A 57,671-nucleotide genomic window follows, 5' to 3' on the forward strand; every position below is an offset into this window, starting at 1 on the left:
CGATTCGATGCCGCCGTTCTTGGGTGGGAATGTGATGAAGACGCCCATGGAGTTCCAGGTTTTCCCATGCTGTCAAGTCGGCGTCCAAGTTTAAGTGCTGGGGAACGCAGCCCAATAATGCTTTTATGTTTTTGGCCTCTTCCGACAGCGGCAGACTGTTGATGGTGATTGTGCCGGAACTATAGGAGGCTAGCATCGTAAGAATACGAATCAAGGTTGTTTTACCGGCACCATTTGGTCCCAGCAAACCGAAGATCTCTCCTTCCTCAATCGATAAACTTACATTATCCAGCACTCTCCTGCTGACGTATTGCTTTACCAAATTGTTAATCTGGATCATAAACTAACCCCTTTTTTGTACAATAGACAAGTATCATCGGATCACCAAGGGTGGAGAAACACAACTTTCTTCCCTTGTTTCAACAAGCCTAGAATTATTCCTTTATCTGAAAACAGAAGAGAGGATAAGATAAAGGAGTTTTACCCTCCCTGGAGAAGAATACTATTGTAAGTTAACTAATGTCGATAATAGTTTGTTTATAATAAATTGAAAGGGATGTAAAAATAATGTTTAATTTTAGTTTGCCTGAATTAGGTATGATTTTAGTTATCATGCTTATCATCTTTGGCCCCGGCAAATTACCCGAAGTAGGTAAAGCGCTCGGTAAAGGGCTTGGTGAATTACGCCGCTCACTGAATGGCGAACCATCTAAACAAGAAACCATCAACATTCAAGCCGAAGTTGATCAATCGGAGAAAAAGTAATGTTAAAAAGACCTTAGCCGCGACAATATGTCGGACTAAGGTCTTTATTTTTTGCCTACCATTCAATATTCTTTACAACAGTCAATGATTGCGCAAAAGTTTTTCCATTTCCCCTAACCAAATCTAAATCACTGACCACGACCTTCATCGGCCGAACTCGCCGTAGTGTTCCGTCATTCAGCCGCTCGACATAGGAGGCCAAGGAATGTATTGTATAGAACTTGCCGCTGTCCTTGCCGAGATAGAGCATTACATGCCCATTCATATGAAGGGTCGCGCCCGGTTCCAGGCTGTTTAGCTGAACTGCTCGCTTGCCCGGGTCTTGGGTAAGGTGCACCGTCTTCCCAACCTTTACTTCCTGCTGGTCGGCATTTCGCGGCAGCGCAAACCCAAAGCTGCGGTATATATTCATGGTAAGGCTTGAACAATCAACACTGTCATGCAATCCACCCCAACCATAGAGCATACCGTACGTTTTAAATGCCTGCTCAATTATATTGGCTCTTGTATATGGCAGATAACCGACGCTGACATCAGCTGACTTGGCTATAACAGCTTGTTTAAAATAAAGTTTGCCTTGGTCATCACGAGCCGGCAGCTTAACAAGATAACTTCCGCTATTGCTTGGCTCTGACTTTGCCAATATCAGCTTGGCGCCCATTTCAAAGACGAGCGGAGCCTTGGTGCTGTCAGGTAAGCTAATTTTGTTGGCTGTTACTACTAAAAAACTTTCTTCATTTAGATATTTCAACCATTCCTGGCGGTCGCTTGCCAGTGCAACATTAGCTGTCGGCACCCAGCCGCGATAGTTTGCCGTCTGGACAAAATACCATTTGGCATCAGCACTTTTATGAAGAATTACCACCGGTTCCCCTGGATTGAGGGCTGTTTCCTGAAACAAGTCAAAGTCCCGGTCGCCCGCCGTCTTAAATATTCCTGTATTGGTAGGAAATGTTCGGACATTAGTCCGCGTTGCGGTAAGGCCGTAACCAACTTCATTATAATCCTTCACTCCGCCCAGGTTTATTTGGTTATGTAAATTTGCAAAAAAGCCGGCTGAAGCTGGCATGCCTTGGGCATATACCCGATCTTTCGGGAATGATGAAGCTGTGAGCAATTCCGTCAACGTTTTCCCGAATAAGGATGCCGGATAAACGCGCAGGTCAAAAACAGTATCGGGCAATCCTGCCCTAATTTCGGCATTATAATCATTAATCTCTGTGGGCGACATGATAACTTCATCAGGTGCGGCAAGCTTACTAACCCAATATTGAGCCTGGCTAAGCCTTGAATTGGAATTAACCACTGCGCACTCCCCCGTATTAAAAGAACTCAATAACACTATCAGAGCTGCCACTACCCCTATAAATCTAGTTAACTGTTGCATAAATTGCTTTCTCTCCTAAGTATAATTGCTTTAACCATATTTATGACTATTTTGACGTAAAGCAGCAAAATACCTACCTGAGATCTTGTTTTTATCCTGGATGGTAAAAGGCTTCTGAAGATTTCTCCTCAGAAGCCTTTTATTGTCAAGCAAAACATGAGATCGCCACGCTTCACTCTGTTACGCTCGCGATGACACATTAGCTTTCCTATCCCTTATCTAAATATACCCAACGGTTTGCCAAGCGGCAGGAATTGCCTGCCGAAAAACTTATTAAGGAAGTTCGCACCTGCTCCATACAAAGACATAATAGCAATAATAAGTTCAGTCCATGCTGCAACCCCATGGGCCCAGTTACCACCCAAGCCAAGAGAATCTAAAGCCAAGCAGCCAAGCAAAACATCAATGAAAACCATAGTTATAAATAGCGTTTTATTAGTTTCAGTAGCGGCAATAGTGGCAAAAATAGAAAATATGAAATAGCCAAGAAACGCGATACCAAGTTGCTTAACATCGACAGCTGCAGCTAATACCGGGCCGAATGCGCCCATTTTTATAAGCCAGCTTGCCGCAACGCCGGTCCAAAATAGACCGTAAGCTCCAAACACAACAGCGCCGAACAAGTTGTTATGTTTAAAATCATACACAGAGGCCATCATTTGGGCAACCGATCCTAAGAGAATAGCCCACGGAATAACAAAGGAAAGACCGGTCGTGAAGCCAAGTTTTTGGGACGAAGCCACCAGGGTAACCATTGCAAGGCCGAATAATCCTAATGCTGAAGGGTCTGCGACTACAATTTGAACTTTTTGCTGATTGTCGTTCATTTCCTACCTCCTAAATATGTAGCGGTCAGGCCGCAGAAGATAGGATAATATATTGTTCGACTTCTGTCAATAGACAACTTTTAGAGTTTTACTTGCCTTTAGCAGTCCGGCAAAAATGCAATCTCGGGGATCGGAACCAAATGCCTTTATACGCTTATTAATCTGCAAGTTCTACCGTAACTTGCACGTTTGCACCAACGGTAATTTTACCGGCATTAATACTGGGAGCATAATCGGCAGCAGCTTTGAAAGCTCGGCTCTCCAACATTACCGGACGATAGTATACGCCCGACTCATTAACAAGCTTAACATCAGCAATTTTCTTATTTAAGGCTCCGGCAATTACTTCGGCCTTCTTCATAGCGTCCTTAACAGCTTCCTGTAATGCGGCATTTTTGATATCTTTTTCATTTTTAGATTCAAACTGAATTGAACTTATTTCATTAGCCCCAGCCTTTGTAGCAACATCAACTAAAATCCCGACTTTTTCCACAGGAGCAGTCACTTCGATACGATTTGTTACCCGATAACCCTTTAATGAGGGAAGCTTATCCTTTTCGTATTCATATACCGGTTCGATATTATATGTATCGGTTTTATAATCTCTGTCGGTTATGCCCTGCTCTCGCAATGCTGCTACCACTTTATTCATACTGGCAGTATTAGTGTTTTTTGCTTTCTCGATATTGGAATTAATCGTATTAACCAAGATTTGAATTTTAGCCACATCAGGGTCAACCTGTTTTTCACTGCTGCCAGTAACCTGCACGATGGTTCTTTCCGGAGCCTCCTTCGCGAAAGCCGGAACGGCAAGCATCAAGATAAAAACCATTACTAGAGAAATTCTTTTTAACATTCTGTCGCCTCCATATTTATTAGCCCATTTTCATCAGGTACAAGACCCGACTGATAAGTCATTCATAGCTATAAACGCAGTTTAAACAAAAAGGTAACGGCTTAATTCTGTTTTTTAATTACTGCCTTTAAAATATCCGCAAATGTACTTGATTTCTTTCTTGCCAATCCTTCCTTGGATTCCTTAGACTTCCGTTTGTAATTCTTTATGCTTTGGACAGCGGCTATCTTTAAAACCATATTAATCGCCTCCTTGGCTTTTAAATTGGTTTCTATTAATATTATCGGTAATATTCGGTGGACAGTTAAGGAAAAATTCGCTTCCGATTGGTGTTCAACTCCACCTAAGCCTATTTGTACTTATTCAGGGGCTTAGACGCTGTAGCATTGACCGAATGCATATAGATCACCATAATGGGGTCTCAGTTTGTTGAAAGAAGCTGAGATCGCCACGTTTCGCTTGTGAGAACCGATGGGACGTGGCAATCTCGATTTTTTCCTTATGTCTACTTTCTGAGATCACCCAACATGGTGGTCTTTTTTATTTTAAGCTAGCAAGTCGAGTTTTTTAATAAAAAACTTTCATTATATTTTGCATATTCAGTTCCTTACTTGGATATTAATGGAGTATCTAGACAAACTTGACTTGTCTTTAACTTAGGAGTCAACATACTAAATCGGTCTGACCCATTTAGTATGCACTTATAAATCTTTATCTCAGATATACGGAGGGGGGTCATAGTATTGAAGAGTTAGATGATATACTCAGAAATTCTGGAAATAAAAACTAGAAATGTGGAGGGAAAAATGATGAGAAAAAGTTCTAAAAAGGCAGCTCTGGCAGTTGCCGCAATGTTAGTAGGTTCAATGTTCTGTACGCCGGTGTTTGCAGCTGCACCTGATACTAACGAAGCTACCTATGGAGATGTGGACCTTAAAAGTTGGGGAGACAACAACGATGTGGCTTCTGTAGGTGCACAAGTTTTTGATTCCTTAGATTACAATATTGCAACAAGTTTTAGTGTTAGGGCCATAAATGGTAGTGCAACTAATCCAGAAAACTACAATGACGTGATGGCCATAGGAGCACGCGTGGGTGAAAGCCGCGACTGGAATATTGCCACTATGAAGGGTGATGTTACTGCAAAGAATTTTGGCTCGGGAATAAGTGGCTTAAGAAATGAAGTGACTGCGATTGGCGCCCAGATACTGGACTCTAAGAATGGTAATACCGCTACACAGGGCGCCAACGTAACCGCCTCAAATTCAGGCGATTTTAGCAACGTTACTGCTATTGGTGTATCTATTGCGGATAGCGGTCATAACAATACTGCCACAACGGGAAGTTGGGGTGCGGTAACAGCAACAAATATTCCCAATGGAGCAGACCTAGTTAATCCAACGAATGGTGTACATGATGCTGGTTTGAACAATGTTTTAGCCTTTGGAGCAGGGATTAGTGAAAGCGGCGATGGCAATACTGCACATATGCAAACATATGTCAGTGCAATAAACTATGCCAATTACGGCAATACATATGGCAATGACGTTACAGCAATAGGAGCATTAGTATCCGGAAGTGATAACGGCAATACAGCAAAAGCTTGGAGTACCTTTGCTGAAATATGGCCGGATCGTAACGACCAGATCGACGGATATCATGGCGAGTCTTATAATAACACTGCGACTAGCCTTGGAGCTCAGGTTATTGATAGTGGTTCCTATAACACTGCTAATGCAATGAATGTAAGACTTGACATGGGCGGCTTTGGAAATAGCGTTGCTGCAGTTGGCGCTCAAGTGTTGAATAGCGGCAACTATAATGTTGCAACTGGTGGCGATGTATACGCGAAGTCCGTCGGCAATAACAACAAAATCACTGCTATAGGTGCCCAAATAAGCAAAAGCGTTAAAAAGAAATAAAAAGTAGCACTACGGTGGTTATTTAATTTATAGCCCTGGCTTGGTATGAGTGGCCGTAGCATTTGCTAGGCCACTCCATGCCAGTTCCTATTGTAAATTAACAGTGCCAAAATACTCAGAATTCTGACGGAACAATTAAACACGTTTCACTATTCAATTATTTAGATAGTAAGGGGGGGATATAGTATTGTGATAAAAAGATGTAAAAAAATAATCATATCAGGTCTTTGTGCTGCAATGTTCCTATGCTTGCCAGCCTTCGCGCTAGCCACTGAGGCGGAAGTAGATACTAGTAACAACCAAGCTATCGGTGAAGCTAATACATCTGCGGCTGGTAATGACAATATCGGCATTAGTATTGGTGCCGAAATTACAGGAGGTAGCCAAAACGTTGCTGTTGGCTACAGCACTCAGGTTATCAATGGCAGCTTGAATAACGCAGAAAATTATGGGGCACTTATCATTGGTGGAGGTACAGGGAACACCGCTATCGGCACTAATGCACAGGTTATTAACGGTACTTCATTAGAAGCAGTCGGCTATGGTGCCGCAGCTGGGTGGGGAAATAATAATACTGCTATCGGCAACCATGCCTATGCTGGAGGTAACGTCTATGATAGACCAACACCTAGCGATAATAATGTTGCAATAGGGCATTATGCAGAGGCATACGGTGGCAGCAGCGTGGCAATAGGCGATCATTCAATTGCAAATGAGGCAAATACGGTTTCTGTTGGTCAACCTGACTATGAACGCCGTATCATGAATGTCGCACCAGGCTACTACGATACCGATGCCGTTAATATGAGCCAGTTGCGTAGTTTGGATAGTAAAGTTAACCGCGTAGGTTCAATTGCAATTGCAATGTCAGGCTTAGCGCCTCTTCCATATGATCCGAAAGATCCTACTCAATATTCTGCCGCATATGGCACCTATAACGGAACCGGCGCAGTAGCTTTAGGGGTATACCACTATACTAAGCCTACAGTAATGTATAATATGGCTGTTGCCATGAGTGACGACCGTTGGGAAAAATCAGCACGTTTCGGTGTTACTTGGCGTACAGGTGGCGCCAAACCTAAGCCTCTTACACCTACTACCATCAAAAAGACCGATGAGGAAACTATTGATTCCGGAGTTAAAATAATTCTAGCCGATAGAGTCGGTGCCAAATAAAGTGGCACTATGAAATTCAAGGATGTAGAAAACCAAATAAATGATAGTTAATAAAGACAAGTAACATTAGTTACCTGTCTTTATTTTTGAGGCGATATATCTACGATATTGTTGGAATTTGTTTAAAGGGAATTACTGGAAATTGCAGAATTGTTTACATATATATTTGCAGGAGGTTTTCATATGGAACGAAAAATTATCATTGCCTTATTTCTGACTCTGACAATATTACTTTCATCTCAGGTAGCATTTGCAGGAATTAAGGTTTCTAACGATGACAAGCCGGTCTTTGTATCGAGCCATATGATGGGCGGCGAAGTATTCCAGCAGCCTAATGGCGTTTCCACGTTAAGCGGAATTGCGACCGGCTTTGCCGGGGATAGATTTCCACTAAATGTACGTTTCAAGACATTGACAACATTTGTTGCGACTGCCCGCTATGAATCTCCGGAAAGTACTATTATACTTACCGATTACTCTGGAAAGAAGATTTTAACCAAATGTGACTTCTATATGTTCTTGGCTAGACCAGGAGCATTGGATACCAAAATTATTGATTGGAATATAACCTTCCCGGAAGAAGGATTTTATGCGTTTAATATTTTTGTAGACGGAACTCTTGTCGGATACTATCCTTTTTATGTCTGGACAAAGGGTGTAGTAATTAAATAGGAGACAATAGCTAGGGCAATCTCTGACATGATCTATTGAAAACAGGGAACACGAACCGTGTTCCCTGTTTCATGCTTATACTTCTTCGATTGTTAAGCAGTTGTAGATGAATCAGCTGATTTGCTTTCAGTGTTTGGTAGAGGCTCAATCGTTTCACTGGAATTTTTTTTGTTGTGGCTAGCTGTATTGAAACGAAGTGTAACACCAAAACGTCCCATTTGCTCACTACCACTAGTTGCGAAAGCAAGGTTGAGTAGAACGTCTTGATTAGTATAGTGATAGAAACCTAACGCAAAGGCGTTCTCCCCGGAATAAGTACCGAATCCGAATGCTGCTTGAGTAGGTTGATCCGGTTTATACGCTAACGGAGCTAGCCCGGAGATTGCTGCTGACAGAGCTCCAACTTTATCAATTCGATTGCTTAGCCAATCAAGCTGACTAACATTTATAGCATCTGTAGGATAGACGCCTGCTTGAACATTAGTTATCTGGCGTTCGTTACCTTTACTACCGACAGAAACCGTGTTATCACGATCTGCATTTGAATTTGCACCTATTGCAACGCTGTTATGGGCAGTGGCACTAGCGTTAGAGCCGATAGCCGTACTACTTGATCCAGAGGCATGTGCTTTGAAACCCATAGCTGTATTGCCAATCTCACCATTACCATTACCGGCTTGAGCGTGATTACCTATTGCAACATTACCAATATTACCTGTGCCATTACCTGCCCACACATCATGGCCTAATGCCAGGTTATTGTCATTATACATACCATTACCCGCATAAGCATCATGACCGATGGCTGAATTTTGGTCATTGAACCAGCCATTTCCGGCTGCTGCGTTACTACCAACTGCTGCATTCCTGTCGTTACCTATACCATTACCAGCTGCAACATTTCCACCAAGAGATAGGTTCTGATTATTGAATGTACCGTTTCCAGCTTTTGAGTTATGACCAATTGCAGCATTGAAGTCATTGCCGATACCGTTGCCGGCTGCTACTTCATGGCCAAGTGCCAGATTCATATCATTTTTCGCGCCATTACCGGCTGCTGCCGCAAAACCATAAGCTTCGTTTCGATCATTGTCGTAGCCATTGCCTGCGGCTACTAGCACGCCTTTAGCTTTATTACGGTCGTTTTCCGCGCCATTACCCGCTGCTGCAAATATGCCTTCGGCTTTATTGTGATCGTTGTCATAACCGTTGCCGGCGGCTGCCAATACGCCTACTGCCTTATTGTTAGTATTGTCGTTGCCATTACCTGCGGCTACGCCAAGACCAAATGCCTTGTTATTTTCATTGCCATTACCGTTGCCTGCGACTGCCAATACGCCTGCTGCTGTATTGTCGGTGTTACCGTTGCCATTGCCTGCGGCTACGCCAAGACCAAATGCCTTGTTATTATTGTTGCTGTCACCGTTACCGGCGGCTGCCAATACGCCAACTGCCGTATTGTTAGTGTTGTCGTTGCCATTACTGCCTGCTGATGCTAATGCGCCTAGCGCTATATTGTTGGAATTGTTATTGCCGTTAGTACCTGCTGATGCTGAAGTACCAATAGCTACGTTTTGCATATTGTCATTTCCGTTACCTGCTTTAGAACCATCACCTATTGCAAAGTTAAGGCTGTTTCTTTCTCCATTTCCAGCCTCTGCCGCTTGTCCTGCGGCGATATTAACCTTATTATCGTCACCATTTCCAGCTCTGGATCGATCTCCAATTGCAAAATTGGCAATATTCCTATTTCCGTCTCCCGCTTGAGCGGATTCACCTGATGAGCCATTTAAAATGTTCTTAGTGCCATTACCAGCAGTAGCACCATTTCCATCAGCGTAATTAAAGAAGTTTAAGCTTCCTTCACCGGCCACACCACCATTATTACCAACGTTACCACCATTTCCCATCCCATTTCCAGCTCTTGAGTCCTTACCGGTTGCAATATTTCCAACATTTAGTGTTCCATTACCGGCTTTAGATCCTTGGCCGTCTGCCACATTGCCGATATTGCCGCCACCAATCAGTATCTCACCATCTTCGGATTTACCACCGTTGCCAGCTTGTGCATTCTTCCCATAGGCTTCATTACCCATGTTCAAAACACCGTAACCTGCTTTAGCAGACTCACCATCAGCGATATTATTTTTGTTTAGAATGCCATTACCAGCAGATCCTCCGTTAGATGCATTATTCTCTTCATTGAATCCGCCTATGTAGTTATCGTCCACTTTAAATCCATTTCCTGCTGTTGAATTAGCATCATTAGCGATGTTATTCTTATTACCAATACCGTTTCCCGCTGATGCATAATCTCCATTAGCAGTATTACTTATATTACCACCGCCAATTCCAACTCCTAATATACTTTCACCACCGTTACCAGCTGTTGCACCAATACCTGTTGCTTTATTACTAGCGTTATTAGCTCCATTTCCTGCCTTCGCACCGACGCCATCTGAGATGTTGCCATTATTATTTGTACCATTTCCGGCTTCTGCATGATTTCCTTCTGCAATATTGTTGTTGTTATTTCCAAAATCACCATTCCCGGCTCGTGCATAATCGCCTTTAGCTTGATTATTATCGTTACCTCCTGCATCACCATTCCCCGCTTCTGCGTGGCTTCCGATTGCAATATTATTATCGTTGAAACCTAGTTCACCGTTTCCCGCACGAGCATGATCGCCATCAGCAACGTTTTCCGTATTAGGACTAATTTCAAACCAAAGAACTTTATGGTAAGGTCGTCCAGCTTCAGCACCTGCACCATTTTCCACATTTCCACTAACCGAAGCCCACGCCGGTGCAACATAAAGCGTCTGCACCGCTAAGCACAATGTAACGACCGACACTTTCCCCCATTTACTTAGTTTCATGTCTTTCCTCCTATCAGAAATGCCATACTTAGCTGCATTTCTAACCCTTCACTTCATTATCAGTAATCGCTGAATCACTTTCATTTATACTCACTTGAGCCATAGTTTCAACTGCTTCAGGAGTTACAGCCGTTACAGGCACCTGCTCCGGGACTACTGACTGAGCTTTAGGTGAAGCAGGAACTACAGGATTAGCCGGAGTAACTGGGGCCACTGGAGTAATGGGGGCTAGTGGATCTGCCGGTGCTGAATTTTGTTCTTTATCTTTAGATTTCTTTAAACGTACTGTTAATCCCGCGCGTCCCATCTTTTCACTTCCGCTAATTGCAAAAGCAGCATTTAGCAAAACATCTTCCTTCGTGTAGTGGTAAATACCAGCGGCAAGTGCATTTTCGCCTGAATACATGCCTGTTGCAACTGCAACTTGAGTCGGCTGGTCTTCTTTATAGGAAAGCGGAGCTAAACCGGACATTGCGGCTGCTAAAGAGCCTACTTTATCAATTCGGCTAGACTCTCGCTTTAACTGACGAACATTAACGGCGTCAGTTGGGGCTACACCATCAGCAACATGAATTATTTGGCGCTCGTTTCCAGCGCTGCCAACTGATACAGTATTAGCACGATCACCTGTTGTTGAACCGCCGCCAATAGCAACACTATCTTCAGCGGTAGCAGTTGCACCCGCGCCAATCGCTGTAGTATTAGTTCCATTAGCAGTAGCTTCAAACCCTACTGCTGTGTTATTTGACTGGTTATTTTCAGTTCCAGCTTGAGCATTATATCCTATAGCAACATTGTTATCACTGTTTTGCCCGGTACCAGCTTTAGCATCATTGCCAACTGCCGTATTGTTTTCACTCCCACTACCGGCTCCAGCTCCTGCTTGAGCGTCACAGCCGATATCTACATTACTTGAAGCCCATACTGCGGGAGTACCACACATAATAACAGCCATACATAAGAGACCAATAAAACCTTTTCTAATCTTACCCAGTTTCATTATTTAACCTCCTCATTTGCTTTAAGAATCCTGTATTAAAGCCACTTTGCTACTTACAAAACCACCTCCAAATTGAAGCGTTGCGGCTTTAGTAACCAAAGAAAAACCTCCCTTACCCAGGGAGCAAAGATGGTTACTATAAAACATTGAAAACTTTTTAGTCCCATTTAATGGAATTATTGGTAAATTATATCCACCATGTCCAAGTTTTATTCATAAACATAAATAAATAAAAAAAGCCGTGAGAATGCTTAATTCATAAGCATTCTCACGGCTTTTTGACTGGCAATTTCAGGTTGTAATTGTCGGATATTTACTTTTATATTTGCGTTTCTTTCATTTCACCTTAGTCGAAATATGTCTATAAAAACATTACTTAATGATATGCATAATTTGATTCCTATATGGATATTAATGGAGTAGTTAGACAAACCTGCTGCCTAACTAAATTAGAAAATAATAAAAACACTGGTGATCATGGACAAGTTAGCGAGAGTGTATGCCTATGAACCATTTAAGAAATTTAGGAGGATTCAAAATGAGAAAGTGTGTATTGGCAATCTTATTTATCTTCGCGTTATCCAGTGTGGCTTTTGCCAGTCCGCTTACGGACTATTCAAAAGGTAAGGCTGCTTTGGATTTAAACTATCGGGTAAGTCCTGACTACGATGCAAGCTTGGGAGTCAAAGGTACAGATTTAGATACTGGTAAAGTTGGTTTCGACGGAGACAGCAATGTAGAGTGGGGTTTTACTTATGGTATTGGAAACAATTGGGCACTACAATACCGCCAAGCAACGCCTACGGGAAATCTAGCTATTCCTTTCGGTGGAATTTATGAACCTCAATCCACTACTGCACTAAGCAAGTCCTTAGCCTCTGAAGGGCCTGAAATACCTACATTAAATTTCGAATCAAAAACTAGAGTAGAAGAATATAATGTCCTTTATAAACTAGATAAAAACTTTTCTCTCTTTACAGGCATAGTAAGAGCAAATCCAAGCGTTAAAGTTGGCTATTCGCCAATTGTTGATCATTTTGCTATTCAGGGCGATGATAAAAATATTTGGCAATTTGGTGTTGTAGCAGTTAAACCGCTAAACAAAGACTTCACTACCTATGGTATTGCTTCATTTGGCAGCGATTATCGGAACTGGGAAGTGGGCCTCGGATATAAAGTTGCCAAAGATATTGATTTCAACGTCAACTATCGCGATATGAAAGTTGACGATATGAAATTAGTTGGCATAGTCGGACCCGATTTAACGACTGATTCCGAAGTTAAAGGCTGGGGCTTTGGCGTAACATACAACTTCTAATATAAAACCAAAAAGTTCACATGCACTCTCGCAGCGCTCGGAAAGGAGCGCTTTTTTCTTTGGTTATTCCAAAACCTCCTGCACCCTGCCAATAATCCCATCAGTCAGCCTGACCTTAATCCCCCGGTGATGGACTGGACTGCTGGTCAGAATATCTTTCACGATTCCCTCAGTAAGTTGCCCGGTGCGCTGGTGCTGTTTCTGGACAATCTTCACCTTTATACCGGGTCTGATATTTTTTCGTTCAGTTCCGTTCATGTTGTATCCCCTTTCAATATCTTCAGAGCAATGAAGAAGCCACTTTACACCTTTCGATGCTAGTGGCTCTTAAACACTTTTTTATTTAGCTTTCTCAATTGTAATCTTCTTAATTACAACATCCTCAAGCGGCTTATCCTGTGAATTTGTTTTAACCTTGCCGATTGTTTTAACTACGTCCATACCTTCGATTACCTGGCCAAATACGGCATGCTTGTTGTCCAGCCAAGGTGTCGCTTGGAGGGTTATAAAGAACTGTGAACCGCCGGTATTCGGGCCAGCATTAGCCATTGATATTACGCCCTCGGCATGTTTTAGATCGCGATGGAACTCATCAGGGATTGTATAGCCCGGGCCGCCGGTACCGTTACCTTTGGGATCGCCGCCCTGAATCATAAAGTTATCAATGACGCGATGAAAAATTACGCCGTTGTAGAAGCCTTTATTGGCAAGATCGATAAAGTTCTTGGTCGTCACTGGCACTTTATCCTCGAATAGTTCAATACGGATATTGCCTTTGGACGTTTCAAACAATGCGATACTGTTATTCTTATTACTTATTTCAGTCGCCTTAGGGGCAGATTCAGGTTGAGTATTTTGGGTGTTCGTATTACTTCCTGCACATCCAGTTGCAACCAACATCATAAATGTCAGCATTACTATACAAGCTACTAAATTTTTCTTCATAGCCATCACCGCTTTCTATAATCATCCAGATAATAGTATACCATAATTTTGCACTCTACTCCATAATTCTTTCAATCTGCCAGTCTATCGGCTCCTTACCTATCGACATTAGAATGTTATTTGCTTTAGAAAAAGGATTGCTTTTGAAAAAGCCCCGACTGGCCGATAACGGACTTGGATGCGGAGATTTGATAATATAATGGTGCTTATTAGTTATCAAATTTATCTTGGACTGAGCATGGCTTCCCCACAGAATAAAAACAATGGGATCGGCACGTTTATTAAGTAGCTCAATAACCCTGTCAGTAAACTGCTCCCAGCCCTTGTTTTTATGGGAGTTAGCTTGTCCGGCAACAACGGTCAGTACAGTGTTTAATAGAAGTACGCCTTGATCTGCCCACTTCTTCAAATAGCCATTATTCGGAATATAGCACCCAACATCGTCTTTCAGTTCTTTGTAGATATTAAGCAACGACGGCGGCAGCGCGATTCCCGGTTTTACCGAAAAACTAAGTCCATGCGCCTGATTCGGGCCATGGTAAGGGTCCTGGCCAAGAATTACTACCTTGACATTATTATACGCCGTATAATGCAGCGCGTTGAAAATATCATATTTGTCAGGATAGACTGTTTTAGTTCGGTACTCATTAATCAGCCATTTTCGCAGCTTTAAATAGTATTCTTTGTTAAATTCTTCTCCAAGCAGCTCTTGCCAATCATTTTTAAAAATAATCATATATCATCACCAATTTGAATTATAACATATATTCTAAAGACCAAGCCTCTTTTTGTTCTCTTTAAATGACCAGTATAGCTTAGTGATGAAGCCAGTAACACCTGCAGCCTTGCTTTGGTATGGTTTGCTAATCAAGCAAGCGGCAATACGTCTGATGTTCTCGGCCGGTTTTGAATCAGGATGTGATAACAACAGCGGATTTTGGTCTCTTACTGACCGATTTACTAATTTATCATCCAGTACATACCCCAAATACCGAACATCCTTTTTAAGATAATGAGTGACTACCGCCAAAAGCCGTTCTGCAACCAAATTCGCATCATCTGCACTTTCGGCCCTGTTGACTATCAGCATTTGTTTTGCCAAGCAGCCATTGATATGCATTACCTTCAGAATAGCGTAGGCATCCATCATAGCATGCGGCTCTGGCGTAGTAATAACAATAACCTCGTCACTGGCTAGTAAAAAATTGGAGACATCTGTCGAGATTCCAGCGCCGGTATCAAGCAATATAATATCAGATACCCCGTCTAACTGATTGAAGGTACTGATTACTTGGGCGAACTGTCGGTCTTTAAGATGGGTCAGTTCCTGTACTCCTGAGCTGCCAGGTATTATAAAAATATTGCCCGGAGCCGCAACCGCAATATCCAGTAGACTTTTCTCGCCGTTAAATAAATCAACAATGTTATAACGCGACTTAACTGATAACAAGACATCGACATCGGCAGTACCAAGATCCAAATCAAGAATGTAGACCCGCTTCCCCAAATTAGCCAGGGCAATGGCCAAGTTGATAACCAACGTTGTTTTGCCAACTCCGCCTTTACCGCTGGTAACGGCAATTACCCTCGTTTTGGAATGTTCTCTGTTCCCGGTATTAACCCTGGATATTGTATGAGGCATCATAATAGTATAACTGCGTGTCCCCTCAAAATTCCGACCAAGAATCTCAGTTTGGAAGGATAATTCACCCTGATGATCTGCAATAGACGCTTTTAGCTTAGTCCCAACCGGCCAGATTACCATTTTTCCCTGCAGATAAGGTACGCTTATATCGATCAAATACTCCGAACTGCTTACTATCCTGCAACTATAGCTTGTACTGCTATCCAACGTAGTTAAGATAATACTCTGACCTACATAATATTGGTTTGATGGTTTCATACTCCACCAGCCTTTGTAATTTCCATATAAAAGCATTTCTCCAATATTTGCCATATTCCTGCCATATCTGATAAATTAGCTAATTCTCCCATCAATTGCAAAATAAAAGGCCCGCGTAATCACGGGCTTGAGCAGCTTTTATTAAAAACCATAGTCGCAATGCATTACTTTTGGATGATCGCAGTCCATGCCCTCTTCTTGGATTCTTTGGAGGACTTCGAGGAAATGTTCTGCTTCTCTACGGACATGATCAGCAAGGAGCGGCGGTATAAGCGACAGTGCAGCACATTGCTTAATCAATTCCTCAGCTGTTGCCTTAAAATCGCGGACCTGCATAGTCGCGGCAGTCACATCCTTTTGAAAACGCATGAAGTCATTATTCACGCGGAAATGCCACAGCATGCTATCGAAATCACGGGCATGCAATTGCAGTTGGTCAAATTTGTTGCTTAGCGAGTTTGATGTGTCTACGAGTTCACGTTCCGAAGGATCGAGCAGACCACGGATAAATTTTAAATGATCAGCCATAATCCTAATCCAGAAAACATTTTCACTTACAATGGAATCAACGGGATAACGCATTTCACCATCTTTAGATTTCTGCAAAATCTTAAAAAAGTATAGTGCTTCGCGTGAAACATGATCAATTAATAGTGGATAGTTGCCGCCACCGCGAATCCTGCACTCAATTAGCAGATGCAGCAAGTTTCTCTTATAGCAAAAAATATTCTTTACTGCTGCCATTACCGTATCAACAAAACGCTTAAAATCACTGTCGCATTCGATTTGACAAGCTCTTTTTTCAAGGTCAGCGAATACTCTGTAGAATTGTTCTGCCTCAGAAATTAATTCAGTTTGGTCACAAGGCAGCCCTAACTTGATGAATAGAGAGTGTTCTTTCATGATACGCAGCCAAAATCGTATTTCATGCATATTAAGCGGGACAAAAGGCTTTAATTCCCGACAGAAAATATCCAAAACTTTATCGCCTCCATATATTTTTCTACTACATCTTATGTTGCCACTTCACCGGAAGTGACAAAAGAAAAAATGCCCTCCAGTTCATATTCGAACCGTAGGGCATTTTTTGTGAGCTTTTAATTGTCAAAGTAGCGGGCTAATTTTTCAACATCATTAGTAATACCAAGCGCCGCAATTAATTTCAGTCGTGCTTTTTGACCGGTTATTTCTCCAGCCAAAATTATGCCATATTGTGTTAGCGAGCCTACCCCGCCCTCATAGCCATATGTATCAAGCACACGGCCGGCGTGAACACGGGTCGCTAGAACAACAGGGATATTATTCTCCCGAGCCAGTTTGATGCCAGCTTTTACAGCAGGATTTACATTGCCGCGGCCTAAACCCTCAACAACAATGCCTTTAGCCTTCTTTTCCACCAGGCAGCGGAAGAAGAAGTCATCCATGCCTGCAACAACTTTGATTAAATGTACATCTTCAACAATATCGGCCGGTTGAATTTTTTGCAGCATCAGTGATTTGCGACGGATAATTACTCTATCGGTATCAACATAGCCTATCGGACCCCAGTACGGGGACGCAAAAGTTTTTGGGTTGGCAGAGTGTGTTTTGGTAACCTCAAGCGCGGCATGAATTTCCTCATTCATGACAACTAATACACCAGCGCCAGCAGCCTTTGGACAAGCAGCTGTCTTGACGGCACATAAAATATTTTTCGGACCATCCGGACTCGACTCAGCTGAGCTTCTCATTGCAGCAGTAAGACAGACCGGCTTTTCGGTTTTAACTACAAGATCAAGCATATAAGCTGTTTCTTCTAAAGTATCGGTGCCATGCGTTATGACAATTCCGGCCACATCGTCACGCTGCGCAAGCTCATCAACTTTGTGAGCCAACTCAAACATTAAGCGCGGTGTCATATGCGGACTCGGAATATTGGCGAACTCGACAACTTCGACAAGTGCTGCTGATTTTAATTCAGGAACAGCTTCAATCAGCTCAGGTCCGGTTACAGCCGGGCACAAACCTTTTTGTACCGGATCATAGCGCATCGCTATTGTTCCGCCAGTAGTAATTATTACAACCTTTTGAGCGCACATAGTTCATCATCCTTTCAAGATAAACTGATCAAGCGGACTTGTATTAATATTGGTCTTAACATAGTCTAGGGCGTTAGGCAATACTTGATGTACTTCTCTGACAGAGTTTTTAATAATAGTCACATAATTTTTTATATCGTCCAGAGTTGCATAAGGAACAACGAATTCTTCATGATATGGACGCGGAACGACATAACTTAAGACCGCGCTTGTTCCATGAATCATACCGATACCGCCAATAACTTCATGAAGCTTATTGCTCATAAAGCTTATTCCGGCACCATCTTGGCTTACTACTGCAGCAAGTTCTGCTAAAATGTTTACTTTATCCTGCGCATACTCAGCTGTTTTAAGTTGTTCACCAAGTGCAGCGATTTTCGCCCCTAAATCATACGTTTGCTGCGCCATAGCGCCTGGAACACGTTTCAAGCTTTCCATATTAAGAGTAACCTTGTGCCCCAATTTCTGCGCAGCGGATACTATACTTTGGGCCACAATCGGGTTATCGATATCAGAAGCCCTAACCAAATATGTAGGTTCATCAATAATATCAGATAAAGCAGGCCAATACACTTTCCCTTCGATCACAATAGTCGGAAGTTCAAGCATGCCTAGCTTATCCATAAGCTCACGTTTTATTCCTGCTGCTGCATTACCCTCTAAATCTTCATTAGGGCCAATTCCGCCAATCGAAGCATTGACTGTGCCAAGTACCGCGGTTGGAATACCGCCGATATCAAGAGTAGTTCCTGCAATCAGACCGCACGAGCCAACAACATCTTCGTAACCCCAAACAAATTTGTCGGGGAAATTTTTGACAAAGCTGTCCAATGCCGCATTAGCCAGCGCTGTTTGCAAGGCCACAGGCGCTTCATGAATACCTTGGCCGTAGAACCGACCATAGGCCTCCATTGTCAAAGTATGTGTTCTTATGGTCTGGCGGCCGATCAAGGTTCTTGCAAGCTGCGCTTCCTGCACTGTGATACCCCTCCGGGCGGTTGCCCGACCGACGCCGCCTGATTCTGTTTCCACTTCAATATAACCCTGTAAGCCCGTCTTTGTCCGGATATCTTTTATCCGTAAGGATAAGCCTGTCGCTTCTTTGAATAGAGCTAAGACAACGGCTAAGCCTACAGAGTCATCCTGAACAAATTGCTTGTGACTATGGCAATGACCACAACCGACATGCCCGGCTATGGCTACTTTACCCTTATGATTACAACCTAAAGAAACTTTCATTTGCCGCCTCCTTAGATAAAGTGAGGCTTTCTTCAGATGGAATTTAACCACCAGAAGCTTAGCCGAACTTCTATAGGGACTTAGAGGCTGTAATACTCCCACTAAAGAAGCTGGGAGTATTCAGCCTCTTGGTCATCATATGAATAGGGTAATAACAAAGAGGACAAATAAACCAAAGAGGATTGACGGACGCTGGAACCTATTAGCTGCCTTGAGCTCTGAACCCGGTACTACCGGAATAACAGTTGACAATGCCGCAACAGGGCCACCTGTCAGGAAGTACTGCATGATAGCTGCGCCGCCGGCTGCTGCACAAGCTGCTGCGAGCGGATCTGCGCCAGCATTAAGGACAACCTGCAGGAACGGTACAACGATGGCAGCCGAAGCACCGTTTGACTGAGTAAATAAGCCAGTAACAGCTGCAACTAGCAGCATAGCTTGGATTGGAGCAATAGCTACAATAGGTCCAAATAGTTCAGAGACTAACTGTACCAGACCAATTTTGTTCATTACGGCAGACATAAACAAGAATCCGATTGTAGCAACTAACGGAGTCGCAATTCTTCCAACTCCTTGCAGCATAGCTGATTCGCCTTCACTCATAGAGATTTTAGCAATTAAAGCGACCAAAACAGCAGCAATTGCCCCCATAAAGAATACTGGATAGCCGAGTACGAAACCAGCACAAAATACCACGAATGGAAGAATGGCCAGACTAAATGAGGTACTATGCTTTGACTCTGTCGCATTTTTAACCTCAGCTAATTCTTCAGCCGAAAGTTTGAAACCTGATTTCTTAAGATCGCGTTGCATACGGAAATAGCTAAACGCGATGATTGATAACCCTACTATTGCACCAACAACATTGATCGCGCCAAAGCCAATGGCCGCTGTCGCAATAACTGCAACTTGCGTAGGATGGGTAAAGCCGGCAAAGTTGCCAAAATGACCGGCATGACCATGAATACCTGCAACTTTATTAGGATGAAGGCCGAATTTTATGGCTGCTGGACCTGTAACAACAGCCGTTATAGCCGGCTGAGTAAAACCAGTAAGGGCGCCAATCGCTCCTGCTGCAAAAGTTCCTGCTGCGGCAATGCCAGGACCGCCGCCTGCCTTTACACCAATTTGCATTATTTTGCGGATAATGATATCAAGAAACCCGGTTTTTTCCATGATACCGATAAATAACAGTACACCTGCCATATCGGCGATAACCGGATTTAACCCGCTATTAATCAGTTTTAGAATGGTAACATCAGCCTTCCCCGAGAGTGGGAAACCGGCAGCGATACCTGCGACAGCCGAACCAATAATAGCGGTAAGATAAAGCGGAGTTCGTCCGGAAACCATTAACAATAATGTTAATGTCATTAAAATTTGAGCTGTTGTCATAAATTTTCCTTCCTCCTTAACACATTTTAGATTCGAAACGTCTTTCCAACAATACAATCGGCTTCCTGTCGAAGTAAATTTGAAAAGAATTTTATCCATATTTGGATTTTTGCATGCAAAATATGGAATGCGGTATACCACTTAAGAGTTTAAAAACTAGTTACGTTAGCAAGACACCATTAACAACTAGTTTGTGTGGGAATTCTTTTTCCATTCAGCAAAGTCACGGTGAATTGACGCCTGCGCTTGCTTGAGGTGAAAAGTTACTGCTTGCTGAGCTCCAACCGCATCTTTTTCCGCTAAGGCTTTAATAATTGCAGCATGCTCCTCGGCAGCAACAGCATATCTGGCTTGGTTTTTGATGGTTCGAATAATATACATATTCATGATATCCATTAAACCGCTGATGGTCTGGTTTAGCCTGTGGTTTCCCAATAAACTGGTCAAATACATATGAAAATCCATGTCTATATCTGTGAATTCTAACGGACTCACTTCTTTGCAAAGGCGTTTTTGCTTTGCGTAAAGCGCGTTTAAGGCTTTTCGAACAGACTCATTTATTTTATCGGCAGCTAGTCCAACAGCGAAAGGTTCGAGAGCCAGTCTCATTTGAAAAACCTCGTCAATATCCTCCAAGGTAACTTCCTTCACCCATGTACCCTTACACGGTTCAGTGATAACCCAGCCTTCGCTTTCAAGCAGCTGTAACGCCTCGCGGATTGGCGTGCGGCTAATGCCCAGGTCATTTGCCAAAGTTCTTTCATTGAGAGTTTCACCTGGATTAATATCATGATTGATAATAGCGTGTTTTAATTCGTTATAAACTCTTTCTTTGTATGATACTAATTTAGGTATTCGGTTAAGTTTCATTTTAAACTCCTCACCATGCCTGGCCTATGATATGTGGTATACCAGTTGCACTATAAGAATAATTCGACATAATATTATATAATCCTACAAGAGTTTATCAAGGACTTAATGTATACAAAATACATTAAGTCCTCTCCCAACAATAGGAAAAGCCAACGTCAACTGCCGTTGGCTTTTCTACTATTTCACAATATTTGCACCAAACCATTTTTCAGAAATCTTGGCTGATGTTCCATCTTTCTTCATTTCGTCCAGAACTTTTTGAACTTTGTCGCGCAGCTCGTTATCATCTTTTCTGAAACCAACGCCATATACACCGACTTCACCGAGTGGCTGTTCAATTGCTATATATTTGCCGGGCTCTTTTGACATATAATATCTACCTAGGATTTCGTCGGTTACAACTGCATCAAGCCGGCCGGCCTTTAGATCCATGAACGCGGCTACACAATCTTGATATTTTTTTAAGTCTTTTAGCGATGCTCTGAGTTTTGCGTCCTTTTCAACTACTTCGTCACCAATACTGGTTTGCTGCACCCCAACAACCTTACCGGCTAAATCGGCAGCACCTTTAATCGGAGAACCTGCCGGTACAAAAATCAATTGCTTGCTTTCCATATAAGGCTCGCTAAACAACACATTTTTCTTGCGTTCTTCAGTGATATTCATAGCGTTCCACAGCGCATCAACACGCTTGCCGTTTAATTCAACCTCTTTGCTGGCCCAGTCGATAGGTTTGAACTCTACCTCCATGCCCATACGTTTAGCTGCTTCCTTAGCCATGTCGATATCGAAACCAACGATATTGTTTTTGTCATCTCTAAAGCCCATCGGCGGAAAACTATCGTCCAGTCCAATAATAATCTTGTTCTTAGCCGGCGCTGTGGTGCTTGTGCTGCCACAGCCTATTAAAACTAAGCTAGCCATCATAACTAATAATACCAATGCAATAATCTTTTTCATTCCTAATCCCCCAGTCAAATTGGCAAATGCCTTTTCATGTACTCCATTGTACTTTAGCTAGATGAAATGGTAAAGCTTTAAATTGGTATGATTACATCTATTAATAGCGTTTTTCCTATGCTAGCTTTTTACCGCTCACTATTTCACCGTTTTGCAATTAAAAAGACGGATAGCAATTGCCATCCGTCTTTTTAGCTTATATTAAAGTTATCTTTAGTCTTTTGCTACAGTAGCTGCAGCCTTATTGAGTTCTTTCTCAGTGATATCTAGTGTCGCAAAATAGTCAGCGATAGTTTCAGCCCGGCGAATCATTTCGACCATGCCATTAGGTTTGAGCAGCAATTCGGCGGAACGCAGTTTGCCATTGTAGTTAAAACCCATCGCAAAACCATGCGCACCGGCGTCATGGATTACAATAGTATCGCCAATATCAATTTTAGGTAGCTCACGGTTTATAGCAAATTTATCGTTATTTTCACAGAGTGAACCTGTTACATCATAAACATGGTCTTTCGGAAGGTCTTCTTTGCCAACTACCGTTATATGATGATAAGAGCCGTACAGCGCCGGGCGCATCAGATTGGCCATACACGCGTCAAGTCCGACATAGTTTTTGTAGGTTTCTTTTTTATGAAGTACTGTTGCTACAAGGTAACCATAAGGCCCGGTAATCATACGGCCGCATTCCATAGCTATCCGCAGCGGCGCAAGCCCGTTGGCAGCAATTTTGTCTTCGTAGGCTTTTTTGATGCCTTGGCCGACATACTGAAGATCAACAGGCTCTTGTTCCGGTTTATAGGGAATGCCAATACCACCGCCGAAATTAACAAACTCAATGGCGATACCAAGCTTTTGATGAATTTCCACAATAAGGTCAAACATCATGTTAGCTGTTGCGATAAAGCTATCAGGATTAAGTTCGTTGGAAATAACCATTGTATGAATACCAAAATGTTTTACGCCTTTTTCCTTAGCAATCCGGTAAGCCTCAAAAATCTGAGCCTTTGTCAAACCGTATTTTGCCTCTTCGGGATATCCAATAATGGTATTGCCGTTTTTCAACAACGGCCCCGGGTTATAGCGGAAAGATAACATTTCAGGCAGGCCGGCATGCTTTTCCAAATAATCAATATGGCTGATATCGTCAAGATTGATTATCGCACCGACTTCTCTGGCTTTTTGATATTCGTGAGCCGGAGTATCGTTGGATGAGAAAATAATATCTTCGCCGGTAATACCTGCCATTTCAGCCAGCATAATTTCAGGCAGGGAGCTGCAGTCAGCGCCGATCCCCTCTTCCCGGAGGATTCTTAGTATTGAGGGATTCGGGGTAGCTTTTACCGCAAAGTACTCCTTAAACTTGGGAGCCCAAGAAAAAGCCGCAAGCAGTTGGCGAGCGTTTTTACGAATAGCGTCTTCATCATAAATATGAAAAGGAGTTGGATGCTGCCGAATAATTTCGTCCAGTTGTGCTTTGGTGAAAGGTAATTTTTTTTCAGCCATAAAGTTAGAGCCTCCACATATCAAAATTTGCTATATTTCCAAATAAAAAAGCGGTTTGCAACCATCTCGCAAACCGCCTGTACAATGTCTCTTTCATGCCTAGCAGCGCAAGATAGCACTCCATACGACTAAATTCGTATGACAGTTCTGCACTTATTCAACACAGAACCAGCATAGGTTCTCAGCCAAAAAACCACTGCTTCGGCGGATAATCCTTTCTGTGCCCGTCATTGCTGGCAGCTCCGGGAACATACTCTTATTATGCCGCACCTCTATCTCAATTCATATAGCTATGTAGATTACATTGTAATTCATTTATCCTAAGTTGTCAATCCCCGGGCTTATACCTCAGAGACAAGGAAGGAAACTCTGCTATTCTTTTGCGGCTGCTGCTTCTTTGGCGGCTTCCCCGGTATAACCGGCTAACCGTTTATAGTTTTCCAGTCTTTCCTTGGAGTCTTTTTCTGTTTTAGCAAACAAAGCTTCAGCCATTTCCGGGAACTCTTTTAATAGCGACGAGTACCGAACTTCACCCATCAGGAACTCTCTGAAGTTCATAGTCGACTCTTTAGAATCAAGCGTAAATGAATTTTTGCCCGTTTCTTTCAGTTCGGGATTATAACGATATAGTGCCCAGTAGCCACTGTCTACCGCCCGTTTAGCTTCAAGCTGGCTGCATCCCATACCAACCTTCAAGCCATGATTGATACATGGTGCATATGCGATAATCAGGGACGGTCCCGGATAAGCCTCAGCCTCGGCAATGGCTTTAAGAGTTTGATTTTTATCAGCGCCCATGGCAATTTGTGCTACATATACATATCCATAGCTCATAGCAATCATGCCAAGATCTTTCTTCTTAGTCTTCTTACCACTGGCCGCAAATTTGGCAATTGCCGCGGTCGGGGTAGCTTTAGACGACTGACCGCCGGTATTAGAGTATACTTCAGTATCAAATACCAGAACATTTACGTCTTCGCCCGAAGCCAAGACATGGTCAAGGCCGCCGAAACCAATGTCGTAAGCCCAACCGTCACCGCCGAATATCCACTGTGATCTTTTTACTAAAAAGTCACGGTTATTATAGATATCATTCAGTAATTCATTATCGCCTTTGACAGCTTCTAAGGCAGCAATTAATTTATCAGCTCTTGCCCGGGTGCCTTGGCTGTTGTCTTTGCCATCCAACCATTCCTGACAAGCCTTAGTGAAATCGTCGCCTAAGTCCATTTGCGCGGCTTTTTCGATGTCAACAGCCAGTTGCTTTCTCAATTGTTTTACGCCTAGATGCATCCCCAAGCCAAATTCGGCGTTATCTTCAAACAGTGAATTTCCCCAAGCCGGTCCATGGCCGCGATGGTTCTTGGTATACGGAATGGACGGCGTGCTGCCTGACCAAACTGAGGAACATCCTGTGGCATTGGCCACCATCATTCTATCGCCGAACAGCTGAGTTACAAGTTTGGCGTAAGGGGTTTCCCCGCAGCCCGCGCAAGCTCCCGAGAACTCTAAGAGCGGCTGTTCGAACTGGCTGCCTTTAACGGTAAACGGATTTACCGGATTGGCTTTTGGTGAAAGGCTCATCGCATAATCCCACAACGGAGCTTGCGCGAGCTGAGTTTCCAAAGGTTTCATAACCAAAGCTTTTTCTTTAGCCGGGCAAATCTGAGCACAGTTGCCGCAGCCGGTGCAATCAAGCGGCGAAACTGCAATTCTGAAGCTCAAATCTTTTGCTCCAATTGCTGCTTTAGCGGTAAAGTCTGCCGGGGCTGCTGCCATTTCCTCAGCACTGATCAACACCGGTCTGATGGCTGCATGCGGACAAACATAGGAACATTGATTACACTGAATGCACTTATCCATTTCCCATTCAGGAACATCGATTGCGATACCGCGTTTTTCGTATGCCGAAGTTCCCAGCGGATATGTACCGCTTTCTAGGCCAAGGAATGCGCTTACCGGTAATTTATCGCCTTCCTGACGGTTCATCGGCACCAGAATATTTTCAATAAATGCCGGTTTTGCTGCGGTTGCGACTTTTTCTGTTTGAGCATTCTGCCAAGCAGCCGGAACATTAATCTGAACGATTAACTCGACCCCTTTGTCAATAGCGGCATTATTCATAGCAACTATTTTATCGCCTTTTTTGCCGTAAGATTGGACAACGGCATCTTTCAAGTACTTCACAGCGTCTTCAAGCGGAATAATATCGGCAATTTTAAAGAAGGCCGATTGCATGATCATGTTAATTCGTCCGCCAAGCCCTATTTCCTGGGCAATGCCGACCGCATCGATCGTATAGAATTTAATAGCATTTTCAGCAATATAGCGTTTCATATCGGCCGGTAGGTTAGCTTCGAGTTCTTCGGGAGTCCATCTGCAGTTGAGCAAGAAGCTGCCGCCCTTTTTGAGTCCCTCCAGCACATTGTAGCTGTGGACATATGATTGGTTATGGCAGGCAATGAAGTCGGCCTTATTGATAAGATACGGTGACTTGATGGGCTGTTTTCCGAACCGTAAGTGGGAAATAGTAACCCCGCCGGATTTTTTAGAGTCGTAGGCAAAGTAGGCCTGAGCATACATGTCAGTATGATCGCCGATAATCTTAATAGCATTTTTGTTGGCCCCGACCGTTCCGTCTGAGCCAAGTCCCCAGAATTTACAAGCTTTAGTGCCGGGCGTAGTAGTATCGATATCTTGACCACACGGCAGCGAAGAATGGTTGACATCATCAATAATGCCAACGGTAAAGTTATCTTTGGGCTGCTCAGCTTTTAGATTTTCAAAAACACCATGAATATGGGCCGGGATTATATCCTTACCGCCCACACCGCAGCGGCCGCCGACAATTACCGGCCGTAATTCGCTGCTGTAGAAAGCGGCTTTGACGTCAAGATAGAGAGGTTCTGCCAAGGAGCCCATTTCTTTTGTCCGGTCTAATACAGCAACCTTTTTCACTGTTTTGGGAATATATTTAAAGAAATGTTCGATTGAGAACGGCCGATATAAATGAACGTTTAATAAACCGACTTTTTCACCGTTCGCATTCAGATAATCAACTACTTCTTCAATAGTCTGACACATTGAGCCCATTGCCACAATCATTCTATCGGCATCAGGTGCCCCATAATAGTTAAACAGGTGATACTCCCGGCCGGTAAGTTTAGTGATTTCCGCCATATATCCTTCAACAATTTCAGGCAGCGCCTGATAATAGCGGTTAGACACTTCGCGCTGTTGGAAATGAATATCAGGATTTTGCACCGTTCCTCTTAAGGTCGGATGGTCAGGATTGAGCGCCCCGCGACGGAACTCGTCTAATGCCTCTCTATCCAGGAGTTCTGCCAATTCGTCGTATTCTAACACTTCAATCTTTTGAACCTCATGGGAAGTTCTGAAGCCATCAAAGAAGTTTAAAAAGGGAACTTTTCCCTTGATTGCCGCTAAGTGCGCGACTCCGGCTAAATCCATTACCTCTTGTACGCTGCTTTCGGCCAGTAGAGCAAAACCTGTCTGCCTAGTCGCCATAACATCGGAATGATCGCCGAAAATACTAATGGCATTTGCGCCTATGACCCGAGCGCTTACATGGAATACCCCTGGCAGCAGCTCGCCGGCAATTTTATACATATTAGGAATCATTAGCAGAAGGCCCTGAGAAGCAGTATAGGTAGTAGTTAGGGCTCCGCTCTGCAGCGAGCCATGCACAGCACCGGCTGCGCCGCCTTCTGACTGCATCTCGACAATTTCCACTGTTTGGCCAAAGATATTCTTCCTGCCTTTGGCCGCCCATTCGTCAACACTTTCTGCCATATTAGATGAGGGAGTGATCGGGAATATTGCTGCTACATCGGTAAAAGCATAAGAAATATGAGCTGCCGCCCCATTGCCGTCCATAGTTTTCATTCTTCTTTTCTTTGTTGTCATTACTCCATCCCCCTTAAAAATAGCCTTGATTCTCTGCTTAGACCGTTTTAAACATCAGAGCTTACTGCTGAGTCTTGTCTAAACTGCCTGCCAGCGAAGAATCTTCTGAATTGATACTTTTTTCCTAATTTTAATTCTATTACTTTCAGAAAGATATGTAAAATTCAAAAACTACTGTCAAATCCGCTTTAAATGCCAAAAGCAACCAAAAGCGGCACTTACCTCAGTCAGTGCCGCTTTAATTAACTTTAGGGTTAGATTGCGTCAAAATGTCACAAAACGATTAATTTCCGCCCCCGGAGTTACCATTGGCTCTACCCAATCATCAGGGGGAACATTTAGCACAATTAAACTAGGTTCAAACGAATCCAAGGCTTGCGCAAAAGCATGGCAAAATTCTGCCTGACTGTTAGCCTCCGCGGCTCGCAATCCAAAGGCTTCGGCATATTTCACATAGTTTACCGGGTATGGTAAATTGCTAGAAGAATAGCGTTTGCCGTAGAAAAGATGCTGCAGCTGACGAACCATTCCCAATCCACTGTTGTTGATAACTATCGTAATAACCGGCAGGTTATTAGCAGCAATGGTGTATAACTCATTACCGGTCATTTTAATTCCGCCATCGCCGCAAATGCAGATTACACGCTTATCCGGAACCCCGATTTGTGCTCCCAACGCTGCCGGAACGCTAAATCCCATCGTACCTAACCCGCCGGAAGTTATCCAGCCGCGATTCGAGCGAATGAACAGTCCTTGAGCCGCCCAAATTTGATTCTGGCCGACATCGGTAACAAATACAAACGACCCTTCCGCGGTTTTTTCATTAATGAACTTCATTGCCCAAGGCGCAGTTAATTTGTCATCAGTAAGCGGTTTATAAAAACGTTCTTTCCACTCCTCAATTTCTGCCCACCATTCGGTCAGTTCTTCAGGACGAAGCGTCAATTGCGCCGACAGCGGGGGAAGAACTTTGAGCAAATTGCCATTTAAGCCGATATCAGTTTCAATATTTTTATCAATTTCCGCCGGATCAACATCAATATGAACAATGCATTTTTGGGACGAATAGGCGGAGCGATTTCCAGTCACGCGGTCATTAAACCGGCTCCCGACAGCAATAATCACGTCAGCGTTGCGAATTGCCTGGTTAGCAGCTTTTGTTCCATGCATACCGGTAAGCCCTAAAAACTGGCGATGTTCGGCCGGCATGCACCCTAGCCCCATCAAAGTTGACACTACCGGGATTCCGGTTTGCTCAGCAAGCTTAACGACAATCTTTTGTACTGCGGCATCAACGGTCCCCCCGCCAACTACCAGAACAGGCCGGCGAGCAGTATTAATTACTGCCGCCGCCTTAATCAAGAGCTGCAATTGAGGTTCGGAATCCTCAGCCTCCCGCAATGCAGTGTTTTGTTTAATATAGTCCAAATTCGCCAACATAATATCCTTAGGTATATCGACTAGAACTGGCCCTGGTCTACCAGTGCGTGCAATGTAAAAAGCACCACGAAGAATTGCCGGTAACTCCTGAGCTTTTTTTACCTGAAAGTTGTGTTTGGTAACCGGCATGGTAATTCCCGTTATATCCACCTCTTGAAAAGCATCTCGCCCAATCAAACTGCGTTCAACCTGCCCCGTAATTGCAACTAGAGGCACAGAGTCCATGTAAGCCGTAGCAATTCCGGTAACTAGATTGGTAGCGCCCGGACCGGAAGTCGCAATACACACGCCGACCTTGCCGGTTGCTCTGGCATAGCCATCGGCAGCGTGAGCCGCCCCCTGCTCGTGTACCGTCAGAATATGCCGGATTGGTGATTCCTGTAGCGCATCATATAAAGGGAGTACCGCTCCTCCGGGATACCCAAAAACAGTATCGACTCCCTGCTCAAGCAAACATTCAATTACTACCTTGGCACCGGATAGTTTCATCAGTTCTCCTCCTTATCATGACACTCTTTAGGATTTTAGCGCTTAAGCCACGACATCATTCCCCGCAGCTTTTTGCCGACTTCCTCAATTGGGTGGTCTGCCTCCTGGCGCCGAATTGCATTAAATTTTGGACGGTTGGCTTGATTCTCCAATATCCAATTGCGCGCAAATTCTCCATCCTGAATCTCTTTAAGAACTTTCTGCATTTCAGCACGTGTTTCATCGGTAACAATCCGTTTGCCAATCATATAGTCGCCATATTCAGCAGTATCGCTTATGGAGTAACGCATGCCGGCCATGCCGCCTTCATACATCAAGTCCACAATCAGCTTCATTTCATGGAGACACTCAAAGTATGCTAGTTCTGGCCGATAACCGGCTTTAACTAGAGTATCAAAACCGGCTTTGATCAATTCGGTTACCCCACCGCACAATACAGCCTGTTCACCGAATAAATCAGTTTCCGTTTCATCTTTAAAAGTTGTCTCAAGGACACCAGCCCTGGTTCCACCGACTCCTCTGGCATAAGCCAAGGCAATCTCGTAAGCTTTATTGGTATAATTCTGATGGATGGCAAATAAGCAAGGTACGCCGGCGCCTTCAGTAAATACCCGGCGGACTAAATGTCCCGGTCCTTTGGGAGCCACCATAAAGACATCGACATTTTGGGGCGGAGTAATTTGCCCGAAATGAATATTGAAGCCATGAGCAAAAGCAAGCGCTGCTTCCGGTTTAAGATTAGGCGCTATGTCCTCCCGGTAAATTTTTGCTTGCTTCTCATCCGGAACCAGAATCATAACAATATCAGCCTGTTTCACAGCATCCGCAACAGTAGCAACCGGAAAACCGTCCTGCTCAGCCTTAGCCCATGATTTACTTCCTTCATACAGTCCAATTACAACGCTTACACCGCTGTCTCTAAGGTTCTGCGCATGAGCATGACCCTGGCTGCCATAACCGATAATAGCAACTGTTTTGTCCTGAAGATTTGTCAAATCAGCATCATGGTCATAGTACATTTTAATCATTTTCTTCACTCCCGAATTAATTTTTATTTAATATAATCAGCAGACCAGTCGGATCTTTTTATTAAATTGCGCCAACAGCATCTGCAAATTGGTTATTTACCCAATAATAGGGATTTTGAGTGTCCCGCTTTGGATTTCCGGTTTGTAAGGTTTGGCCGCCCCGCTGAAGCCCGAGCATCCCGGTACGGACCATCTCTAAAATTCCGAATGGTCTCAGCCGCTCAAGAACAGTGTGAATTCTGTCCTCATCGCCGGTTACCTCGAAGGTAACTGCATCTGCCGTTGAATCAACAACTTTTACCCGGAATAATTCGATTAATTCATAAAGCTCCCATTGATTTACACTACGGACTTTAATCAAGGCAATCCCTGTTACCATTGCGCCATCGATTGGCAGCTCTCCTACTGTAACCACTTCAATAAGCTTGGCAAGCTGTTTAATAATTTGCTTTGTCATCGAATCATCGGCCTGCAGGACAATGGAAATTCGCGAGTAACGGGGATCCTCAGTTTCGCCGACTGCCAAAGTGTCAATATTATGGCCCCGGCGCGATATTAAACCTGCCACTCGCATCAAGACCCCCGGCTGGTTGCTGACAAGTACGGAAATCATCCTCTTCTTCACGCTGACTACCTCCTTTTTAGTAAAAAATAATCGCCCCTATTGACAGTAAAAACCGTCAATAGGGGCGATGTTTATCGCGGTACCACCCTACTTTTGACCTCATAGCCATTACAGCATTTCCGTTTAACGCACGGCCTCGGCTTAGCCTATCCTATCATAGCATTTCAGCTAAGCGGTTCATGGGCGACGTAACAACTACAGCCCCGCTCCGGTTTGCACCAACCACCGGCTCTCTGCATCGGTATGCGCTATAGCCTTTATCCCAATCCTCACCTTTATCCGATGATCAACCTGTTCTAATAAAAATAAGTATAAAAAAACCGCAAACAAGCCTTCCCGAAAGAAACTTGCCGCAGAGTCTTTTATACTCACGGTGTAATGCAAATCAGCCGATCTGCACCTGCAACGCTCGGTCCGAACCTGGCCGCCGCCAGTGGAACCCTAGTTGCACTTTCTTGTATTACATATGTTTATGTGTAATGTATCTTGGTATACATTATTGCATCACTTCCCGCTCCTTGTCAAGAGGGAAGTTATAGTTAGCGACTATATTTTTTATTCAAAAAAGAATGAACCAAGGATAAACCCTTTGCTCATTCGAAAATCGCTACCTTCTACGATATTTAATATGGTAAAAAAGCAGGCTCCCCAATCGAAGTTATCGCCTCAAGATTGATAGTGACCCGGTCTACTTCAAATACACTAAGCGTTAAACCGGCGCCTGACGTTACCGTTACGTTTGTTAATGTTGCCAATTCATATTCTAATTGCGTCAGTTTACCGGTAAACATCCATTGCCCCAATACCCTAATATTAATGACACTATACTTATAATCTTTGAGAATTCGGATAAGTTTATGACTTTCTTCCCGAACAATTTCTTCCGTCATATCACACTCTCCTTTCCCTATATTAAAAACCAAACATCGGCGGTATTGCGCTAAGCGGGGAAGTCTTGGCCACTACAGTACATAGATCAACAAAGGATTGATTTTCACGGATAGCTGTACTGCCTTGTGGTCCAAAGGTTTGATCGGGATGTCTTACAATAACATCCGTTTGGCCTATACCCGGAACTAATACAGCGACTCGATTATCCAAAATTCTGCTCAACTCACCATAGTAAGCATACCCGTCGACAGTGTACAAAATCATTGTCATCCGGATCTCTCGCTGCAGCTCACAAAGCAGTTCCTCATTACATATGTCGCAAAAGATGCTCATGCCCAACCCTCCTGATTCGTTATTACTCATAGATAAGATATGAGTCAAAATTTATGCTAGAACAAAATTCGACTTATATAATTTTCCTTGCTTTTAAGGCCGCGATTATTGATTCCGCCCGATGTCGATAACTATGTCCTGCTACAGCCGCCTGACCTTGCTTTCGAATCGCCTCCCGCTCGTCAGGACGGTCTAGATAAAACTGTACCATGGCGAGCGTTTCTTCCGGTGAGGCAACCGCAATAAGCTGTTTGCCGCTTTCAAACAACTCATTAACAGCAGGTGTAGCCGACGTAAGCAGGAAGCCGCCGGAACCGAGAATTTCATAGGTTCTCATCGTGACCTGCGTTTTTGTATTCTGTAGACCGATTACAATATCGGCTGAATTATAGACTTTGTAGGCCTCCTCATATGGCAAATAACCATGCAAAAATTCACGGGGCAGCTTAACACCCAAAATATCATCCATTTCATGCCAGCGAACTCCCCAAAAATCAATCCTAAGTCCTGCTTTTAGCAGCGGAACTATTAAAATGGCTAAAGATTCTAAGCGAAAAAAGTCGGGATATACCTTAATAACTCCCGGATAGGCGTTGGCCACAACCGCCAGGCGGCAGCTATATTCATCCATCTTTTCAGTCCGCTTATGCACACTGGGATGATAACCGAAGTCCAGGTGAGCCGCCGGGAATCCCAATTTCTCATAATAAGCGACCAATTCTTTACTTACAGTAAAAACAAAATCAGGCCGAGCCTGCATAATAAAGGGCACAGTTAATACCTGACTGTGGATTGGGTCCTCGGTGGCCCAGTAAATTAGCGGGATATCTTCGGTTGAGATACATTTCCTTATCCACTTTCGCTTGGCCGCCACATGCTGCTCCGTCCAGCCAAGCATTAACGCCAGATCGGGCTTAAACTGGCTAATTTTTTCGGTAATTGTATCTTCCCGCTCTATGCCTGTAATCAGGACTTCATGTCCTGCATCACGAAAGCCATTGGGTAAGCCATAGATCCAGATATGATGATTTTCTAAAAACAAAACCCGCAAGAGCCCACCCCCTTAAATATAACTATCACATCTATATTTCAGCCCCAAAAATAAAATGCGGGGGATACCCGCATTTTAACATTTCTCATATTCGGTGTTTCAACAATACCCAACGCATATATTTAGTATAAATGGAGACTTAATTCAGATGGCGTTTTAACGCCTGAGTTCTAGCCGAAATTATCCAGGGACTTAGCCACTAGGGGGGTGTTTTCATTCCGACAGCTGCGCGCAGAAAAGTAATAGTTCTGAATCCCTTCCCTGTTTACCCGGCAACCAGCGGTGGCCAAGGAAGGGTCATCCAGTTATTTAGAAATCTGGCACAGTTTTTCGATATACTAATTCTGTGCTTTTCTAATAAAAGGTCTTACAACGAGCTCCATCCAGGACTTGTTCAATTGAGTATTCCCAAAACTCCGCACCACTGCAAACTGGAACGCCAATTCGTTAGCGAATTTGGTATATACACCTGTGCCCTGGCCAGCTTCTTTGCAAAGCATACACCAGAATTTGCTTACTTTCTAGCCCAACACCTTAAGACTGCCGATTTCGTTTTTCTATCCCATCCTTATTTAGTATATGAGCTTGAACAGACAGACTGCCATAAAGCTGTTATTATTTGTGATGCCCACAATGTCGAGTTTGATTTGCATCAGTTAATATTGCCTGCACAGGCAAATTATTTGCTAACCGATATCTTCCAGACAGAAAAAACTGCTTGCCAAAAAGCCCGGCTAATTACGGTCTGTTCACAACAAGATGCTGACCGCCTAGCTGCTCTTTACACACTCACCCCTAACAAGTTTCAAATTGTGCCAAACGGAGCAGACATTAGGGCAATTCCATTTTGGGATCGTAATGAACGCCAGCAGCATAAAATTCTGCAAAATATCACCGTCCCTGCAGCGCTGTTTATTGGCAGTGACTTTCCGCCTAACCTAGAGGCAGTCAATAATATCGTTAAGTTTGCCAAGGCTTTACCCAAAGTCCGATTTAGGATTGCAGGCAGTATCTGCAATAAATTTTCCGGTCACAGGCTGCCGGCTAATATTGATATGCTCGGCATAGTTTCCGAACAGCAAAAGCTTTCGCTGTTTAGCGCAGCCGACCTTGCTTTGAATCCAATTGCTTACGGTTCAGGAACGAACATTAAAATGTTCGAGTATATGGCAGCAGGCCTACCAATAGTAACCACGCCCATCGGAGCCAGAGGAATTGACGGCGCGGATGGTATACATTTCTTGGTCTGCAGTTTAGAAGCAATACCTGATAAGATAAATGCTCTCCTCGGTGATCCAGCCGCGGCTGACCGGATATCGGCCCAAGCCTATGAGCTTATCAAGCATAGATTCGACTGGCGGCAAATCGCGGAGCGCCTAGCGGCGATTTTGAACAGGTGGTGACTTAATATGCTCATCCCCGTACAAGAAATAAATAAATTTTTATATATTAATATAGCTCATATTGGCGATATTGTGCTGTCACTTCCCGTAGCCAGAGCCCTAAAAGCGGCCTACCCTGCAGCCCAGCTAGACATGCTGGTCAGCTTTCCGCAGGGTGAGGCCGCTTATTACAACCCTTATGTAGACAATGTCTTGTTTTATAATATCCGCTCCTGGCAGCAGGATAAAAGCCGCCTACTGGGCATTATCACCATGCTGCAGCAGGAAAATTACGATCTGGCTATAGCGTCTTGTTACGGTACCGTCGACCCAATGATGGCCTTTTTAAGCCGCGCCAGATACCGCGCGGGTTTTGCCGTTAACGGCGGTGAAAAATACTTGAATTATGTAGTCCCTAACAATCCTGTTTACGTACATGAGGTAGAGCGCCAGCTTCAAGTAATTGATATGTTAGGTATCAAAGCGGATAATACAGCAATAGAATTCGCTATCAGACCTGACGATATCGCCGATCTGTCTGACAAAGTCCCCTCCGCTATGCACTCAAAACGTTTAAAAGTTATTATTTGTCCCATCAGTGACAGGCCGCAAAAAATGTGGCCGCTCGCAAACCATATACATGTACTGAAAGCCATGGCTCAGCAAGCGCAGTGCTATCTGATAGGCTCTAACCGGCAAGCAGCGTTTCTCAATGAGATTAATGAAGGGGCCGGAAGCGTTGCCGAGGTGCTGGCCGGGAGTCTTACGTTAGGTGAGCTTGGCGCCCTTATCCAGGCTGCCGATCTGCTAATTACTGTTGACACCGGGCCTATGCATATTGCACAGGCCTTCGATACACCGGTAATTTGTTTATTCGGCCCTACCGATCCCAAGCGATGGGGCCCCCGCCGACCACAGGATATAATAATACGGGCATCTGTACCCTGTTCTCCTTGCTGGGATATAGATGACGAACGACATAAACGCTGCCGGGAAAACAGGTGTATGACGGAAATCCGGCCTGAAACCGTTATAGCTGCAGCAGCGAATTTACTGAAAAACAAATGAGGCCCTGCGCTCACTGATGAGCACAGGGCCATTAGTTTAATTAGCAGGTTTAGCAAGCCGACTGGAGGAAGGATTTTTTGCTGCTTCCTCTTCAGCCAGCATATCGGCTGCATCTTTGGAAGGAGGCAAGTTAAAGGCAGCTTCCATAATCTTTCGGACAATCGGGGCTGCCGCGTCTGATCCATAACCGCCTTGCTCGACGATTACGGCCACAGCGATAGTTGGATTGTCAAAGGGACCATAGGCGACAAACCAACCATGATCATCGCCATGCGGATTCTCGGCCGTACTTGTTTTCCCGGCAATTGGAACTGGAAAGCCTGTAAATACATATCCCGCAGTTCCACCCGGCACAGTAACTTCACGCAAGGCATTGCGAATAGCGGTCAAAGTTCGCTCCGAAACGTTCAGCGAGCCTACTTCTTCCGGTTCAAAGGTCGTAATAGTGTCACCATTAGGCGAAACTATTTTGCTTACCAAGTAGGGACGGTAACGGTGGCCGCCATTAGCTATCTGACTGATAACCGAGGCCATCTGCAGCGGTGTTGTTAGCTGAAAACCCTGGCCTATTGCGGCGTCAAAGGTTTCAGATAAATACCATTCCTCTTCATACACTTTTTCTTTATATTTGCGGTTTGCAACCAAACCATCAGCCTCGCCCGTCAGTTTAATGCCAGTCAGCGACCCCAGGCCGAATCTTCGCGTCCATTGCTCGAGCAGGTCAATGCCTAAACGATTACCCATTTCATAAAAGTAAACGTTATTTGATTTTACCATTGCTTCGTGAAAACTGATCCAACCCGCAGCTACTCCGTGGGAGTTGCCTTTAGGAACCAGCCAGTGCCGCCCGGTATCGAAAATCTTTTCTTCCAGTGTCACTTTACCGGATTCAAGGGCAGCAAGACCGGTAACTATTTTAAACACCGACCCAGGCGGATACTCGGCACCTATAGCTCGATTCTGCATCGGATTATACGGGTTTTCATTTATTTCCCTCCAATCTTTAAATGAAATCCCGCCGTTAAACAGGTTAGGATTAAACGCCGGCCGACTAACCATTGCTAGAATTTCCCCAGTATTAGGATTCATAACAACTACGGCAGCAGCCTTAGCTCCAGGATTCCCCATTCTTTTCTGCAAGTAATTGAGGCGGTCGTCTACTGCCTTCTCAGCAACCTTTTGAAGCTTAGCGTCAATTGTCAGAACTAAGCTATTGCCCAACAACGGTTCCTTTTTACCCAGCATCCTTACAGGACGTCCCGCAACATTAACCTCGATCTGAGCTCCCCCGTCAGTACCGCGGAGTTCTTTATCATAGACTCTCTCAAGACCGAATTTGCCAAGAATGTCACCTGACCTGTACCCATCGGCCTTTTTCTTCTCCAGTTCAGCCTCACTAATCTCGCCAACGTAGCCAAACATATGGGCACCAAGTTCGTTATTTATATAGTTTCGTATCGGCTCAACTTCAATGACTACGCCCGGCAGTTCACCACGGCGTTCCTCAATCTTTGTGATAATTTCCTGCCCGACATCACTTTTTATACGCACCGGTGCCAGCGGACTGGACTGCTGCTTTATTTTCATTTTTATATCTGCTACATTCATGCCGAGAATATTCGCTAACTTATCCAGCACATCGTCAGGTATTGGCCCTTTTATCGGCACCAGAGATACCGAGAAGCCCGGCCGATTCGATACAAGCAGTTCTCCGTTCCGGTCATAGAAACTGCCGCGCGGCGCCATGACTGGCATGAGTCTTATTCGGTTATTTTCTGCTTTCTGATAATATTCCTCGCCTTGATAGATCTGTAGATACCCCAAACGAACAATCAACAGGAAGATTACCAATATTACCATGTAACACAATATATCTAATCTGGGATTTCCTTTCCCAACCATTTTACAGTAGTCATCCTTTCATTATGCAACCATTCAAACCGGCTAACTTCTTGGCCTCAAGACGGCAAAATATTGGTCATTTCTTTATATTAATTTTGTTCGTTAAAAATTGTCCAAACACCTTTAGGTAAAAAAACCCATTCTTACGCAAAATTCTTGGCATAGAAATAAAAAAAGAAGCTTAATCTTGCTAAACAGCAGATTTAGCTTCTTTTCAGAGCAAATCATTATATTAAAAACCGTACTTATAAGCTTTGCCGAATCCCACTATCCTAGACTTTTGAACAATTAGATTACCTAATCTATTAGGCAGCAAGATTCTTTTTGGCAGCAGCCTTATTTCGTTGGATAAAGTAGATACCAACAAGGATTGCAAGACCAATCACACTAGTAAGCAGTGCCGGATCAATCAGCATTAAACCGCCTACAAAAGCAACAACGCGCAAAAGCGGGCTCACATCAGCATACCAATAACCAATCATAGCTACACCCAAGCCCCACATACCGATAATTGCGGAAATGGCAGCAGCAAAAACTTGCATTGCCGTAGCATCAACCATTAACAGTACAGGCGCATAAACAAACATATACGGGACAATAAAGGCAGCAATGGCCAATTTCGAGGCGGTAACCCCTGTCATTAGCGGATTTCCTCCCGAAATGCCAGACGCGGCATAGGCCGCTAGCGCAACCGGCGGTGTAATGTCAGCAATGATTCCGAAGTAGAATACAAACATATGCGCGGCAATAACAGGTATACCCAACGCTATTAGAGCCGGCGCAGCAATAGTCGAGGTAATGACATAGTTTGCAGTCGTCGGTACGCCCATACCCAGAATGAGCGAGGTAATCATGGTGAAGAACATTACCGGCAAGAGCAGGCCGCCTGCTAACTCAATTAATCCCCCGGCAAGTTTGAGACCAACGCCCGTCTTGGTAACAACACCGATAATGATACCAGCCGTTGCACAGGCTATAAGTACGCCCAGTACCCCTTTGGCGCCATTCTCTAAACCTTGGATAATTTGGATAGGCTTCATCCGGGTTGACTTGCTCAAAGAACTTGCCAAAATAGCAATAATGATACCCCATAGGGCTGCTTTGGTCGGAGTTTGACCGTCTATCAGCAGGAACAGAATTGCTACCAACGGCAAGGCCAAATGACCGCGCTTGAAAAATACCTCTTTAAGATTCGGTAATTCTCTCCGGGGAATACCTTTTAAGCCTTTCCGTTTTGCTTCAAGATGTACTGAAATCCAAACACCGGTATAGTAAAGCAGAGCCGGAACTACAGCGGCTTTTACAACTTCAATATAGGGTATACCTACGAATTCAGCCATCAAAAATGCTGCAGCCCCCATGATTGGCGGCATTATCTGGCCACCTGTCGAACCGGCAGCTTCAACCCCGCCGGCAAATTCCTTGTTGTAGCCCAGCTTTTTCATCATCGGAATGGTAAAGCTGCCGACCCCTACGACGTTAGCTACCGAACTGCCTGATATTGTTCCCATCATGCCGCTGGCTAAAACAGTAACTTTGGCGGGACCGCCGCTTGCCCAGCCGGCAATGGCATTAGCAATATCGATAAAAAACTTTCCTAGTCCGGTCGACTCTAAATATGCACCGAACAAAATGAATAAGAAGATAAAGGTTGAGGAAACTCCCAAGGGAATACCGAAGATGCCCTCGGTTGTAAAGTACAAATGAGCAACCAAATCTTCAAAGGAGACACCGCGATGAGCAATAGTGTCGGGCAGATAAGGCCCGGCGAAAGCATACGTTAGGAAAAACAACGCTACAATTACCATCGGTTTGCCGACTACCCTGCGGCAGCCCTCAATTACCAGTATAAGACCAATTGCTCCTACAACAAAGTCCACGTCAGTTACTGTACCGGCCCGCATAACCAATTCCTGATATGTAACAATAATATACATTGGTGCCGCGGCCCCGATAATTGCCAATAGTACATCAAAAGGATGAATCTTATTTCTTGACCAGGAGCGCCGAGTAGGATACAGCAGGAAAATCAAGCACATCCCAAAACTCAAGTGGACTGCCCGCTGCAAATGAGCGTCAAGAACGCCAAAAAACGAAGTATATAGCTGGAACATCGTAAAACAAATCGCAATAGCGGATACTAGACGACCAACGAAACCGGTTAAGATACGCTTGTCAGCCTCCGCATCGAACTCTTTGAGAAGTTCATCAGCGCTTTTTATCTGTTGATTATCTTCTTCCAAAGCCAATTTAATCATCTCCTTTAGCGGACCAATCTCGTTATGCTTATAAATTACAACAAAGAATTGTTTGTACTATTCCACTTCACCTTACTGAAGAAACTTTTCATTTTGATCGTAGAGGATATCCGTAATCATAGTCAATTCGCACATGAACTAACGTACCGTGACCAAGCCACCGGTACAGCGGGTACTCTTGCTCATGCTGTATAAAGCATAATTTAGCCTCCGGCCCTACTCTTACCGGGATTTGGCTAAAATGCCGATTTACATTGGTGAGAACAAACCGATCGTCCTTCTGTATAAATGTACCCTCTGACGGCAGTGACGGCATCCCCACGCCATAAGATCGATATTCGGTGGATACCAACGTCAGCTTATCTGCACCTTCAACAACGAAGTTTTCCCACACCGGTGTCTTATGAACAGAGTGAGTGAACCGCAAACTAAAGGTATCGCCAATATAGGTGGTTTTTTCCAGACAAGGACCAGACTCACTTTCTATAATAATCTTCAGTGGCAGAAACCACCAATACGTTAACAGAACTAGCACAGCACTGCAGCAAACCGTAAATCCTAGTATCTTCCGACGTTTTAGGGATTTAACCATATTATTAATAAATGCCGGGTACCGAATAGTCCCCGGCATTTATTCACTCCCAGCTATTATTTTTCTTTAAAGAACTTTTCGGCGCCTGGATGTAATGGAATCGGCATTCCTTCGGCTGCAGTTTCTTTAGTTATGCCTTCGCCCAGTTTGTGAGCTGCTTTCAGTCTGTCTGTGTTAGTGTAGATAGCTTTAGTCATGTTGTAAACAGTATCGGTATCCAATCCCTCAGGAACTACGAGCATAGCTTTTACTGCTACGGTGGTTACGTCAGTTGTTTGACCAGGATAAGTATCAGCTTTTACTATTTGTTTGGCATAGAATGGGTACTTCTTAATCAAGGCATCAGCTTTATCGGCATCAACCTGAATTAATCTTACTTTATGTTGGAAGGCAATATCTTGAATAGCTGCTGTTGGGTAACCTGCAGTTACGAACGCGGCGTCCACATTGCCGTCTTTCAGACCGTTAGCCGCCTCACCAAAGGAAAGATACTGCGGGCTGAGATCGTTATAAGTGATACCATAAGTTTCGAGAATTTGTCTTGCATTTGCTTCAGTTCCGCTGCCGATTGAACCAACGGCTACTTTCTTGCCTTTCAGATCGTTGAGGGATTTAATCGAACTGTCTTCCATAACTACGATTTGAATAGTCTCGTTATAGAGGGTTGATACGCCTCTGATACCGGCAACTTTCTTATCCTTGAACATTTCAGTACCGGTATATGCATAGTAAGCGGTATCATTTTGCACTAACGCCAACTCAACTTTTTTATCTTTCAGCAAGTTGACGTTTGCTACTGAAGCTCCGGTACTTTGCGCTGTTGCATTTATGCCAGGAACATTTTTATTAAGAATCTCGGCTATTGCCCCGCCCAACGGATAATATACCCCGGCTGTACCCCCTGTAGCAATGTTAATGAACTGTTTTGCTGGTGCTTTCTGGTCAGCTGACTTTGTGCTGCTTCCGCAGCCTGCCAGCAAACCAACTAACATCATGGATACTACAAAAATTACCAACAGTTTCTTCATGCAAAATCCTCCTTTTTTCTTGCCGTTAATTTCATCACATTCCACTTTTTAGGCTATTCCACTTTTTAGGCCTTTTTCCTGCATTTAAATGTTAGAATATTAGCAATTTGTAAAAAAAATTTTTATTCCTACCGGTTAATTATTTTACCGATATTTTTTAGTTCGATTGATAGCGTTCCGTCCGGATTACTAACAAATTCCATGAAATCTTTGTTATCAAAATAGTCTACCGGAAACAAGATTTCAATCCCGGTATCAGTCTTAATTTTGTGATTTTTACCCTTTTTGACGCAAAAGTCCCGATCTATTTTTACGACTTCGGTTATTCCTGCCTTTTTTACTTCTTCAAAATATTCCTGCTGCATGATGGGCGACGAATGGAAAACTGTTTTGCCTAGCTCAACTGGATCGAGATATTCTGATGTCTCAGTATTCTCCACCATATAGTTTTTCGCTTTAGCAATCGCTGCTACACTACTATGACCATGATTTTCGGCTACTTTACGGGTTATAGCGTTTACTAATTTTATGGTGCTATTAGGCGAAATACTTGAACTGCATTCTAAAACTCTTTCTGACAGGACAAAGCTTTCCTCCCCATTAACGGTATGCTTTTTATCAATAAACTTAATTTCCAACGACTCTGCATCGATAAGTGCGTATTCGTCAATCTTCTGCGAAGGATTGGGCAGGATGGCATAGTGATTAATAATTTCATTTTTGACCTTATCACCATCATGAACGACCTGATGTGTAAAGCCAACCCGGTTATTGCATTTGAAAAGTGTAATAAAGCGTGTTGTATCCATCGTCAAATCACAAATAAGCAAATCAGAAGAATCCAATACGTCGGCCTTTGAAAAAGCGTTATGCACTAATTCTGCGATTGCGACTGAAAACGGGACAAAATCCAAACTGCCCCCGATATAGTCTGTCAAATAGCTTTTAAATTTGCTAGCGGCGATAAAAGCACCGGCCTTTGAACTCTGGTCATTATATGACTTCTCAATATGCTTAGTTAAAAAGGCAAACACACTGTCATTTTTCATTTCTAATTCTTGCTCAGAAAAAACAGTTATACCTGATTTGTAATCTAAAATATGCAGAATAGCTTTGTTTACTATGATCAATATTTTCACCAGTTGCCTTACAAGTTGTGATATATTTTTCTATTTTACCATTTATAAATATATCACAACAGGCTATATAACAAAAAAATCCTGCCCGGCCAGACCGAGATTTTGTTACTAAAAATCTCGGTTTATAAAGGTTCTGAAGACCACGTGGACTGCAGCTAACAACGCCCCAACAGCATCGCTAATGAGATCGGTATTAGTGTCCCACAGACTAGGCTGACTGGGCGGACTAGGATGAGACAGGCTATCGGTGAAAAATTCGAGGATTTCGTAAGAGGCCCCTATACTTAAACCAAGACAGGCAGCCAGGATAAATTTTACTGGCTTGACAACAGGGTTTGCTATCATCTGAACCACTAAAACATAGAAAAACAATGCGAAAGCATATGTCCCAAAGATATGCAGAACTTTATCAAAGACGGCTGATGTCGTATATAAGTTAAAACAGTAGCCGAACAAGCCGTCAATCAAAATGGCAAGCATCACCAATACCCGGACATAATTGTTCATAATAAGGCCATATCTGGCCTCAAGGAAGGTGTATACCACCATAAAAACGGTAGTTCCTGCCACACTTCGCATATAATCGGGCCGCCCCTGATAAGCCAGTGCTAAAATAACTGCTATTTGTAGTATTAAAAAAACAACGGTGATTGTAACTATCGCCCGTACATTTCTGACCAAGAAAAATACCTCCAGCTCTTGCTATTTTGCTGAAAGTATGCCCAAATTAGCGAAAAAATTGTAATGCTAACTAGCAGTGGTGACTCTTATATCTTCGCATTCCTAACCAGGCTGCCCATAAAAGAATAATCAATAGAGTCGCGCCCATATCGAGATAAATGGAGCCAAAATTAGCTGCTGCACTACTAGCTGGCACGGATGCTCCTGTAATGTGTCCAACGCCGGCGCCGAGCATGAATACCGACCAGCCGATAACTACAGCATGCACGAAACTGCCTCTGATCCATATAGCCATCAGGCCAAGCAAGCCCCAGACTCCGGCATAAATGGCGATATCCTTATGCAAAGGACTCAACGCCCAGCCAAGCATCGAGGCTACTCTTTCAGGGAAAAACACCTGCCCAATAAACGCTGCCATGCTCACAAGACCAATACCAAAGAAAATGCAATAAAGCACTAATAGTTCCATGCCTCTTGTTTTATTAAGACTTCTTCGCTTGACAATCAAATGAATTATCCCGGCAGCTAGACCCAGCAACAAAATCGTGGCATTAAACAAAGTAATCCCCCGCCTTTCTTTGATTGTGCCAATCCTAGTGCACTATATGCAGACCGGCCCTTCAGTAGAACAATCTACCAATTAGAATTGAAAATATTGTAAATGATATATCAGCCACTACCTTTTTTTACAGAAAAGAGACTCAACCGGCAGCATAAGACTGCGGTTGAGCCTGCTATTCTTTGCTTATAAGCTGGCTATGTGCTAAACCACAACGAGAAAAAAGTGTCGTGGTTTTCATAATAGCAATCATCGTCACGAATTAGGATAAAGACCCCATTGTGAAAGAATCCGATACTGACTAACTCGTCATAATCGTTATAAAACATAATCGCATTAACTACCCGATGATTATGATACCAAAAACCTGCGCCATGCCTATCTATCCATCGGTACGGGCGCAGCCCCGGAAATCTGTCGTGCCATTCATGGTTCTCAATCAGTATCATATGGTGTTGAACTGAGTGACGGTCAAAACGTTCATGCCACTTGAATGGAATATGAGCCCGATATGAGCGTTCTACCGGGCGCCAATGCTTCTGATTGTACTTTGGATGAGACCAGTCATGATGACCATCGCGCCGACGATCAACCCGCTGGTGATGGCGCTGCTCGTGTCTATCACGCTCTACTCTCTCGCGCTGCTGTTTATCCCGCTCCACTCTCTCGCGCTGCTGCTTATCCCGCTCTTGCTGTCCCCGAGCCTGCTCTGCCAAATTGTAATTATCTTGTAAGTTAGCATGCTGACGATAATTTATGTTATTCTCTGCTTTTGTCACCGAGGGTATCGATAAAACAAACATAACGAGGCATAAGATGATTATCCTTTTCATTTTTGATCCCTCCTTCTTATGCGTAATATGTTCAATGATATGCCAAAGATTGACTAATCATTCCAAATGTTTCAGCGAGACGATTATGACTGAATGAGAGCTTGAACTAGCTTAATCTAATTGTACCAAAATTAGGAATATTTTGAAGGAAGCCGTAAAAGTTTCTTGAAAATAGGTTATCATATAGTAATTATTAATCTTAAGGAGCAAATAATGGGACATATCATAAACGATGAAAAAGAATATCGGATGCTCCAGCAGCGACTGGACTATAACCTTACAGGAGCCCCCTATTCGCCTATCTTTATGGACATATTAAAAATACTATTTACACCACAGGAAGCTCACATCGCGCGTCAAATTCCCTTAAGGCCAACCCTGTTATCGACCGTTGCCGGTAAGCTTAATATATCAGCCGATGAGTTACGCGAAAAAATTCTTGCGATGGCTGAGCGGGGACTGGTATTTGATTTCGAACATAAGGGGCAGACCCATATTGTGCTGGCACCGGTTGTTATCGGCTTTTTCGAGTTCATTTTTATGCGCACTCGCGATAACTTGCCTCTTAAAGAACTTGCGGAGTTATTTGAAGAATACATGAGTAATAATGATCGCTTTGCCCAAAGTATATTTGCAGGATCAACTCAATTAGGCCGAGCTTTAGTCCATGAACAAGCCTTACCGAGCCAAGATTATTCCTAAATATTAGATTGGGAAAAAGCCAGCGCCATTGTAGCTTCGGCAAAAACCATCGGCGTCTCGCTATGCACTTGCAGGCATAAGGCCTACCATCTCGGCAGAAGCTGCGATGCGCCGTTGGAAACATGTTTAACTATGGGACGAAGCGTGGATATTCTTATAAATAAAGGCTTGGCCAAACCAATAACCACTAGTAAAGCTTTACGGATTATTGAAGATTGCAGAAGTATGGGCTTAGTGCAGATAGCGGATAACGTGCAGAAAGATGTGGGCTTTATATGTAATTGCTGCAGCTGCTGCTGCGAATTTATTCAGGCTATAAAACGATTTGAGCTTAGAAATGCAGTAGTTTCTTCTAATTGGCTAGCTGCCGTTGATGCTAATAAGTGCCGCAGCTGCGGGGCCTGTGTAAGAGCCTGCCCGATTGGCGCCTTGGATATCGACAATAACCACGCAAGCAAACCAACCTGTGACGAAACGCTGTGTCTAGGCTGCGGTGTCTGCGCAGCAGCTTGCAAATTCGACAGCTTGACTATGACTCCACGTAAGCAGCGCGTAATCGTGCCCGAGACCGCTTATGACAGAATCATATCAATGGCCATTGAGCGCGGCAAACTAGCGAATTTAGTGTTTGATGATCCATCCAAACTAAGTCACCGAGCAATCGGGCGAATCATTGGAACTGTCGAAAACTCCTCACCTGTTAAGGCTTTACTGGCAATTAAACCTATAAAATCCGCCTTTTTAACTGCCGTTGTATCAAGGATAAAAAAAGCCACAGGAGCAGATTGAATTAAAAAAGGTAGTCCTATTTGGACTACCTAATTAATTTTTACGACCCTTACTCAAGAAAACTATAGGCATAGTAATCGATTGTTACGGCTGAAACTGCTTCTAATTCATCAGCTTTTACCGCGCTGACTTTTAGTGTAGGCGCTAGGTCGGACTCGGTTGACGGAATAAATTCCATTTCGCTTGGAACGGCAGAAACTGTTATTGAGTCCTCGGCATTACCAATAATGACTTTTGGTGCAAGCGCTAGGTCGGACTCGGTTGGCGGAACGAATTCCAATTCTTGAGTATAGAATCCCGGTCTCACACTTTCACCTCCTTATCATGCCTTTTTTGTTTCACCTATTATATGATATTCAGGTTAGAAGTGAAACGTAACGACACTCTAAGTTTGTGAAATTTTTATTGTAATGAAATGGAAATGGAGACTTATCGCTGTGTTACTGCTTAGGCAAGTCTTTAGCCATATCGCTCATATCCATAATTTCTACTCCCGCCGGAAGCTTGAAAATATCCGCCGGCTGGGCGCCCACTTTAAGATTTTTATATTCAATAACCATGTTTACACCTTCAGGATCACTCAATTCTGCCCGCACCGGAATACCATAATCTTCCCTCACCCATAGCTTTGTCTGAGCCTTGCTGTCTTTCTCTTGAACGAGCACAACCTTGCACTTAGCACCATCATAGGTTGTTGTCTCAAGAACTTTGACTTTAGCAGCATCTAAATCCTTTGTAAATTCATCAGGCGTATCAGTATTATTCGCGTCATCGGCAAAAGGCATTTTGAAGGCTGTCCCTTGTGCCGGGATATATGTATACATCACCTTGGCCTCTTCGTCAACAATTGTAATCGTCTTATCATTATTTACTGTTATTTCACTTTTCATATTCTTGTCTGAAAGCCACATCTTACCGGACATGCTTTTACCGGCGGCTGTCATTACAAAATCATATGACATTCCCGGCAAATTTTTTCCTTTGGCAAATAGTTCGTCTACCGTCTCTTCTTTTGCTGCCGGAGCAGCTTGTTTCCCTCCGCTTCCCCCGCAGCCGGCAAGCCCAAGGCTGACGACCGCAAAGCATAATACCAAAAATAATACGGTAAATCTTTTCATAATTTTCTTCCCTCCTAGTTCATTGTCAACATACCGATTTCCCGGTTGGACAGCTCGCGATAGGCAATGGCCATCCCAGTTGCGCCAAGCGGCATGGTCAGAATCACCGGTAACAGGAATAAGAAAGCCCCAGCGCCAGACAAAAGCCCAATTACAAAACTGTAAAGCCAGATTATAAGAGGGTTGTTGGTTTTGAACCATTGCAAAGCCTTTTTCAGCGCGGCTATCGGCTCATAATTCTGTTCAACGACTAGGCCAACAGCCAAAATAAAGATTATTCCTAGGACCGGGCCAACCAATATTTGGACGATAAATCCAACCACTGGAATAGAACCAAGCACGATCGCGATAAGCGTCACTACCCACAAGGCCGCAACGATAAGGAATGTCGGGGCAAATTTGTCAAAATAACCCCATACTTCTTTAATTCCTGCTTCTTCACCCCGCATAAGCTTTAAACAAAGCATGAGCAACCCGCCTGTCAGTGGCCCAGCGAGAATACCGGCAGTAATCAATGACCCGACCGCTGCTACCAGTGTTGCCAGGATAAGTGTCATAAAATTCCGACGATAAAGTTCAATGCTTTCACGGATATTTTGGGTAATGTCCATCCTTCTTTACCCCCTTACTTTTCAAATGTAATAACTCCTTACACTTATTACATTATCTGCTTCTATTCGCATCAAATCAAAAATTTCCTTGTATTGTTTTCCCTAAATTTCAAATTAATGGTTTTATTGATCTTTTTAGTATTATGCGTAAAAAAAAACCCGTGAAATTCACGGGTTAACTCGATTAATTTTACTTCTATGTCCTTAAATCATCTGGCTATTAGCTAGGTATCCTGCAAATTTAACTTATGCAGACGTTTCATGGCATACATCTCGGTATCAGCTTGTTTAATCAGCATATCGACTGAAAGTGGATGTGCCGGATCATATTCAGCAAATCCCTGACTTACACAGATGGGGTATATATGATGATGTTCTGTGTTATAGCCTTCAATATTCTCTTCAGCATCTGCCCAGATACTTTTGGCTTGCGATAAGTCACAATCCGGCAGGATGAGTAAAAATTCATCGCCGCCAAATCTGCATAAAACATCGGATTTGCGTAATCTTTTTAAAATTAATTGACTTGCAGTTTTTATTAATTTGTCACCTTCCTGATGACCATAGGTATCATTAACCGTTTTCAACTCATTTACATCGATAAAAACAATTGATAATTTGGTGTTATTTTTATCAGCCTCGTCGATTTGCTCCTTAAGAAACGCCAATCCTGTACCACGATTCAATAATCCGGTAAGATAGTCCGGTGTTTTTAAAAGTTTTAGCTGGTCCTTTGCCCGCTTACGCTGAACGTAAGATACAGTGCTCAGGATTATTAGTAATACTGCCAGCCCAATGATGAAATATCTATCATTATTTAAAACAGGCTTATTAATTATTATAGTGTTCTCAGGGAGCAGTTCCGGATCGATATTATATTTTCTGAGATAATTGTAATCAAACATATATTTATTAGGGCTTTGCTTAACAATCGGTATCTCTTGCGGCTTCTCCCCTTTTAGGATACGAAGCACGATAGCGGCAGCTGTCTCACCTTGATAGTAACCGCTGGAGAGCATCCCGCCAATAGTGCCATGATCCAAGTAAAAATCCCAAACCGAATAAATTGGTACTGCTGACTTCGCGGCAATGATCCGAATGCTTTCCTCATAAGAATAAATGTTATTAGATTTGTCTTTGTTAAAACTCATCAATAAAATAATTGTATCATTAGGCAACTCAGCCACGCGGTCTTGTATTTCCGACATATTCATATCTTCATAGAAGGTAAAGTTGATTGCCGGGAATTTGGGAATAACATCGGTTAATAACTGTTTATTTACCTGTCCGGTAACACTTCGGTCATTAATAATGACGATATTTCTAACTTGCGGCTGCAATTTCAAAGCTACTTCTATGGTTTTTTTGACATCAAGCGTTTCAACAACCCCAGTGATTAGGTTGTTCTCTGTAAGACTGCTATCCTGAAAATAATTCACGCCGCAAAAAACGATGGGTACATTGGGCAAAAGTTCCTGGCCGTATTTAAGCAAAAAATTATAGGCGTCATCATCCGAAGTAATTACCGCATCATAGTGTTTATTTTTAAGCTTGTATTTATATAACTCGTATAATTTTGGGATATATTCCGGGCTGGTATTCTGCTTGGCATCCATAAACTCATAATAAACATCAATATCGGTGTTAGAATTTAAAACAGATTTGATGCCGGCAATGAGACTATCCGTCCACGACATGCCGCTATGGTATGAATTGAGGACTAAAACTTGTTTTTTACCGGAGTAAGTATCATTGATTATTATACTTTCCTGGGGCAGGTCCGAGTGTTTAATATTAAAACGTTTTAGTTGGGTTCTATCAAACATATAGTGGTTAGGACTTTCTTTTACAATGGGGATATTTGAAACCGGCTCACCATTTAAAATTCTTTGTGCAAGATTGGCGGCTAGTTCCCCTTGGTAGTAACCGCTGGTAAGCATTCCGCCCACAATCCCGTCACCTAAAGAAAAGTCCCAAACTCCATAAATAGGAACGGTACTGCTTGCTGAAATTTGCGATATACTCTCAGCATAGGAAAACTTATGACCGGCTACATCCTGGAAGAAGATCAAAAACAGCACCAAACTATCAGGCGGCAAGTGGGCAACTTTTTCTTTGATTTGCTCCATATCGTATTCTTCCAGGGATATGAAGTTAACGCGGTCTTTAAATGCGGGAATTGTATCTAGCAATGTTTTCCCAATCGACTTGCCCGTCATGGTGTTATCATTGATAACATAGATATTCTTGGTGTTAGGGTGCAATTCCAATGCGATATCTAAGGTTGATTTTATATCTTGTCCTTCTACTATACCGGTAAAGTGATTCTGGTTAGCCAGCATTGAATCAGTAAAATAATTAACGCCGCAGAAAACGACCGGAGTATTCGGAAAGAGACGATCGTGGTATTTTAGTAAAAAAGCAAAGGCCGGATCATCAGAAGCGATGATTACATCGAACTTTTTGTCTTTAAATTTATATTTATACATTTCAAAAAGCTGAGAGATATAGTTATTGTCAGATATTCTATGGGTATCCATATATTCAACTTGCATGTCAATATTTCGGGCATTTGGACCAAATACCGACGTAATTCCTTCAATAATATTGTCGCTCCATTTATAGTCTTTATGATAGGAGTTTAGTACCAGAACGGATTTTTTAGTATTGCTTTGCGCCAAGCTCAATGGCATTACGCTGCTCATCAGTATAATTAATAAAAGCAAACAAAGGCATTTTCGTTTAGAAATATGATTCACGTTAGTCCCTTATCTCCTTTTAGCGCATTATAAGTGAGACTTGCTTATTAATTGTGAAAATTCGACATGCTGCTTACCCTTCCTGCCATAATTTTAGCGGACAAGTTAATTTAGCAACAACTAGATAGTTGCTAATCAAAAATAAATTACTTAACCGCCGATTGTGCTATAATTAAGAAAGTATTGCCATTTTAAAAAGAAGAAAGTGCCTAAGATCGGCACGCGAGGCGTAGAATGGATGTAACAGCCAAACTAATTTATATAGTTACCGACCTGATGATGCCGCTGATGCTTGGCTACTACTGCCGGCAGCGGCAGTGGCTGAGTGAAGCCTTGTGCAATAAAATTATTGAAGTCAATATTACAGTCTTTTACACAATTTTGGCGGCATTGAGTTTCTGGATACTGCCGCTCAATCTTGCATTGCTCTGGTTGCCGGTTTTCGGAATATTGCTCAGCTTTATCCCCGGGCTTACAGGCTACCTGATTGCCCGGAAAAAATATGACGATGGCCCGGATAAGGCCAGTTACTTAGCGTCAACCATGCTGTCCAACATTGGGACACTCGGCGGTTTATGCACCTTTTTCCTGTTCGGGGAGCCAGGGTTTGCCTATATTCAGATAGTTGCCATGTTCCAGAACCTCGTCTTTTTCTTGTTCTGTTTTCCTATGGCCAATTATTATAACAACCTGCTGTCACAGCAGGCCGGTAATACTCGAAAAATTACCTTTGCCGAGCTCTTCTTTAACCGCAACCAATTGCCGGTAGCCGGAATAGCTGTCGGAATGCTGCTGTATGCCGGCGAAGTTCCCCGCCCGGAGTTTCTTGGCGATTTGTTTAATATCCTAATCCACATTTCAGCCTGGTTTGCACTGTTTCCGGTGGGTTATTCTATCCAATTCTCCGAAATGAAACATTACTATCGCAGCATCCTCGATATTTTACCCGTCAAATTTATTATCACTCCGCTGGTTGGCTACCTCGTCGCCAGCAAGCTTTTTACTGACCCGGTGGTGCTAGGCACTATCATTATTGCCGCCAGTACGCCTACCGCCATTAACGCCGTCGTCCTTACCCGCCTGTATAATTTTAATGTCCACTTAGCCAGCGCCGCATTCTTCCTCACAACTACGGTATTCCTCACTGCTATTTACCCTGTTCTCTTTTTCTGGCTCCAATAAAGCTGCGACTTAAAGCCTTAACCGCTTCTGGCGGTTAAGGCTTTTGTATTATCACATATCCGACCGTAACAAGCGCTACCTTGCCGACATATTATGTAGTATAAATTTGTCTAAGGAGGCAAAGGCATGGATGAACTTGATCGCGACGACGACCGTAAGAAAAAGCATACCATACTCTGCTGCGCCCCAAACGAAGTTGCTAAAATACAGTAATGCCTTCGGCTTAAATGAAATTAAAAACAAAATCCGCTTTATCGAAAATCAATCCAGTCTGCTCACAAACGAAATCTTTAGGCCTGTTTTGTAACTACTTTATTGGCTCTATAATTGGTGAGCTCAGTAAGCTACGTTTTCCGCCAGCAAATCAGACTGCGAAGAATAGCGAAAGGTTTCGCTTAAACCGGTGAATTTGCTACTATAACAGCAGGAAAGATATCTTCTGCGGCGAATTATTACTTGTAGATATTTTTTAGAATTTGGAGGTTATTTCTATGAAAACCGCGATTCTTGTTCCGTTTGATGGATCGAAGAATGCCGTTGGTGCGCTGCAGTTTGCTATTAACCTGGCCAAATCTCTGCAGGAAAAAGTTGTCGTTCTAAATGTTCAGCCAAGCTTTAGAACAGTACATACAAAAATGTTCTTCGATGAAACCGCCGTTCGTGAATATCAAGAACAGCTTTTTGAGGAAATGGTAAGCCCGGCGAAAGAATTATTGCAAGATGCCGGTGTAGAATATGAATTCAAACTAAGAACCGGAGACCCCAAGGAACAGATCTGCAAAGAAGTCATAGCCGATAATAACGCTCAAACCGGCTGCTCAACAAGCGTACGCATGATAGTGATGGGCTCGCGCGGTATGAATCCGATGCTCAGCGGAGTACTCGGCAGCGTTAGCTACGGCGTGATTAATTCAGCCGTCTGCCCTGTAACCATCGTTCCTTTAACCTGTTCATAGTCCACCCTGCCCTCTGCCAATCAGTCCATAGACGATAAAAGACCAGCGAAAAGGGAGTTCAACATAGGGATTTACGAAAACAAGTAAATTTTTGACCGTCTCTCTTCAAGCGGTGGTGCGAATGTAAAGACTGCACTGAAGGATAAAACCTTTAGTGCAGTCTTTCTTATGTTGCGTTTTTTTAGTTATGTCACTTATCTAATCACACCTCTTTAGAAACACATCATATACTAAAATAAAAAACAGTAAAGGAGTAATTAATGTGGATAGTTCTATTACAAGTAGCCCGTATCATAATCGTGTTGATACACCAAATTATGAACACTATTTTGATAGAAATGGAAACATAAATAAGTTCGTAAAATTATTAAAAGAAAGAGGCTTTATTGTTCAAAAAGGCAGTATAAGATATATCGATATATTAAAATTAGCCAGTGAGGGTAAAGTCGGCACTTGCTTTGGCAATAATGCAGGCGTACCCTATGCAGTCTATCTCCTGCCGCCGGCACCGAACCAAGATCCTTGCCCAGGTCAGAGACCGCCAAAAGACTATAATCCTTTTAACCCTTATAATTATCCACCTAATGTTCTATATGCAGCACCAGGAATTGACTATAAACTGCGCCCTGATGAAGCTATTGTATCAATAGGACAGACACCTCCCCCGGCAGTTTATTTTAGTTCGAAGTTATCTGGGGTTTGTTGAAAATAAAATAAAAAAAGACTATAGCAATGCTGTTACAGCTGGTAATCCCTGCACCGGTTTTTACCACTATATAGGTGCCAGTATGGGTGACCAGATTAGCAATAACTCTATTTGGACAGACAGTACACCTTATGGAACTCCCGGAAATCCTTTCGACAGTTCTACGATTATTATCACTACTGCCGACAGGCGCATAAATCAGCTAATGCGTGATGCTCTGGTTGGATCAGGTTTTAACCCAGGAATTATGAACGATGATAATATTCCTTTAAATCTAGTCAACATGGGACTGGAAAAGGGCAAAGACCACTTTTCGTTTGTCATGAGAGCAGCTATTTTTGAAAATTCAGATACCGGCTGGGATTATATGTTTAATCTTGATAAATATTTTACCGTATTGCGAATCACTCCTGTGAAGCCTTGCCCTGCAGTCAATCCGTGGCCTATTCCCGAGCTTAAAAAGCGGGAGACAGGTACAACTGAGTTCCAGGTCGTACCAACAGCAAGGGAAACACTGGATTACTTGCGAAATCAAATTATTTGCAAATACAGAAATCCGGAATATGATATTGTTGATCTTGATTTATACCCCTGGGAAATTGAGGGTTTTGAAAGTATAATGCAGGATAGAGATGCTTTTATAGATGACAAGGATACAATTTATTATAGAACAGAAAGTTTTAAATTAGCTACTGACGATGATTTTGTTATACTATATGGCATAAACCACACACAAACTGGATTTGCAACGTATTTAGCTAACAGCCTTTACGGTGAAGAGCTTATGAATGGAGTTGTGGCAGCCCGTATAACAAATGAACTGCAATATCCTGCTGATGAATATTTCCCTAAACGCTATAAAAATTTAAAGTATTATTATGTTGTAAAAATGGCAAGGGATAGCGAGGAAGGCACTGAAGTGATTATACCTTACAGCACAGGCAACCCTCACGGGTCGGCATTCGGAGTTGACAACAATCAGAATATTTTTATAGCCTTCAGAGCCTATGTCAATCAGACGACCAAGGTTGCTTCTCCTCTATATGATATTATCTGGAGTCATGCGATTCTGTTTACAAAAAAGAAATGACCCTGTTTGGGTCACCAAAATACAACAAGGCACTCTACCAAACTGGATATAGGGTGCCAATCAGCCCATTGACGATAAAAAGCCCGCGAAATTCGCGGGTTTTTATTATGATAGTTCGACTATTTTGGTTGCAACATTGCGGCAGAATTCAATGTCATGTTCTACGAAGATAATAGTTGGAGCATATTCGAGCAGTAGTTCTTCGATTTGCATTCGTGAGATAACGTCTATGAAATTAAGCGGTTCATCCCAGACATACAAGCTGGCTTTCTCGCAAAGGCTCTTGGCAATTAGTACTTTTTTCTTCTGTCCGCCGCTAAAATCAGCCATATCTTTTTCAAACTGTACTCTTGAAAAATCAAGTTTTCTTAAATTAGCTTTAAAAATACTTTCATCGATATTGTTTTCTCTGGCGTAATCCGTTAAGTTGCCCCGGAGATGTGAGGTATCTTGCGAAACATAGGATATCTTTAGCTGACTTGCTTTACGGAGAGTTCCTGTATAAGTGATGTTTTCGCCGCAGATCAGCTTAAGAAGACTTGACTTTCCTGAGCCGTTCTTACCGTAAAGCGCTATTCTGTCACCCTGCTCAATGGTCAAGCTTACGTCCGCACAGGCTAACTTTTCTCCATAAAATATAGATACATCGTCAAGCTCTACAAAACGGTTGGCATGGAAATTAACCGTAGACATTTTCAAGCTTTCAGAGCTCTCAATATTTTTGAGAAGCTTTGACTTTTCATCAATAGCCGATTTCTGTCTTGCCTCAATTGTCTTAGAACGTTTCATCATCTTTGCGGACTTATGACCAATATAGCCTTTATCCGGCTTTACACCTGAATTCCTTGTCCCCACCTTTGTTTTTTCAACTTTATCTGACCAATCAGAAGTTCGCCTTGCGGCTGCTGTCAAGCGAGAAATATCTTTTTGAAGTTTTTCGTTTTCGGCAAGCTCAAAGTTGTCTTGCCTTTTTTTGTTTTCCCACCAAGACGAAAAATTCCCTTTTTGAATTTCGATATTGGTTTTGTTAATCGAAAGGATATGGTCAACACAGTTATCAAGAAATGCCCTATCGTGCGACACCAAAATGAAGCCATGCTTTGAGTTTAGATAGTCGCTGACAATTTTTCTTGCCTTGATATCAAGGTGGTTGGTCGGTTCATCAATCAGCAAGAAACTATTTTCTTTCAAGAACAAGGCTGCAAGCAGTACCTTGGTTTGCTCTCCGTTCGACAGCGTAGCAAAAGGCCTATATAAAACGTCCTCGGAAACCTGCATTAAGGAAAGCTCCCGCATAACCTGCCACTGCTGGTAATCCGGATAGATTGTTTCAATTACATCCAGAGTACTGTCGTCGGTATTTTTTACTTCGAACGGAAAATACTCAAAGTTTACTTTTGCTGAAATAGTACCGCTGTATTCGTATTTGCCTAGTAATAAGTTAAGAAATGTAGTTTTACCCCTTCCATTGCGGCCGGTAAAACCTAATTTCCAATCTGTATCTATCTGAAAGCTTACGTTTTCAAAAATATTATCATAACTGCCATCATAGCCGAAGGTCAGATTTGTAACGTTTATTAAAGACATAGTTATCCTCCTGTATTAAAATATAAGGCTGCAAGAAAGTTACTTCTTGCAGCTCATAATACAGCAAAGCCAAGCCCAGTAGTACGGGCATGACGAGGATATATTCGCTGAGTAAAAAGAATAGTAACTTTCTTGCATAAGCACAACAAATCAAGGCGGCTTAGCGCTGCCATCGCTTTATTATGCCTTATTAATCAGCAAGAAAGATTTACTTCATCTTTTCAACTCCAATACTTAATTTGTGAATATTATATCATACCAATTCTCTAAATTCAAGGTTGTCAAGCTACGGACTGCGACAAGAAAATAAGACACCCACCGATGTCTTATTTTCTACTCTTCGTCTATTTGGTTTCCTAAGATGAACACTGTAACTCCATGTGTTCTGCCCCTCTGGCGAAGCTCGCTTGAGGAAGCATCGACATAAATATCAAAGACTTTCCCTTTTACAGCGCTTCCGGTGTCCTCTGCCCGCCGGCGATGGATGGTCCCATCTGGCATAACAATATCAATCCATGTTCCCAAAGGAACAACGGCAGGGTCGACCGCGACAGTTCGGCCGGGTTTAGTGTAGGCGCCGCTGGCTGTTGTACCTTGGTCGTTATACCAAGTCACTTGGGCGTCTTTGATAACACTCCGGACGCTTCTTCCTCCGCGGCTTACGGGGTAATTCTCTCTTTGTCTCTCTGATCCAGTATCGGATTCCTTAACGGTTGTATTTAAGTTTTCGTTTTCTTTGGATAGGTCAGTGACAGCCATCTCATACTGCGGTGGTTTGTTATTCACTTGTTTCAGGCTTTTTACACTCTGAACTGATGAATAGCCCATAACAGCAATTATTATTGCCATTATTATAAGCACTCGACCTTGAATGTTTTTAACACTCATTAAAATCCTCCCTTATGTTTTAGCTCAAAAAAATAAATAATTGCCAAATCAAAATTACATAAGGGATTAAACAAGAGAAAAAGTGACTTAAAAAGTTTTCATTTATTATACTATATAAGCTATTGTATAACAAAATCCAAATATATCCTTAAGACAAGGTTCACCTATAACATAGTCAGCAATAAACAATCTATGGCAATACAATAGGATACGGATATAAAGCTATTCTATCTCTCGGGGAGGCAGGCAAACCAATTGAGGCTGGCGGAAACGGTCTCCCGCCAATCGTCATCCGAAGAGAAACTCCTTGACCAATGCGTATTCCCCCTACCGAAGCAATCTGACCATAAGTGCCAAAG

At 43.1% G+C, this 57,671-nt stretch carries 48 protein-coding genes, 2 pseudogenes and 1 other annotated feature; of the genes and pseudogenes, 11 read left to right on the plus strand and 39 right to left on the minus strand.

What is annotated here, in order from left to right; genetic code table 11:
- Positions 1-340 (minus strand): ATP-binding cassette domain-containing protein (locus tag GX348_02105; GenBank protein NLP40981.1); only part of this gene is annotated, 340 nt, incomplete at its 3' end.
- A gap of 227 nt (positions 341-567) precedes the next feature.
- On the opposite strand from GX348_02105, the gene GX348_02110 reads away from it, so the two are divergent.
- Complete coding sequence (locus GX348_02110) at positions 568-765, plus strand: twin-arginine translocase TatA/TatE family subunit (GenBank protein ID NLP40982.1); 198 nt, start codon at positions 568-570, stop codon at positions 763-765.
- Positions 766-820: 55 nt separating this feature from the next.
- Here GX348_02110 and GX348_02115 read toward each other — a convergent pair whose 3' ends face one another.
- The 4 genes from GX348_02115 to GX348_02130 all read right to left on the minus strand — a co-directional run bounded on the left by GX348_02115 (position 821) and on the right by GX348_02130 (position 4,074).
- Positions 821-2,071, minus strand: coding sequence for a glycoside hydrolase (locus tag GX348_02115; GenBank protein ID NLP40983.1), 1,251 nt, complete (start codon positions 2,069-2,071; stop codon positions 821-823).
- 296 nt (positions 2,072-2,367) lie between these two features.
- On the minus strand, positions 2,368-2,979 hold the full coding sequence (locus tag GX348_02120) for an acetate uptake transporter (GenBank protein NLP40984.1): 612 nt from the start codon (positions 2,977-2,979) through the stop codon (positions 2,368-2,370).
- 157 nt (positions 2,980-3,136) lie between these two features.
- Entirely contained in the window at positions 3,137-3,835 is a 699-nt protein-coding gene (locus tag GX348_02125) for an SIMPL domain-containing protein (GenBank protein ID NLP40985.1), read from the minus strand.
- A gap of 101 nt (positions 3,836-3,936) precedes the next feature.
- Positions 3,937-4,074, minus strand: coding sequence for a hypothetical protein (locus GX348_02130; GenBank protein ID NLP40986.1), 138 nt, complete (start codon positions 4,072-4,074; stop codon positions 3,937-3,939).
- A gap of 567 nt (positions 4,075-4,641) precedes the next feature.
- On the opposite strand from GX348_02130, the gene GX348_02135 reads away from it, so the two are divergent.
- The 3 genes from GX348_02135 (at position 4,642) to GX348_02145 (ending at position 7,605) form a co-directional block, all read left to right on the plus strand.
- Entirely contained in the window at positions 4,642-5,757 is a 1,116-nt protein-coding gene (locus GX348_02135; protein ID NLP40987.1) for a hypothetical protein, read from the plus strand.
- A gap of 189 nt (positions 5,758-5,946) precedes the next feature.
- Positions 5,947-6,933, plus strand: coding sequence for a hypothetical protein (locus tag GX348_02140; GenBank protein ID NLP40988.1), 987 nt, complete (start codon positions 5,947-5,949; stop codon positions 6,931-6,933).
- 183 nt (positions 6,934-7,116) lie between these two features.
- Positions 7,117-7,605, plus strand: coding sequence for a hypothetical protein (locus GX348_02145; GenBank protein ID NLP40989.1), 489 nt, complete (start codon positions 7,117-7,119; stop codon positions 7,603-7,605).
- Positions 7,606-7,697: 92 nt separating this feature from the next.
- On the opposite strand, the gene GX348_02150 is transcribed toward GX348_02145, so the two are convergent.
- Positions 7,698-10,484, minus strand: coding sequence for a hypothetical protein (locus GX348_02150; protein NLP40990.1), 2,787 nt, complete (start codon positions 10,482-10,484; stop codon positions 7,698-7,700).
- 40 nt (positions 10,485-10,524) lie between these two features.
- Positions 10,525-11,484: a hypothetical protein gene (locus tag GX348_02155; protein ID NLP40991.1), complete on the minus strand. Its 960-nt coding sequence runs from the start codon at positions 11,482-11,484 to the stop codon at positions 10,525-10,527.
- A 538-nt stretch (positions 11,485-12,022) separates the two neighbouring features.
- On the opposite strand from GX348_02155, the gene GX348_02160 reads away from it, so the two are divergent.
- On the plus strand, positions 12,023-12,802 hold the full coding sequence (locus GX348_02160; GenBank protein ID NLP40992.1) for an outer membrane beta-barrel protein: 780 nt from the start codon (positions 12,023-12,025) through the stop codon (positions 12,800-12,802).
- Between the two features lie 63 nt (positions 12,803-12,865).
- Here GX348_02160 and GX348_02165 read toward each other — a convergent pair whose 3' ends face one another.
- The 18 genes from GX348_02165 to GX348_02250 form a co-directional block, all read right to left on the minus strand.
- Positions 12,866-13,060, minus strand: a complete 195-nt coding sequence (locus GX348_02165) for a YwbE family protein (GenBank protein ID NLP40993.1) — start codon at positions 13,058-13,060, stop codon at positions 12,866-12,868.
- Between the two features lie 81 nt (positions 13,061-13,141).
- Complete coding sequence (locus GX348_02170; GenBank protein ID NLP40994.1) at positions 13,142-13,747, minus strand: peptidylprolyl isomerase; 606 nt, start codon at positions 13,745-13,747, stop codon at positions 13,142-13,144.
- Between the two features lie 55 nt (positions 13,748-13,802).
- The gene (locus GX348_02175; protein ID NLP40995.1) at positions 13,803-14,483 is read right to left on the minus strand and encodes a uracil-DNA glycosylase; all 681 of its coding nucleotides are present in this window, start codon (positions 14,481-14,483) and stop codon (positions 13,803-13,805) included.
- A gap of 33 nt (positions 14,484-14,516) precedes the next feature.
- A complete protein-coding gene (locus tag GX348_02180) occupies positions 14,517-15,704 on the minus strand; it encodes an AAA family ATPase (GenBank protein NLP40996.1) in 1,188 nt (395 codons plus the stop codon).
- An 87-nt stretch (positions 15,705-15,791) separates the two neighbouring features.
- Entirely contained in the window at positions 15,792-16,583 is a 792-nt protein-coding gene (locus tag GX348_02185; GenBank protein NLP40997.1) for a DUF2935 domain-containing protein, read from the minus strand.
- Positions 16,584-16,747: 164 nt separating this feature from the next.
- Positions 16,748-17,728, minus strand: coding sequence for an asparaginase (locus tag GX348_02190; protein ID NLP40998.1), 981 nt, complete (start codon positions 17,726-17,728; stop codon positions 16,748-16,750).
- Positions 17,729-17,734: 6 nt separating this feature from the next.
- The gene (locus GX348_02195; protein ID NLP40999.1) at positions 17,735-18,967 is read right to left on the minus strand and encodes a hypothetical protein; all 1,233 of its coding nucleotides are present in this window, start codon (positions 18,965-18,967) and stop codon (positions 17,735-17,737) included.
- A gap of 135 nt (positions 18,968-19,102) precedes the next feature.
- On the minus strand, positions 19,103-20,362 hold the full coding sequence (locus GX348_02200) for a citrate transporter (protein NLP41000.1): 1,260 nt from the start codon (positions 20,360-20,362) through the stop codon (positions 19,103-19,105).
- A 186-nt stretch (positions 20,363-20,548) separates the two neighbouring features.
- Positions 20,549-21,232: a GntR family transcriptional regulator gene (locus tag GX348_02205; GenBank protein NLP41001.1), complete on the minus strand. Its 684-nt coding sequence runs from the start codon at positions 21,230-21,232 to the stop codon at positions 20,549-20,551.
- Between the two features lie 180 nt (positions 21,233-21,412).
- Positions 21,413-22,195 carry an amino acid ABC transporter substrate-binding protein gene (locus GX348_02210; protein ID NLP41002.1) on the minus strand — a complete coding sequence of 261 codons (783 nt, stop codon included), beginning with the start codon at positions 22,193-22,195 and terminating at the stop codon, positions 21,413-21,415.
- Between the two features lie 213 nt (positions 22,196-22,408).
- Entirely contained in the window at positions 22,409-23,698 is a 1,290-nt protein-coding gene (gene lysA, locus GX348_02215) for a diaminopimelate decarboxylase (GenBank protein NLP41003.1), read from the minus strand.
- Positions 23,699-24,070: 372 nt separating this feature from the next.
- The gene (nifJ, locus tag GX348_02220; protein ID NLP41004.1) at positions 24,071-27,625 is read right to left on the minus strand and encodes a pyruvate:ferredoxin (flavodoxin) oxidoreductase; all 3,555 of its coding nucleotides are present in this window, start codon (positions 27,623-27,625) and stop codon (positions 24,071-24,073) included.
- A gap of 264 nt (positions 27,626-27,889) precedes the next feature.
- Complete coding sequence (gene ilvB, locus GX348_02225; GenBank protein ID NLP41005.1) at positions 27,890-29,554, minus strand: biosynthetic-type acetolactate synthase large subunit; 1,665 nt, start codon at positions 29,552-29,554, stop codon at positions 27,890-27,892.
- Between the two features lie 35 nt (positions 29,555-29,589).
- The gene (gene ilvC / locus GX348_02230; GenBank protein ID NLP41006.1) at positions 29,590-30,582 is read right to left on the minus strand and encodes a ketol-acid reductoisomerase; all 993 of its coding nucleotides are present in this window, start codon (positions 30,580-30,582) and stop codon (positions 29,590-29,592) included.
- A 61-nt stretch (positions 30,583-30,643) separates the two neighbouring features.
- Complete coding sequence (gene ilvN, locus GX348_02235) at positions 30,644-31,207, minus strand: acetolactate synthase small subunit (GenBank protein ID NLP41007.1); 564 nt, start codon at positions 31,205-31,207, stop codon at positions 30,644-30,646.
- Positions 31,208-31,264: 57 nt separating this feature from the next.
- Positions 31,265-31,486 (minus strand) — a binding site (T-box leader).
- A 344-nt stretch (positions 31,487-31,830) separates the two neighbouring features.
- Entirely contained in the window at positions 31,831-32,097 is a 267-nt protein-coding gene (locus tag GX348_02240; protein ID NLP41008.1) for a hypothetical protein, read from the minus strand.
- Positions 32,098-32,119: 22 nt separating this feature from the next.
- The gene (locus tag GX348_02245) at positions 32,120-32,431 is read right to left on the minus strand and encodes a hypothetical protein (protein ID NLP41009.1); all 312 of its coding nucleotides are present in this window, start codon (positions 32,429-32,431) and stop codon (positions 32,120-32,122) included.
- Between the two features lie 73 nt (positions 32,432-32,504).
- Complete coding sequence (locus GX348_02250) at positions 32,505-33,482, minus strand: glycosyltransferase (GenBank protein ID NLP41010.1); 978 nt, start codon at positions 33,480-33,482, stop codon at positions 32,505-32,507.
- A gap of 398 nt (positions 33,483-33,880) precedes the next feature.
- On the opposite strand from GX348_02250, the gene GX348_02255 reads away from it, so the two are divergent.
- Both GX348_02255 and GX348_02260 read left to right on the plus strand, forming a co-directional pair.
- Positions 33,881-34,885, plus strand: a complete 1,005-nt coding sequence (locus GX348_02255) for a glycosyltransferase family 4 protein (GenBank protein ID NLP41011.1) — start codon at positions 33,881-33,883, stop codon at positions 34,883-34,885.
- A 6-nt stretch (positions 34,886-34,891) separates the two neighbouring features.
- Positions 34,892-35,932, plus strand: a complete 1,041-nt coding sequence (locus GX348_02260) for a glycosyltransferase family 9 protein (GenBank protein NLP41012.1) — start codon at positions 34,892-34,894, stop codon at positions 35,930-35,932.
- A 36-nt stretch (positions 35,933-35,968) separates the two neighbouring features.
- Here the strand turns inward: GX348_02260 and mrdA are convergent, their stop codons facing one another.
- From mrdA to GX348_02300, 8 genes are all read right to left on the minus strand, one after another.
- A complete protein-coding gene (gene mrdA / locus GX348_02265) occupies positions 35,969-37,834 on the minus strand; it encodes a penicillin-binding protein 2 (GenBank protein NLP41013.1) in 1,866 nt (621 codons plus the stop codon).
- Between the two features lie 305 nt (positions 37,835-38,139).
- A complete protein-coding gene (locus GX348_02270) occupies positions 38,140-40,092 on the minus strand; it encodes a TRAP transporter permease (protein NLP41014.1) in 1,953 nt (650 codons plus the stop codon).
- 88 nt (positions 40,093-40,180) lie between these two features.
- Positions 40,181-40,723, minus strand: coding sequence for a DUF1850 domain-containing protein (locus GX348_02275; GenBank protein NLP41015.1), 543 nt, complete (start codon positions 40,721-40,723; stop codon positions 40,181-40,183).
- Between the two features lie 17 nt (positions 40,724-40,740).
- Positions 40,741-41,712 carry a TAXI family TRAP transporter solute-binding subunit gene (locus GX348_02280; protein NLP41016.1) on the minus strand — a complete coding sequence of 324 codons (972 nt, stop codon included), beginning with the start codon at positions 41,710-41,712 and terminating at the stop codon, positions 40,741-40,743.
- Positions 41,713-41,840: 128 nt separating this feature from the next.
- Positions 41,841-42,845 carry a nucleoid-associated protein gene (locus GX348_02285; GenBank protein ID NLP41017.1) on the minus strand — a complete coding sequence of 335 codons (1,005 nt, stop codon included), beginning with the start codon at positions 42,843-42,845 and terminating at the stop codon, positions 41,841-41,843.
- A 114-nt stretch (positions 42,846-42,959) separates the two neighbouring features.
- Positions 42,960-43,532, minus strand: coding sequence for a hypothetical protein (locus tag GX348_02290; GenBank protein ID NLP41018.1), 573 nt, complete (start codon positions 43,530-43,532; stop codon positions 42,960-42,962).
- Between the two features lie 70 nt (positions 43,533-43,602).
- Positions 43,603-44,091 carry a hypothetical protein gene (locus GX348_02295; protein NLP41019.1) on the minus strand — a complete coding sequence of 163 codons (489 nt, stop codon included), beginning with the start codon at positions 44,089-44,091 and terminating at the stop codon, positions 43,603-43,605.
- Between the two features lie 197 nt (positions 44,092-44,288).
- Positions 44,289-44,924: a hypothetical protein gene (locus tag GX348_02300; GenBank protein ID NLP41020.1), complete on the minus strand. Its 636-nt coding sequence runs from the start codon at positions 44,922-44,924 to the stop codon at positions 44,289-44,291.
- A gap of 213 nt (positions 44,925-45,137) precedes the next feature.
- Between GX348_02300 and GX348_02305 the strand changes: the two are divergent.
- Positions 45,138-46,415: pseudogene (locus GX348_02305) on the plus strand (4Fe-4S binding protein).
- A gap of 49 nt (positions 46,416-46,464) precedes the next feature.
- Here the strand turns inward: GX348_02305 and GX348_02310 are convergent.
- The 4 genes from GX348_02310 to GX348_02325 form a co-directional block, all read right to left on the minus strand.
- Entirely contained in the window at positions 46,465-46,722 is a 258-nt protein-coding gene (locus tag GX348_02310) for a hypothetical protein (GenBank protein ID NLP41021.1), read from the minus strand.
- Between the two features lie 133 nt (positions 46,723-46,855).
- A complete protein-coding gene (locus tag GX348_02315; GenBank protein ID NLP41022.1) occupies positions 46,856-47,533 on the minus strand; it encodes an outer membrane lipoprotein carrier protein LolA in 678 nt (225 codons plus the stop codon).
- A gap of 14 nt (positions 47,534-47,547) precedes the next feature.
- The gene (locus tag GX348_02320) at positions 47,548-48,144 is read right to left on the minus strand and encodes a hypothetical protein (GenBank protein ID NLP41023.1); all 597 of its coding nucleotides are present in this window, start codon (positions 48,142-48,144) and stop codon (positions 47,548-47,550) included.
- Positions 48,145-48,368: 224 nt separating this feature from the next.
- Positions 48,369-50,849 carry a diguanylate cyclase gene (locus tag GX348_02325; GenBank protein ID NLP41024.1) on the minus strand — a complete coding sequence of 827 codons (2,481 nt, stop codon included), beginning with the start codon at positions 50,847-50,849 and terminating at the stop codon, positions 48,369-48,371.
- A gap of 288 nt (positions 50,850-51,137) precedes the next feature.
- Here GX348_02325 and GX348_02330 point away from each other — a divergent pair, with 288 nt between their 5' ends.
- The 3 genes and pseudogenes from GX348_02330 (at position 51,138) to GX348_02340 (ending at position 54,837) form a co-directional block, all read left to right on the plus strand.
- Positions 51,138-52,085 (plus strand): transporter, encoded by a 948-nt coding sequence (locus tag GX348_02330; GenBank protein NLP41025.1) that lies wholly within the window; start codon positions 51,138-51,140, stop codon positions 52,083-52,085.
- A 491-nt stretch (positions 52,086-52,576) separates the two neighbouring features.
- The gene (locus tag GX348_02335) at positions 52,577-53,041 is read left to right on the plus strand and encodes a universal stress protein (GenBank protein ID NLP41026.1); all 465 of its coding nucleotides are present in this window, start codon (positions 52,577-52,579) and stop codon (positions 53,039-53,041) included.
- A gap of 262 nt (positions 53,042-53,303) precedes the next feature.
- Positions 53,304-54,837 (plus strand): annotated as a pseudogene (locus tag GX348_02340) (hypothetical protein).
- A 105-nt stretch (positions 54,838-54,942) separates the two neighbouring features.
- Here the strand turns inward: GX348_02340 and lsa are convergent.
- Both lsa and GX348_02350 read right to left on the minus strand, forming a co-directional pair.
- The gene (lsa, locus tag GX348_02345; GenBank protein NLP41027.1) at positions 54,943-56,424 is read right to left on the minus strand and encodes an Lsa family ABC-F type ribosomal protection protein; all 1,482 of its coding nucleotides are present in this window, start codon (positions 56,422-56,424) and stop codon (positions 54,943-54,945) included.
- Between the two features lie 333 nt (positions 56,425-56,757).
- Positions 56,758-57,273 carry a hypothetical protein gene (locus tag GX348_02350; GenBank protein ID NLP41028.1) on the minus strand — a complete coding sequence of 172 codons (516 nt, stop codon included), beginning with the start codon at positions 57,271-57,273 and terminating at the stop codon, positions 56,758-56,760.
- Positions 57,274-57,671: the final 398 nt, after the last annotated feature.

This window comes from Veillonellaceae bacterium (assembly GCA_012523975.1).
In the GTDB taxonomy this organism is placed as follows: domain Bacteria; phylum Bacillota; class Negativicutes; order JAAYSF01; family JAAYSF01; genus JAAYSF01.

What these genes read in the sequence shown, in the direction of transcription:
- GX348_02160 (NLP40992.1), top strand. Translation starts at nt 12,023, where the DNA reads ATGAGAAAGTGTGTATTGGCAATCTTATTTATCTTCGCGTTATCCAGT.
- GX348_02155 (NLP40991.1), bottom strand. Translation starts at nt 11,484, where the DNA reads ATGAAACTGGGTAAGATTAGAAAAGGTTTTATTGGTCTCTTATGTATG.
- GX348_02190 (NLP40998.1), bottom strand. Translation starts at nt 17,728, where the DNA reads ATGTGCGCTCAAAAGGTTGTAATAATTACTACTGGCGGAACAATAGCG.
- GX348_02145 (NLP40989.1), top strand. Translation starts at nt 7,117, where the DNA reads ATGGAACGAAAAATTATCATTGCCTTATTTCTGACTCTGACAATATTA.
- GX348_02315 (NLP41022.1), bottom strand. Translation starts at nt 47,533, where the DNA reads ATGAAAAGATTTACCGTATTATTTTTGGTATTATGCTTTGCGGTCGTC.
- lysA (NLP41003.1), bottom strand. Translation starts at nt 23,698, where the DNA reads ATGGCTGAAAAAAAATTACCTTTCACCAAAGCACAACTGGACGAAATT.
- GX348_02245 (NLP41009.1), bottom strand. Translation starts at nt 32,431, where the DNA reads ATGAGCATCTTTTGCGACATATGTAATGAGGAACTGCTTTGTGAGCTG.
- GX348_02180 (NLP40996.1), bottom strand. Translation starts at nt 15,704, where the DNA reads ATGGCAAATATTGGAGAAATGCTTTTATATGGAAATTACAAAGGCTGG.
- GX348_02330 (NLP41025.1), top strand. Translation starts at nt 51,138, where the DNA reads ATGGATGTAACAGCCAAACTAATTTATATAGTTACCGACCTGATGATG.
- GX348_02275 (NLP41015.1), bottom strand. Translation starts at nt 40,723, where the DNA reads ATGCCGGGGACTATTCGGTACCCGGCATTTATTAATAATATGGTTAAA.
- mrdA (NLP41013.1), bottom strand. Translation starts at nt 37,834, where the DNA reads ATGGTTGGGAAAGGAAATCCCAGATTAGATATATTGTGTTACATGGTA.
- GX348_02300 (NLP41020.1), bottom strand. Translation starts at nt 44,924, where the DNA reads ATGAAAAGGATAATCATCTTATGCCTCGTTATGTTTGTTTTATCGATA.
- GX348_02125 (NLP40985.1), bottom strand. Translation starts at nt 3,835, where the DNA reads ATGTTAAAAAGAATTTCTCTAGTAATGGTTTTTATCTTGATGCTTGCC.
- GX348_02135 (NLP40987.1), top strand. Translation starts at nt 4,642, where the DNA reads ATGATGAGAAAAAGTTCTAAAAAGGCAGCTCTGGCAGTTGCCGCAATG.
- GX348_02195 (NLP40999.1), bottom strand. Translation starts at nt 18,967, where the DNA reads ATGAAAGTTTCTTTAGGTTGTAATCATAAGGGTAAAGTAGCCATAGCC.
- GX348_02175 (NLP40995.1), bottom strand. Translation starts at nt 14,483, where the DNA reads ATGATTATTTTTAAAAATGATTGGCAAGAGCTGCTTGGAGAAGAATTT.
- GX348_02335 (NLP41026.1), top strand. Translation starts at nt 52,577, where the DNA reads ATGAAAACCGCGATTCTTGTTCCGTTTGATGGATCGAAGAATGCCGTT.
- GX348_02120 (NLP40984.1), bottom strand. Translation starts at nt 2,979, where the DNA reads ATGAACGACAATCAGCAAAAAGTTCAAATTGTAGTCGCAGACCCTTCA.
- ilvB (NLP41005.1), bottom strand. Translation starts at nt 29,554, where the DNA reads ATGAAACTATCCGGTGCCAAGGTAGTAATTGAATGTTTGCTTGAGCAG.
- ilvC (NLP41006.1), bottom strand. Translation starts at nt 30,582, where the DNA reads ATGATTAAAATGTACTATGACCATGATGCTGATTTGACAAATCTTCAG.
- GX348_02200 (NLP41000.1), bottom strand. Translation starts at nt 20,362, where the DNA reads ATGACAACAGCTCAAATTTTAATGACATTAACATTATTGTTAATGGTT.
- GX348_02325 (NLP41024.1), bottom strand. Translation starts at nt 50,849, where the DNA reads ATGAGCAGCGTAATGCCATTGAGCTTGGCGCAAAGCAATACTAAAAAA.
- GX348_02110 (NLP40982.1), top strand. Translation starts at nt 568, where the DNA reads ATGTTTAATTTTAGTTTGCCTGAATTAGGTATGATTTTAGTTATCATG.
- GX348_02260 (NLP41012.1), top strand. Translation starts at nt 34,892, where the DNA reads ATGCTCATCCCCGTACAAGAAATAAATAAATTTTTATATATTAATATA.
- nifJ (NLP41004.1), bottom strand. Translation starts at nt 27,625, where the DNA reads ATGACAACAAAGAAAAGAAGAATGAAAACTATGGACGGCAATGGGGCG.
- GX348_02185 (NLP40997.1), bottom strand. Translation starts at nt 16,583, where the DNA reads ATGCATGAAATACGATTTTGGCTGCGTATCATGAAAGAACACTCTCTA.
- GX348_02205 (NLP41001.1), bottom strand. Translation starts at nt 21,232, where the DNA reads ATGAAACTTAACCGAATACCTAAATTAGTATCATACAAAGAAAGAGTT.
- GX348_02350 (NLP41028.1), bottom strand. Translation starts at nt 57,273, where the DNA reads ATGGCAATAATAATTGCTGTTATGGGCTATTCATCAGTTCAGAGTGTA.
- GX348_02270 (NLP41014.1), bottom strand. Translation starts at nt 40,092, where the DNA reads ATGATTAAATTGGCTTTGGAAGAAGATAATCAACAGATAAAAAGCGCT.
- GX348_02150 (NLP40990.1), bottom strand. Translation starts at nt 10,484, where the DNA reads ATGAAACTAAGTAAATGGGGGAAAGTGTCGGTCGTTACATTGTGCTTA.
- lsa (NLP41027.1), bottom strand. Translation starts at nt 56,424, where the DNA reads ATGTCTTTAATAAACGTTACAAATCTGACCTTCGGCTATGATGGCAGT.
- GX348_02280 (NLP41016.1), bottom strand. Translation starts at nt 41,712, where the DNA reads ATGAAGAAACTGTTGGTAATTTTTGTAGTATCCATGATGTTAGTTGGT.
- GX348_02165 (NLP40993.1), bottom strand. Translation starts at nt 13,060, where the DNA reads ATGAACGGAACTGAACGAAAAAATATCAGACCCGGTATAAAGGTGAAG.
- GX348_02170 (NLP40994.1), bottom strand. Translation starts at nt 13,747, where the DNA reads ATGAAGAAAAATTTAGTAGCTTGTATAGTAATGCTGACATTTATGATG.
- GX348_02320 (NLP41023.1), bottom strand. Translation starts at nt 48,144, where the DNA reads ATGGACATTACCCAAAATATCCGTGAAAGCATTGAACTTTATCGTCGG.
- GX348_02130 (NLP40986.1), bottom strand. Translation starts at nt 4,074, where the DNA reads ATGGTTTTAAAGATAGCCGCTGTCCAAAGCATAAAGAATTACAAACGG.
- GX348_02240 (NLP41008.1), bottom strand. Translation starts at nt 32,097, where the DNA reads ATGACGGAAGAAATTGTTCGGGAAGAAAGTCATAAACTTATCCGAATT.
- GX348_02210 (NLP41002.1), bottom strand. Translation starts at nt 22,195, where the DNA reads ATGAAAAAGATTATTGCATTGGTATTATTAGTTATGATGGCTAGCTTA.